Below are 57,671 nucleotides of genomic sequence, written 5' to 3'. Positions count from 1 at the left end.
TTTTGGCCTTTCAAGGCTTTGACCGATTTAACGGTACTATTTTTAGGAATCAGGATTGCACTACCTTGGTATTTAGAATAACCGGCAGCGGCATAGACGATTTGCGCGCCACTGCTTTGCGCAATCACCGGTGGCGTGTTACCAGTCCGACCGAAGTCAATTGAACCGGTTTTAAGCGCTTCTTGTAAGGCGCTACCGTCGACGAATTCATGCCATTTAACGGTGTAGTTTTCCTTTTCCAACGCTTTTTCAAGACCACCATCGAGTTTGGCAATCTGGAAAATATCGCCTTTTTGATAGCCAATCGTAATCACGGTTTTGGCTTCGGCCGTTTGATTACCGTAGAGATAGTGGTAGCCAAAGGCGGCGCCGATTAACCAGATGCTACAGAAAAGTGCGACGGCCAGTTTTTTAAACCAATGTGTTTTAGCCATAATGGGCCACCTCCTGTAAATCAAAATCAGTTAATTGATGCCGTTTAACTTTGCCGGTCGGACCACTGGGCAAGGCTTGGACGAAATGAATGATTTCGGGCTGTTTAAACCGGGAGAGGTTGTGTTGGCAATGTTCGATAATGGCTTGGTGATACGCTTCGAGTTGTTGTGCATCGGTTGAGTGCTTGGTGAGGATAATGTAAGCACTGACGCGTTCGCCGAGAATCGGATCCGGTTGGCCAGTCACACAAACTTGTTCAACGAAGGGTAATGCTAATAAAATATTCTCGACTTCTGTGGGGCTTAATTTTTCACCCCCGCGATTGATCACGTCTTTTTGCCGACCGTTGATGAAGACGTAACCTTCGGAATCCTGATAACCGAGGTCGCCGGTTATCAGCCAACCTTGATCGAAGTCGGTGTTTCCTAAACTGTTTTGATAGGCCGTAATCACGTTAGCTCCACGAATGGCGATTTCACCCATTTGGTTGGCGGGTAAGGTTGAATGATCGGCTGCGACAATTTTTAAATCAAGACCAATGGGTACGCCAACGGAGCCTAACTTGCGGTGTTGGAGTGGATTGGCGCAAATTTGGCTGGCAGCTTCGGTCATGCCGTAGGATTCGATTAACGGCACTTGAAAGGTCTTTTCAAATTGACGTGCCGTCGTGATGGCGAGTGGGGCTGAAGCTGAGCGAATGAAGCGCAAGTGATGATTGATTGCATATTGGGGGGCTTTTTTGAGTAAGATGTTGATGATGGTTGGGGCTAATGAGACCCAAGTGATTTGCGCGGTTTGAACCGTGGCCCAGAATTGGCTGGCACTGAATTTAGGGGCAATCACTAGTTGTCCACCGGAAACCGTCGTGGCCAATAAAGAAATGACTTGGGCGTTAATGTGAAAGAGCGGTAAACAGAGATAGGTGCGATCCGCGGCGGTCAATTGATGGCCCGCGATGATGTTTTGAATAGCTGCCAATAGTTGAGCGTGGGTTAAGCCAACTGCTTTGGGGGTACCAGTCGTACCTGACGTATACATATAAATGGCTAACGAATTTTCAGTCGGCACGCAATTAGTGGGTTGGTGATGGTTAATTGATTGACGTTGCCAGTAATGACTAGTCGCTAATTCAGGATTGATACTCAATCGTAAGTGGGGTTCTGGGGTACTAAAATGTGTGTCTTCGGCGAAAATAACGGCAGCGTAAGTTTGTTTGGCTAAGAGTTGGTGCGCTTCATTATTGGGAATTTGGGGATCGACGGCGGTAATCGTTAAACCCGTGATTAAGGCGGCGAGATAAGTAATGTAGAATTGGTAAGAATTGGGTAAGCCTAACATGAGGTAGTCGCCAGTTTGTAAACCTTGATTATTAAAAAAAGTGAGACAGTGTTGTAAATCACGATTAACGGTTGCCGCATCGAAAACGTGTTGTGCAGCTAAATCAGTTACTCGTGTTTTGGCTGTTGATTGTAAGAGTTGTTTTTGCAGGGTTGCGCTGAGTTTAGACATGACGAGGACCTCGTTTTAAGTATTTTTTTGGGACGGCCGATACAATAAGCTAAGTAAGGCGTTTGGTAACAGAGATAGGCAATCCCGAAGGATAAACCGTAGATAACAAGGAGCGCAATTGGTGTGATTAAGATCAGCGCCAGGGTGCTCAGGTGAGTATTGGCTAAGAACCATTTGAAACCTGTAATGGCAATCGGTTGGGCAAGATAAATGCCGAATGATAGCTGGGCGCCGAGTGCGACCCATTTTGAAAACCAGCGCCAATGGGGTTCTAATCGGTGAGCGGCCCAACGTCGACCTAAATATAGGATGATCAGAATGAAAAGGCAGGCGTATAAAACAAATAACGGTTGATGAACGGATTTAGAAGGAATATCACCTAAATGGAGAATGAAACGATCATAATAGTAATAAAGCCAGATAGCTGGCACGGCGATCCACAAAAGATGAATGAGTTTGGGACCGTGACTATCGAGCCATTCAGTCAATTCTTGGTAGTTCAAACAGGTGATAGCACCGGCGATGAAATAGAATTGATAAGTCCCAACGAAAACGCCGTAATGGGAGAGTAGGTAAGGCCAGTGACTGGTATCGAGGTGGGGAATCACGAATTTAATCAGTAGGGTAATGAGAATTTGACACCAGAAACTACTGTAGAGAATGACGCGGTGGTAACGTTGATTGTGTTGCAACCATTTGAATAATGGCGGAATAATCAGATAGAGTTGCATCGTGACGAGCACATAATAGAGATAGCTTAAATCACCGTGTAATAAATGCGGGCCCAGTTGCTGGTAAAAGGTCAGCGTTAACGGGGATTGACCGTGTAACATGAGATAGACCAGATTCCAAGCGAGATAGGGAATCCCAATCAGCCAGAATCGTTTACGCCAGAACTTCAATAAGCTGACGGGTCGGTGACTGAGACTAAAAAAGAGCACCAAACCACTAACAAACATAAAACTGGTTCGGGTGAAATGAAAAGAGGCGTGCAAACCACCAAAAATTTGGTAGGTTAAGCTAGTTGGATCGAATTGTTTTTTGACGATGCCGATGGTGTGAATCGCTAAAACGCCAATGATAAAAAAGAAACGCATAAAGTCGATTTCATAAAGGTGTTTCTTGTTCAAAAGCAGGAGCCCCTTTGTTAAGTATTAGTTATTATGAATAACTTGATGAGTACTTTACCGATTAAATGTGACTTTTCTGTAAGTTTTAGATGGTTAAAATCGGATTTAATTTTGAATAAAATGGGATAGTGGCCTTTTTTTAGGAATTGCGGAATCGGCGTCATAAATATGCTATAATTGATTGTTATAGCTTGATCTCGGAATTATTATCAAGTTTGAAAGGAATGATTATTATGACAAAACCAGTTGTCGCGATTGTTGGTCGCCCGAATGTCGGGAAATCAACAATCTTTAATCGAATTGCCGGCGAACGGATTTCGATTGTTGAAGACACACCAGGGGTTACTCGTGATCGTATTTACACGAATAGTGAATGGTTAGGCCACGAATTTAGTTTGATTGATACCGGTGGGATTGAAATTAGTGATGCACCATTCGTTGAACAAATTAAGCAACAAGCAGAAATTGCCATTGAAGAAGCCGATGTGATTATCTTTTTAGTCAGCGCACGTGAAGGCGTGACGGATGCGGATGATCGCGTGGCTCAAATTCTTTACCGGGCCGATAAACCAATTTTATTAGGGGTTAACAAAGCTGATAATCCTGAACAACGTCAAGATATCTTTGATTTTTACAGTCTCGGCTTCGGCGATCCAATTGCCGTTTCCGGGAGTCATGGTCAAGGGATTGGGGATTTATTAGACGCTGCGGTGGCTAAATTCCCAACTGAAGATCAAGAAGAAGAAGACGACAGTATCAAATTTAGTTTGATTGGTCGTCCGAACGTCGGTAAATCATCATTGGTTAACGCGATGCTCAAAGAAGAACGGGTCATTGTGTCGAGTATTGAAGGCACGACGCGGGATGCGATTGACACTAAGTTTATGGCTGAAAACGATCAAGAATTTACGATGATTGATACGGCCGGGATTCGTAAACGGGGTAAGGTCTACGAAAATACTGAAAAGTATGCCGTCTTACGGGCTTTACGGGCTATTGACCGTTCTGACGTTGTCTTGGTCGTCTTGAATGCTGAAGAAGGTATTCGTGAACAAGATAAAAAAGTCGCAGGGTACGCGCATGAAGCCGGCCGTGGGATTATCATTGTCGTCAACAAATGGGATACTTTGGAAAAAGATAACCATACAATGAAGGAATTCGAAGACCATATTCGGAGCCAATTCCAATACTTAGACTACGCACCGATTATTTTTGTTTCCGCTAAAACGGGCGTCCGTTTACAAAACTTACCAGCGATGATTGAACAAGTCAGTGAAAATCAAAACCGTCGGATTCAATCGTCTCTATTAAATGATGTCTTAATGGATGCGACAACCGTCACACCAACACCAGCGATTAATGGGAAACGATTACGGATTTATTACATGACACAAGTGGCGGTCAAGCCACCAACGTTTGTCGTTTTTGTGAACGATATTAATTTGCTTCATTTCTCATATCAACGCTTCCTCAAAAATCAATTGCGTAAAACCTTTGACTTTACTGGTACGCCAATTCATTTGATCCCTAGACAACGAAAATAGGGTGTTTTTGTGGTAATTTAGCTAATATGATTAACTAAATGGTGACGAAAGCCTTTTTTTAAGCAAAAAACCTTGCTATCACTAGGTTTATATGATAAATTAAAAATTGAAATGGTGATCAAATCATTGTTTCGTCATTTTTGACCACTCAAAAATGGTTTCGGTAGACAATACTGATTATCTGTGATGAGCAGGAGGTGAAAACTATGGCAAACAAAGCACAATTGATCGAAGGCGTTGCAACAAAGACTGGTTTAACCAAGAAAGATGCAACTGCTGCAGTTGATGCAGTATTTGGTTCAATCCAAGATACTTTGAAACAAGGCGACAAGGTACAACTTATCGGTTTTGGTACATTCGAAGTACGTGAACGCGCAGCTCGTAAGGGTCGCAATCCACAAACTGGTGCAGAAATTAAGATTCCTGCAAGCAAAGTACCTGCATTCAAGCCAGGTAAAGCATTAAAGGATTCTGTTAAATAAGAATTCAAACTTAGGACTGGGGTCTCCCAGTCCTTTTTTAGTGTCAATTAACGGTTAAGTGAGTCGAATTGTGATAGAATAGGACAATTGAAAAAGGGTGGTTGAAATGACGAATTCAGAAGAGATGTTAACAGCATTAGAAGATAATAATTTAGAAGCCGCGGATAAATTTTTTAAACAAGCGCTAACGGCTGATGATCCAGATACGTTGTATAGTTTGGCTGAAGAACTGTATGCGATGGGTTTCTTGGAACAATCTGAAGCAATTTATCAACAATTACTCAAACAGTTTCCCGATGAAGACCAAATTCGGACGACATTGGCGGATATTGCGGTCAGTAATGGACAACACGACGAAGCGTTGGCTTATTTAAGTGACATTACGCCGGAGTCAAACGCTTATGCGGAAAGTTTATTGACGGCCGCTGACGTTTATCAAACCATGGGACTGCCAGAAGTCAGTGAACAAAAATTATTAACGGCGATTCGCGCCTTCCCAGAAGAACCCGTGATGCAATTTGCGTTGGCTGAATTGTATTTTGAATTAGGAGAATACCGGAAAGCGGCTAATTATTATGAAGCGCTGATTGATCAAGACGTGACGGAACTCGGTCAAGTGAATATTCAAAAACGGTTAGCAACGAGTTACGCCAGCAGTGGCGCGTTTGAAGAAGCGCTTGAAATCTATGAGGGTTTGCGTCAAGAATTTTTAACGGCGGACGATCAATTCCAAATGGGCTTTTTGTACCTCCAGATTAAAGATTACGAACGGTCAATTAAGTTATTGACGGCCTTGCAAAAAACAGATCCACAATACACATCGTTGTATGCGTATCTAGCGGCTGCTCAAGCAGCAATCAATCAATTGGAAGCAGCTTTAGTGACCGTCCAAACCGGGATTGGCTACGATCAATATAGCGAAGTTCTTTATCAAAAAGGCAGTGAATTAGCGCTCCAATTGGGAGACGATGTGGTGGCTGAACAAATGTTGACGAAGGCGCTAGCGATTAATCCCGATAATATGGGTGAAATCAATGCGTTGAGTGCGGTTTATCGCCGGCAAAATCGCCATGCTGAAAATATCAGCTTGGTTCAAGACGCCATCGAAAATCATAAACCAACGGCGGAATTATATTGGTCATTGGCGCAATCTCAATTTGCCGAAGAACAAATGACGGCGGCGCGGGAGAATTATTTATTAGCCTATCCCGAATTAAAAGCTGACCCAGAATTCCTGCACGATTTAATTCGTTTCTTCCAAGAAATGGCACAAGTGCCAGAATTATTATCGGCCTTAGAACAATATCTAAAATTAAAACCGAATGATTTAGACATGCAAGAAATGTATGAAGACTATAAGAGCGCTGATTCGAACGCTTAGACTTTGAGGATTAACCTATAAATTTTAATGATGGTTGGTTTGAACCATCATTGGAATTTACTAGTTAAACGGAAAAGTCTGTTCGAGAAGCGCGTTTTAGATTAAACGGAAGTTGCTACAACCAAAAGCGCGTTTTCGCAATCAAAGAAGCCCCACAACTTTTACGAGTTGCGGGGCTTCTTTTGTTTATTTCACTTTAATTGGTGTTTTCTGGGGTGGTAGCGGTGATTCATAAGTAAAGCCTTCACCAAGTGCTTCGTGGACGTCTAAGATGGAGACGAAGGCTTCCGAATCATGAGCTTCGATAATCCGTTTCAATTGTGTGATTTCAGTGGTACTGACCACGCAGTAGAGCATCGGTTGCTGTTGATGGGCATAAGCACCTTCTGAATGGAGAAAAGTAACGCCACGTTCCATATCGGCCATGACATCATCGGCAATTGGTTGGAATTGTTGACTGATAATGAGGACCCCTTTAGCGGCATAGGTGCCTTCGAGTGTGAAATTAACGACTCGGGAGAACACATAAGAAGCTAGTAGTGTATACATCATGTGTTCAATGTCCAAATAACTCAATGAAGCGGTCAAAACGACGATATCAAACATCAGTAGTGAGCGACCCATGGGTATTCCTTTTTCTTTTTCGATAATGCGAGCAATCACATCACTGCCCCCGGTAGTACCGCCATAACGGTAAATGATACCACTACCAAAACCGGCACATAACCCGGCTAAAATCGACGCGATTAAAATATCATGGTTTAAATCAATCATGATCGGCACCCGCTGCCAAATCCATAAGAAAACGGACATCATCAATGTGCCGTAAATCGTATAGGCGAGTGCGCGCTTGCCCAAGAAACGGTACCCAAGAATAATTAAGGGAATGTTTAAAACAATCGTTGTGTAGGCGGGATCGAAATGAAACCAATAGCGTAAAATCAAGGTAATCCCGGTCAAACCGCCTTCAGCTAAATGATTTTGAATGTTGATGGTCACTAAACCAAATGCATAGATGGCACACCCCAAGGCAATGACGACTAAATCGCGAATCGTAGTGGTCATTGTTATTTTTTTTGTCAAAATAAATCCCTCCTTCAAAAAAGCGCTACCTTAAATATAGCACGGATTAGCAAAAAACCAATAGTTAGAATGTCAGTCACTGATAAATAAGATATGGTATGATAAATAAGAATAATCAAGTAGTAGATAAGAGGTTAACGTATGAAAGTCACAACTTTTGCGCCAGAATTTGAAATGGCGTTACCCATTTTACACCAAATTGAAGCGGCGGGTTTTGAAGCTTATTTTGTTGGCGGGAGTGTCCGCGATTACTTATTAGGGTTACCCATTCACGATGTCGATATTGCGACGTCCGCTTATCCGGCCGAGGTCAAAGCAATATTTAACCGGACGGTTGATACGGGTATTCAACATGGCACGGTGATGATTTTGGATCACGGGACGGGTTATGAAGTTACGACTTTTCGAACGGAATCGGGTTATCAAGATTTTCGGCGGCCCGACTCGGTCACTTTCGTACGGTCATTGGCTGAAGATTTAAAACGGCGTGATTTCACGATTAATGCGTTAGCGATGCGTGCAGATGGTGAAATTATTGATTTATTTGACGGATTAGCGGATTTAAAGGCGCAAAAGATTCGAGCGGTCGGCGTGGCCGACGAACGGTTTCATGAAGACGCGCTTCGTATGATGCGGGCGGTGCGCTTTGAAAGCCAACTCGGGTTTGACGTCACGCCAACGACTCAAGCAGCAATTCAAAAACACGCGGCATTATTAGCTAAAATTGCGGTTGAACGGATCCATGTTGAATTCATTAAATTGATGCAAGGCCAACAACGGCACAATGGCTTAAAGACGTTACTTGCAACGGGTTTAAATCAGTATTGTCCTGGTTTAGTGGATCAAACCGCTGCGTTGCAACGATTGATTGACTTACCCCCACAACGTGTCACATCGGAAAGTGCAGCGTGGCTCTTGTTAACAGCGAGCCTGCAACTAACACCCGCGACCGCTAATCGATTCCTTAAACAGTGGAAATGCGCAAACGACGTGATTGCTGATGTAACTGCTGGTCTAGTGTTATTACCACAATTGATCGCGCAAAGTGCGCAATCCTGGGATTTATACGAAGCAGGCGAGGCCGTATTGACCATTTGTTTACAAATTGGTCAGTTGTTAGCGCCGAGTGCGATTGCGCAACAGGATTGGCTGGCACATTACGTGGCATTGCCAATTAAAACGAAGCGTGAGCTTCAAATTAACGGTCAAATCTTAATTCGAGAATTAGACATCCAACCAGGGCCGAAACTCGGTCAAACCTTGACGCAGCTTGAAAAATTAGTGGTCAATGGGCAGTTACCTAACGAGCAAGCTAGGTTAGTCCAGTGGGTTAAACAAAATAGCGCGCTTAGCGACTAAAGTATGGTAGAATACGTTTGTAAGCACATTCAGAAAGGATGAATCGCAATGACACAACATGTTTTTAAAGAATTGAAATTTTATTTTCGTAATGGTGACGTTTGGACCGTTAACCATAAGGAATTGAATGATATTTGGATTAGTCGCGTCACCACTAGTTACGGCCGCATTGATGGTGGTCCAATGCAAGAGATTCATCCTTGCAAGAGCTTTAAAGCGGAAATTCTACCGGAAGCCGATCACGTTAAAAGTGAAGACATCAACACCGGCTCGTTAGAGATGGGCATGTTTGGTCGGGCGACTAAATATCAAGATATCGAAAAATTAGATTTAGTGTTCCAAGATGATCAAGATAAGGCCCCCCAACAAATCTATTTCCCATTTAAAAATAAAGATAATAGTGGTTTGGATAATATTTATCAAAGCAGTCAGATTTCTCAAAAGAATAGTCACCTCTACATTGTGATTGATGCAGAACATACGATTGCCGATATTTATCCAGAAATTTAAGCGATATTCAAAAAAAGTGAGTGATCCGATTAAGGATTGCTCACTTTTTGATTGTTAGTTAGACCAAAATTCGCTATGATTGAAGATAACGAAAGTAAAAAAGGTGAGCTAATTGCAAACATTAACAGCGACAGATTTAACCAAGACATACGGTGAAAAAACGTTATTTGAGAAGATTTCTTTTTTAATTCGCGAAGGGGATCGGATTGGTCTCGTCGGGATTAACGGAACCGGGAAAACGACGCTTTTAAATGCGTTAACTGGAACTGATTCATACGACAGTGGGCAAATTGAGACGCCTAATCAGTATTCAATCAGTTATTTGGCACAAAAGCCGAAATTTGATTCTGATTTAAGCATTATGGCGGCCATTTTTGCGGGTAATAATCCGGTTTTTAAAACGATTCAAAATTATGAACGGGTTTTGGATGCGTATACCAGCGATCCGACTAATCCGAAATTACAAACGCAATATGAACAAGCCGACGCTCAAATGACCCAGCAAGATGCCTGGTCAGTTGATACGGATATTAAGACGATTTTAACGCAATTGCATTTAACCGATTTGGATCAACCGATTAATACGTTATCTGGGGGCCAGAAAAAGCGGGTTAGTTTGGCGCAGGCTTTAATTGAAAGTCCCGATTTATTGATTTTGGACGAACCGACTAACCATTTAGATTTTGATTCCATCGAATGGTTAGAAAAACGTTTGGCGCAATATCAAGGCGCATTATTGATTGTCACGCATGATCGTTACTTTTTGGATCGCGTCGCTAATCAGATTTTTGAATTGGATGCCGGTCAACTATATACGTACGAGGGCAACTATGAACAATTTTTAACGCAGAAGGCGGATCGCTTAGAACGCGAACAACAAGCTGCTCATAAACAACAACAACTCTACAAACAAGAATTAACGTGGATGCGCGCGGGTGCCAAAGCACGAACCACGAAACAACAAGCCCGCATCAATCGCTTCAACGATTTAAAATCAAATTTGACGGCCGGACCGGATGATTCAGAAGTCGATATCCAGATGGGGCAATCGCGACTCGGCAAGAAAGTTTTAGAATTGAAACAGGCGAATTTGACGTTGGATACACATCAGATTCTGATTGATTTTAGTATTTTAATCCAAGCCAACGACCGGATTGGGATTAGCGGGGTCAACGGGGCGGGTAAATCATCGCTATTAAACGTCTTAGCCCAACGAATTCCGTTAGACAGTGGCGAATTAATCGTCGGAGAAACGGTCAATTTAGGCTATTATACGCAACAAAATGAAGACTTTGATCCGAATAAACGGGTGATCGCCTACTTACAAGAAGCCGGTGAAGAAGTTGTTGGTCGGAATGGCGAACGCATTAGTGTCACCCAATTATTGGAACAATTCTTATTTAACCGCTCAATGCACGGGACTTTAATCGGTAAATTATCCGGTGGCGAGAAACGCCGTTTGTATTTATTGAAAATCTTGATGCAACAACCGAACGTTTTATTACTCGATGAACCAACCAACGATTTAGATATCGGCACGTTAACGATTTTGGAAAATTATTTGGATAACTTCAACGGCACCGTGATTACGGTCTCACATGATCGTTATTTCTTGGATCAAGTGGCTGATAAGTTATTGGTGTTCGAAGGTGCGGGTCAGATTACGAGCGAAGTGGGTTTGTTTAGTGATTATTTAGCGAAACAAGGCGCCCCCACGACTAGCAAGCCGGCGAGTGTTAAACCAGTCGATGAAGAACCACAGGTTGAACCCGTTAAAACCAAACAGAAATTAACGTACGCGGAACAAAAAGAATACGACCAAATTGAATCAGAATTAGAAGCGTTAGATGAACAGATTGAAGCCATCAAAACGCAAATGAACGAAAATGGCGCTGATTATGATAAACTAGCACAATGGCAATATGATATGGATCAATTGAATCAACAATTAGATGTTAAAATGGCGCGCTGGGATTATTTAAGTCAATACGCCTAAGCGGTGAAATGAGGAGACTATTATGTCAGAACAAACTTATCTGGATTTAGCACGGACTATTTTGGAAACGGGTCATTATAAAGAAGATCGGACCAATACGGGTACCTATAGTTTGTTTGGCTATCAAATGCGCTTTGACCTACAAGCTGGTTTTCCATTATTGACGACTAAAAAAGTACCGTTTGGCTTAATTAAAAGTGAATTACTGTGGTTCTTGAAGGGCGATTCGAACATTCGCTATTTGTTAGAACACAATAATCATATTTGGGATGAATGGGCGTTTGAACGCTACGTGCAAAGTGCTGATTATACCGGCCCTGATATGACCGATTTTAGTCATCGGGCCCAATCCGATGCAGCCTTTAATACGGTTTACCGCGAGCAGATGAAACAGTTCGACGACCGAATTTTAGCCGATCAAGCGTTCGCAGATCAATACGGTGAATTAGGCGATATTTATGGGAAACAATGGCGTGCTTGGCAAACCCGCAGTGGTGAAACGATTGATCAAATTAAAAATGTGATTGAAATGATCAAAACCAATCCGGATTCACGACGGTTAATTGTGTCGGCGTGGAATCCAGAAGACGTGCCCTCAATGGCTTTGCCACCGTGTCACACGATGTTCCAATTTTACGTTAACGAAGGTAAATTATCGTGCCAGTTGTATCAACGCAGTGGGGATGTCTTCTTGGGTGTGCCATTTAACATCGCTAGTTATGCTTTGTTGACGCATTTAATCGCGCACGAAACGGGTTTAGAAGTCGGCGAATTCATTCATACCTTAGGGGATGCGCATATTTACAGCAATCATCTCGAACAGGTTAAGACCCAATTAGAACGGCCAATTCACGCGGCCCCTCAATTGTGGTTGAATCCGGATAAACAAAGTATCTTTGACTTTGACGTTGCCGATATCAAAATTCAAAACTATGAATCAGAACCTGCGATTAAAGCGCCGGTTGCTGTCTAGGAGGAAAAGCGATGATTGCATTTTTATGGGCCGAAGATCAAAATGGGTTGATTGGACAAGACGGGCATTTACCGTGGCGTCTCCCCAATGATTTAGCTAATTTTAAACGTGAAACGATTAATGAAGTCGTTGTGATGGGCCGTAAAACCTACGATAGCTTACCAAAACGGCCATTACCTGGTCGGCAAAATATTATCATCACGCGTCAAGTTGGTTTAACGGCTGAACCAGGGGTGCTCGTGATGACGCAACCAGCCGAATTATTAACGTATGCGCAACAAAACCCAACTAAAAAGCTATTCATCATCGGTGGTGCTGAGATTTTCAACCTCTTTAAAGAGACTGTTGATTATTTATACGTCACGAAGATTGCGGCCGCCTTTAAAGGGGACGTCTATATGCCTAAACTGGATTACACACAATTTAAGCGAATTGATGTCAAAGCCGGGGTTGTTGATGAGCGTAATCGCTATCCACACACGTTTGAAATTTATCAAAGGCTTGCTTAACCGCTAGCCAATGGCCGAATTCTTGTTAAATTTTGCTGAAAAATTTGACGTGTTCTGATATACTAACGATAGGTATTTATCATTTGATGAATACGCAATCAAGGGATGGCTAACAACAATTATCCTAAGAATGAATAGAAAGTGTGGCTGAAGTAACAGTGGCTAATATTAAAATTGTAACGGATTCATCAATCCAATTAACAGCTGAAGAAATTAAAGAACATCACATTACAGTGATTCCATTGACCATTATGATTGATAATACGGTCTATATCGACGGCGAAACGATTACCCGTGATCAGTTTATGACTGAAATGGCTGGCGCTAGTGCTTTACCTAAGACGAGCCAACCAGCAATTGGTAATTTCATTGAAACTTACGAAAATTTGGCCGCTGATGGCAGTCAAATTTTATCAATTCATATGTTACGCGCGATTAGCGGGACGGTTGATACCGCTCGTCAAGCCGGCGAAATGGCTAAGGCAGACGTTACGGTGATCGATAGTGATTTTACAGATCGTGCGATGGCCTTCCAAGTATTGAAAGCGGCCGAAGTTATCGAAGCGGGTGGTTCAATGGCGGACGCTTTAACGGCGATTCAAACCGTGCACGATCACACTAAGTTGTATATGGGCGTCACTGATTTGACGAACCTGGTTAAGGGTGGCCGTTTAAGTCACGCTGCTGGTGTGATTTCAAGCCTATTGAATATCAAAGTAATCTTAGAAGTCGCTGATAGTGAACTGAAGGTATTGCGTAAGGGTCGCGGTATGAAGACCATTACGAAGTTCATTGATGAGATGGAAACTAATTTACGTGAATTAAAAAATGTTAAAGCAATTGGCATTTCACATGCGGACGGTTTGGAATTAAGTCAGAAAATTCAAACGCAGTTACAAGCTGGGTTTCCCAATGTTGAAATTCTAGTTCGGACAACCGATCCCGTGATTGCAACGCATGCGGGTGCTGGCGCGTTTGCCGTCATGTATTATACAGAAGATTAAGGTTTAAATTGTAAATGTAACACATAAGGCTGGTTGACATTTTACGTGTCCCAGCCTTAATTATTATCTAGCTTATTTTGAGGTGGCAGAATTGAAAAAAACGCGACAATTATTAATTGACTTAGGGATTTTAGTCGGCGCGATTGTCATTGTTTTTATGATTTGGCAATTGTTGACTCCTAAACCCAAACAAGTCACGAACGCAACTGGAAAAACAGCGCAGAGTCAATCGGTTCAAGCCAGTCAGCCTAAACAGACACTCCAACTAGTTGCGATTGGCGATTCGTTGACGCACGGGGTTGGTGATGAGACCAACAAGGGTGGTTACGTCCCACTCGTGGCTCAAAAGATTAAGCAAGCGACCGGTCATCCAGTAACAACCGTTAACTACGGTGTGACGGGTGAAAAAAGTTATCAGATTGAAAAACGAATTCGTGAGAAAACCACGATTCAAAAGAAACTAAAACAAGCTGATTTAATCACACTGACGGTCGGTGGCAACGATTTAATGGCCGTTTTACAAGATGATTTCTTTGAATTAGACCAAGCCAAAGTCACGGCGGGTCAGAAGAAATATCAAACCCATTTAACGACTTTGTTAACGCAAATTCGCCAACAGAATCCGGATGCGCCGATTTTTATCATGGGCGTTTACAACCCATTTTACGTCTATTTTCCAGAAATTACGGGTATGTCGAAAGCCGTGACGCTCTGGAATCAGACCGCTAAGACGGCCGCTAAGGAATTCAAAGGGATTTACTACATTAACAGTGATCAAGATTTAACCCACGGAGATGGTCATTACGTGAAACAAACGAAGTCATTGGCCAAAATGGATAGCACGCAGATGCAAAAAACGTTGGCGGCTAATGAACATTTGAATCCGTATATTAGTGATACTGATCATTTTCATCCGAATCAAAAAGGCTATCAATTGTTGACTAAATCATTTTGGTCGGTAATGAAGGCCCATCAAAAGCAATGGCTCAAAGGAAGTAACTGATGACAACTAGACAAGACATGAAACAACAAAAAAAGGGCCAACAGCCCAAGAAAACGATTAATTATTGGAAATACAGTTTCATCGTGTTATTAGCGTTGATTATTGGCACTGTGGGCTTTGTTGGTTATAACGTTTCGGCGCCACAAACCCCTGCAGTCAAGACTGAAAAAGTGATTAAAGCGGATAGTACGTTTGAAATTCAAATGCAGAAGAAACAAATCAATAGTTTAGTCGCGTATTATTTGCAAAATTATCTACAAGATTCTAAAATAAAGTATCAATTTACATTGGGCCAACAGGCGATTTTATCCGGCCAGTTTAAGTTCTTAGGGTTTCCGGTCGAATTTAATTTATTCTTCCAACCCTATGTCTTGGAAAACGGCGATGTTCAATTAAAGGCGAAACAGCTAGCCGTTGGTCAATTGAAAGTACCGATGTCCTTTGTCTTTAATTACATTCAACGTCAATATAAATTCCCTAAGTGGGTCGTTTTGAACGCTAAGAAGAATACGATTACCTTACGCTTAAACGAATTTAAACTCGATAACGGGATTCAAGTGACGGCTAAACACATTAATTTAAAACAGGATAAAATTGATTTATCGGTTTATATACCATTAAAAAATAAGAAATAAGGTGGCGGCATGAAGCAGAGTTTTTATCGCTATTTAATGACCCAGCGTGATCCCAATAACTACGAACCAATTGCTCAGTTTGCGAACAATGCTTTTTTTGATCAATCATTTCCCAAACAAATCGGCGAGTATGAACCGCTATCGCGATATTTAGAGCTCAACGGGAGTTATTTACCCAGTATGACGATTTTTGATGAGGCCTACGTGTTGTATCAAGAAAGTGAACAAGCCTAAGGAGTGTCATCATGAAACGGCGATTAAGCAAGTGGTTATTGGTTATGAGCGTTACCGGTTTGATAGCACTCGGGATTCGCACCTGGTTATTAGTCCCAGCCACGGTCGTCGGGACGTCGATGCGGCCAACGTTGGCACCCGGTAATTATTTAGTATTGCAGAAATTTGGCCAGATTAAACGTTTTGAAGTGATCGTCTTTAAACTAGATGGCACGACTTATGTTAAGCGGGTGATTGGGCTACCGGGAGAACGGGTTAGTTATCGGGATGATCAACTGTATATTAATAATCGTCCGGTGACCGAACCTTTCCTGACGGTTAAAAAAAATCAAGAGACCGTTTTGACCTCTGATTTTGATTTATCGGTTTTAACCGGGCATCAAACGGTCCCTAAAGACCATTATTTTGTACTCGGTGATAATCGGCGCATCAGCAAAGATAGCCGCACATTTGGTCCAATTGATGAAACAACAATTATCGGCCGAGCGAAGCTGGTTTATTATCCGATTTCAAGAATGAAATTACTATCAAGTAAATGAAAGATAGGTGATTCTGCATTAAGAATCACCTGTCTTTTTGAGTTGACTAATTTATAAATCTTGCTAATATTAAGCATAGCATTATTGTAGCAGTAAAGGGGAGAGTCGTATGCAATCTAAAACATTAATCTTTGGTCATCGCGGTTATCCCAAACAATTTCCGGAGAATAGTTTGGCGGGTTTTCGTTACGCTTTGGCACACGGAATTGAAGGGCTTGAATTCGATGTCCATTTAACCCGTGACCAAGTACCAGTGATCATGCACGATGAGAAGATTAACCGGACAACGGATGGTAAAGGTTTCATTCAAGACTATTCATTGGCTGAATTACGGCAATTCCACTTGAAGAACGGTGAATCAATTCCGACGTTAGCTGAATTATTAACGCTAGTTGGTGATAGTCCAGCGCAACTTAATTTAGAGTTTAAAACGGATAAAATCCAGTATCCGGAGATTGAACGGATTGTATTTGCGATGCTGGAAGAAAAGACACTCAATAGACCGGTCATTTTCTCATCATTTCATTTACCAACTTTAGAGCGCTGTCAGCAATTGGCCCCTAATGAAATTTATTGCTGGCTAACCAAAACGAATGTGCCTAATCCAAACCAATTTTTGATTGATCACCACCTAACCGGACTCCATTTAAAACATTATCAGCCAGATATGACTGGCACGCAACGCATTTGGACGGTCAATCGAAGAGGGCCAGCAATCAAGTTACTTAAACAGCAAGTCGCCGGCATCTTTACGGATGATTTTGTGCAGATGATGCAAATACGTGATCAAACCATGTAAAAACAAGCTGTGACAGAACTTGGGTATCAATTGAGTATCAAGTTGAAAAGGTGATTATCCCGAACTAAGGATAATCGCCTTTTTGATTTGAACGGAAATTGATGAGTTCTGGCGCACGTCAAAAAATAATGTTCGTTTAATATCAGAATACGACGACTTATGTCACAGCCCCATGTAAAAAGGCGCAACACCAGTGTTCTTACTGATGTTGCGTCTTTTTTTGGCTGGATTAATCAAGCGTAACCGTTCCATTATTAATACTGACCGGGTCATTACTATTGATTTGGCCAGCGGTCGCATCCGTTAAATATTTAATACTATCACTCATGCCGACAATCGGAGGGCCGGCCTTAACGGTAATCGTTGAAGCGACTTCGCCGGGTTTTAGGGTCGTCATTTGTTCAAAAATTGTGACATCTGTTTGTGGTAAATCACTTGCGGCAACGAGGGCGTTGGTTCTTTGATAAGTGGTCGTGACACCTTGACCGATTCGAATGAGTTGGTTGGCACTGGTGAATAGATAGAGATAACCAATGCTGTCGCCACTTGCGACGGATTTAGAAGTGAGTTGATAGCCAGCCTGGGCGGCGTTGACCTTTTGGGCCGCATAAATGTTATTTTGATTCAGTGAAACGAGGGCATAGTCGCCTAACGATTGAATTGCGGATCGTTCGAAACTATCGTAACGGTGTTGGTATAAATAACCGTCTTTAATCATGATCTTACCCGTGTCATTGGCACTCGTCGTCGTTTCAGGCGCAATCCACGTCCCATTTAACCGATCTAAGGCGATGGCACTGGTTGTTTTCTTGGTGGCAGTATCCGTAAAGACTTGACCGCGATCAATGGTCGTTGTTTTATCGGTATCGGTGTAATAAACATTAATGGCATACAAGTGATGTCCGCTCGCAATAAACCCTTGGGGTAGAGTCATACCGCTGACTTTGGTTTCGAAGAAAACTAAATCGGAAAGTTTAGTCACTTTAACCGTTGCACCTAATTTTTTGAGGACCGCGTTGATTTGGGGTACCGTCATTAAATGAATTTGGGCTTGGGCACTTTTGGTAAAATGTTGGTGCATATCGGTTTGCCATTTTTTAAGTGAAATTTTTTTATATTTAACGGAAGTACTAATGAGGGTTCCTTTAGAAGCTGTCCAACTCGATTGATTATCGATTTTGGAGACTGCAGAAGTCGTCAGTGTATCGGTAATCCCGCGACTGGTTTGTTGTGAGCTGATACCCTGACTAAACGTCCAGGTTTTGGAGGCGGATTTTAAAAGACTTTCGGTCGTCGGTTTGACCGAATTAACCTTGGTTTGTTTGGTTTGTGGTTGACTGCAACCGGTTATTAATAATGCTAATAAAGGAAGCATTAAGAAGATTGATTTGCGCATACAAAGGACTCCAGTTCGTATTTAGTGCTTTAATTATAGCATTAAACCAAGATGACGCTAAAAAATTATTGAGCGCCTTTAATTTTTGAAGTTAACCCCTGAAATTGGAGAAATACGATTTCAGGGGATTTTTGATGTGGCGAATTATCAATTCGGAACAATGATAAAAAAGCCGCCAGTGATAGAATTCACTATCACCAACAGCAGACATTGTAGAATTAATTTAATTAACAGTAATAATCTCGTTAATAACGTCAATTACCCATAAGATATTAAAATATAAATATTTTTCATGCGTCCCAGTATATAGGACGAATTAATATACAATATGGGCATAATAAAAAGGTCATAACTCAAAAGTTATGACCTCATACCTTATGTGAATAGTTTAGGCTATTTCCTAACGGATTGCAACTATTTTTTAGGTTAAAGTTAATAATATTAATAATTTATGTAATCCGCAGTATATTAATATTTATGCATGAATTTTTGGAAAAGGACAGTTTTTGTCAAAAAAAAGGATTTTGATGTTGTAGGCGATTACATTGCCGGTGTCATAACTTTTAAGTAGTGATTGGTAAATTGTTAAACGCTGAAAAGGGTGCAATTCAATTGATGAGATTCATTTGATTAAGTTAAATGTCGCGCTTAACAACTAACGGCAATGATTATTCAAGAGGTGAACTACTAACTAATCAGGATGCTGTTATACATAATATATATTAGTGGAGGAAACTATGCAGGTGGAATTTGAAACACTTCACGTACTTAAACGAAAAATCGATGAGTTATTTAATAGTGTGTTAGGTGGGGTTGAACTTACCGTAGAACAGTACATTTTAATGACTGTTGTCCATAAATCAGGTAGGCAGAACCCGACTAAGATTGCGGCTGAATTGAATATTTCAAAAGCAGCGGTTTCTAGACGTTGTCGGGAGTTGGAGCGCAGAAGGTTTTTCGAACGATTGCAGCCTGATGTTGAAGATGATTGTCGGGTTATCTATTACACGTTAACGAGAGAAGGTGAACGCTTGTTAAATAAAGTAAACGGTCTGATTAATGAGGTTTATCAAATGGATACTGAAGATGATCATCCGCTAGATAGTGACGGCTGCATCATTAATGCCATCCAAGTGGTTAATACAATGATTACAACGAATAAGCATGCGAGTTAATCATTGAGACATAGAAGGAGCGTATTCAATAATGGGGGGCATCACACAAAAAGAGTTGGAATCGCTTGAAACTGAAATTAGTCAAATTATTGATAACCTTGATCAAGAGAAGCAGTTAAAACAACAATTGTTGACGGAAAACGAAACGTTAAAACAGCAATTGACTGAATGCAAACGATATAAAACGAAATATCAGCAACTTTTACTTGAAACTGCACATTTGAAATTAAATCAGCCGGCACAATCTTCTCAAACTGCGTTATCTGAAAAAGAGATTGCGGAAGTGCTGTTAAGCGCTAAAATGACGGCTAAACAGATTATTCAAAGTGCTAAACAAGAAGCCCAAGAATTTGAACAGATTAAGAAATCCGCACTACAAGCGATTAAAACCGATGAGCAACAATTTCAAAATCAGATTGAGGCCTCTAAGTTATCGGAACCTAGAATTTATGTAAATCATCTAGAAATGAGATTTGGTAATGAACGTACTTTAGACAGCATTAAGGAACAGATGCAAGCCGTTTTCCAAGAAATGTTCTCGATTAGCCCGGACAACCCACAAAATGAAGTCGATCTAACTGTGAATAAAACTAAGTCTGAAGAGATCAAACCAGAGACCATTCAAAAGCGTAAAGCAACTGATACAAGTGTCCAAACATCGAAAGCTGAATCAAAGAATCAAGAAGGCGCAACATCGTTAATTGCAAAACTCAAAAAAAAAAATAACCGACAGCATGTCCAATCCGCCGTTCGTAAACGAAAACGAATTCGCCGTGGCGTGATTGGGCTACTAGTTGTTGGCGGGCTGGTTTCAATGACCGTTACATTAGGTCAATTTTACGCGATTGCTCAGGTACAAGGGCATTCGATGAAGCCAACGTTGAAAAATAAGACGATTATGGTGATTCAAAAGCCACCCGTTAAGTTAGCCCGTAATGATTTAATTACCTTTAGCGTGACTAGTATGGGCAATGAACACTTTGTTAAACGAATTGTGGCTTTACCAGGCGATTCAATTTACGCCAATGGTGGTGATCTATACGTCAATGGCAAACGTGTTAAAAAAATCTATTCAAAACAAACGACCGCTGATTTTTCATTGTTTGAAACAAGTGGTCAAAATACCGTGCCCGCCAAGAAAATATTTGTGCTGGGGGATAATCGCCAACATTCAACCGACAGTCGTAGTTATGGGTTTATTGATGACAGTCAGGTCGAAGGCAAAATATTATTTAAATAATGGCTAACATGAGTAACCGTTAATACGAGGCAATCTGGGATTCGTTTAGTTAAGTATATTAATGGCAGCGAAACTAAATTAGTTTAAATCGAATCCAGCCATATTAAGGAGGTGATTCAAAGATGCGGAAAGTTCCCAAGTACTTGGTTATTTTAGTGCTTATGTTGCTATATGTGGTTAATACTAATCAAATGAGTCATGCAGAAACAGTGGGGTCGGTTATCAGTCAATCTACAATTAGTTTTGATCAGACCTACATTCCACCAATTGATAATCAAACGACGGTGATTCCTGATGGTAATGTGGTCGTCCCACCAAGTCAATCGAGCACTAAACTGCCACAAACAGGACAAAAGTCTGAAGGTTATCTAGTATGGATTGGGGTCGTACTTATTTTTAGCAGTATCAAATTGAGAAGACGTAACACTATTCTGGGAGGAATATAACATGAAAATCAATAAAGTTCTAATGGCAAGTGCAGTTGTATTGGCAACATCAGTCAACCTATCATCAGTCGCAATGGCAGCTAAAGCAGGTAGTGTGACAACTAAGGGCGATGTCACTTTTGTAGAAGATACTGATCCGACAACACCGGTTGACCCAACAGATCCTGATATTCCGGTTGATCCAACTGATCCAGATAAACCAAACCCAACTGAGGGACCGTTGAGTATCGATTATGCGTCAAATTTACATTTTGGTGAACAAAAAATTTCAGCTAAAACTCAAACTTATTTTGCCGCAATGGACAAGATTAAAGACCCAGCGGATGCCACTAACACGCTTGACAAACCAAACTGGGTACAAGTGACTGATAAACGTGGGACTAATGTCGGTTGGAAATTACAAGTTCAACAAGGTGCGCAATTTGCAACTGGTGCAGCCGAAGAATTAAAGGGTGCCGAAATTAAATTAATCAATGGGATTGTTAAATCAACAGCTGATAACCAAGCGGGCAAACCTACAGCCTCACAAGAAATCACGTTGGTTCCTGGTAGCAGCACAACATCCGGGGCTGCTCAAGATGTCATGACTGCTCAAGCTGATGAAGGTATGGGCACTTGGGTCACTGGTTTTGGGGATGATACGACTGGCAGCAAGAGTATTTCATTAACGGTTCCTGGTGCATCTGCGAAAGTCAAAGATGGTAAATACACAACTGATTTAACTTGGGTCTTAACTGATACACCAGCTTAAACAACATCAATAACTTATTTGGGGAGATAAGAATAATGAAAAAAACAATTAAATATTCAACAGCGATGCTTGCATTGCTATTAGGAACGACAATCATGAGCAACACCGCGTTTGCAGCTGACGGGGCATCAGTCAAATCAATCGGGACCATTTCATACGTGCCAGATGATTCAACGGTGACGCCGATTGATCCGATTGATCCAGATCCTGAAAAACCAATTGTACCAACTGATCCAGGAGATCATGAAAATCCAACGGCTGGCCCATTGAGTATTGATTATGTGTCAAATTTACGTTTCGGCGAACAAAAGACAACGGGCCAAAATGCAACTTACTACGCTAATCTGGATAAAATTATTGAGAGTGATGGTAGTCAGATTGAACGGCCTAACTTTGTCCAAGTTACCGACAAACGTGGTAGCAATGCTGGTTGGCATTTGACGGTCACTGAAGATGCACAATTTAAGAGTGGCGAAAATGAATTAACGGGTGCGCAACTGACATTAATGAACGGAACAATGGCAACTCCTAATGATGGGATCGAACCAACGGCTGAACAAAAAATTGCCTTGACACCTGGGACGGCTTCAGATGTCTTGGATGCCAAAGCAGATCAAGGGACTGGGACTTGGTTAGATCGCTTTGGGACTGACGAAGCAGCAGGCAAGAAGAGTGTTTCGTTATCAGTACCTGGTAAAACCAAGAAAGTACAAAGCGAATATAAAACAAGTTTAACTTGGACATTAACCGATACACCAGCATAAAGAATGGAGATTTGACGTGAAAAAGAGAAATCTATTGGTATTTTTAATGGGATTTATGTCTTTATTAATCGGCATTAACAAAGTTTCAGCAGCGGAAATGAGCTTTTCAGTTCAAGCGGATATTCCAACCAATCAGGTGGATAAGTCACAAAGTTATTTTGATTTGCGGATGAAACCGGGCCAAGCCCAAGATTTAACGGTTGAGATGCGTAATGATACGAAGGACGACGTGACGGTAGAGGTCTTACCGAATACCGCTATTACCAACGATAACGGAATCGTCGAGTATAATAACACCACCAAAAAACGTGATAGTAGTTTAAAAGTCGGATTCAAAGATATCGCAACCGCGGATAAAGAAGTGACGATTCCAGCTAAAAGTACAAAATTACTCAAAATTCACGTTCAGATGCCTAAAAACGAGTATACAGGGACTATTCTTGGGGGCGTTTATTTCACTGAGAAGGCTTCAGCAGAAACAAACAAGACACAAAAAGGAAGTCAGATTGTTAATCGCTACGCTTATGTGATTGGTGTTAAGTTAACGGAGAATGATCAAGTTGTTAACCCGGCGTTGAAACTAAATTCGGTCAAAGCCGATCAAGTTAATTATCGGAATGTGGTGACTGCCAATATCCAGAATACTGAATCAGCGATTCTGACTGATTTAAGTATTAATGGTCAAATTTATCGTCAGGGTCAAAAAGAGGTGCTTTATCAAGCAACCCGCAAGAACCTTAGAATGGCACCTAACTCTAATTTTGATTATGGAATTAGTCTTAATAACAAGGCCTTTAAACCGGGTAAGTACACTTTTAAAGGAGTTGCGAAGTCGAAGGATAAAACTTGGCATTTTGAAAAGGATTTCGAAATTAAAGGTGAAACCGCAAGCAAATATAATAAGAAGGCAGTCTCACTAGAAAAAGATAATACTTGGATTTATATTTTAATCGGCGTGATTATCTTTGTGTTGTTATTGATTGTTATTTTAGTTTTAATGCGTAAATTGAAGAAAGCAAGAGATATAGACTAGTTGATATCTTGCATTTTTTAACTCGATAGTTAATGGTTTTGATTTACGAGGTTAACAGAAACTGGGAACTTATCGAAGAATAGCGATTCTTTTGATAAGTTCTTTTTTAATGAGGTGGGAATAATGCGAAAAATATTTATATCTATCAGTTTGAGTTTAATGGTATTAATCGGGATCGGTGGCGTTTTATGGGGCCCTCAATTATTAGCAGGGGATGCAACTGTGACTGATTTGATGCTTAAAACAACCGTCAAAGAGCAAACAATCCTGGTTGATGTTGACGATCAGAATCCAAAGGATCAAAAAATAGTGATGCCGTTACCCAAGAACATTGACTATCAACAGACGAGTTATGCTAACGCGGCGGTGACGGTTGATCAAGCGAATCAACAACTGGTCATTGATTGGTTGGCGGGCCAGCCTAAGCAAATTCAAATCAAGTTAACGGCAGCCGAACCCGGCGATTACCAAATGAAGTTGCAGACTGTTCGTGATGGGGTATCGGTTGAATCTAAACCGGTGGTTGCGCACACGACGCCTAAAGTAGCGGCTGACAGCACTAGTGTCATTGTCAATCGTACGGCAGCAGTTGCAAAAGTGACGAGTCGGGCGATGACGATGAATGGTAATGATGTTTATAGTATAGCAAATTTCACAGTTACTCGGGTAGCAGCGGCGGATTTGGTGAATAACATCTTTAAAGTAAGCGAGTCGCAACAATATCCAAATAATACCGCTATTTATGATAATGATATGACCTATTATAATAATCAGTTGTATACTTTTTATGCGGCTAATGGGACCTATACTATTTGGAATAGCAATGGAACACATACGACTTCAAAAAGCTACAGTCAAACAGTTAAGAAAATGGGTGTTTCGACTATATCTGCTGATGGAAACTTTTATGGTTTTTATTCAGATAAAAAAAACTGGCATTTATGTAAGCTTAATATTAAAACCGGAACCTTTACTGATAAGGTTTTAACCTTTGCAAAAGCGGATGACGTCAAAACTTTCTACGGCAACGGTGATACAGTTGTTGATGGGGATGGCTATATTTGGAAAGCATCTTATAGTGGAACTGACACGTATCTTCAAAAGATTGATGTTAACACTGCTAAAGTTGTTCAAACATTACATGTTCGACTAGTTGATGGTAGTTATAAAGTTGTTAAGATTTATGGACTGGCATTTACGCCAGCCGGTCAATTAGTTATCTCTGGAGAAAATAAAATTGGGAAGATTAATTTGTCGACAGGGATGGTTTCATACTTATCTGGTACTTTAGAGTCAGCAGACTTAGCATCGGGTAGTAAGCCATACTTAAATACGCATTTAACGGCTGATTTAAGTGCGTTGCCGACTGCCGATACGCCTTTACATCGATCTGATGAAGTGACTTATACCCTTAAAGTGGCGAATGATGGCAATTTGGCGTCTTCCAATACAGCGGTGACTAACGCAATGCCAGCCGGCACAACTTATGTTCCGAATAGTACCACGTTGAATGGTGCCAGCGCAGCTGATGTGAACGGGACATCGCCGTTAGTGGCTGGGTTACCGATTAAATCGGCTAGTTCAGCTGATGGCGTTGTTGGTAAAGGGCAACCAGTGACGATTACGTACAAGGTCAAGGTTAATCAAAACGTTAAAGATCAGGATAAAATTATTAATCAAGCGACCGTTAAATCACAAGGTAATGCGGATGTTGCTTCCAATCAATTGACCCATACTGTCTCAATTGTGAGCCCGCCGAAAGCCGAATATACGGTTCAGGTTTTAAATAATTACACGGCGCCTGATGATAAACGAATCCTATTGGGTGATCAATTACAGGTTCGTTATCAAGTCAAAAATGCTCAAACTTCTAATTCAGCCTTTCAAAAAGATCAGGCGACTTGGTCCTTTAAATTGCCTGAAGGAGCTGATCTAGATAGTACCGAAGCGACAATCAACAAGTCATACGGGACTGCTACAACGGTACCAGTCAGTCAACTATATGATGCAAAAACACGATTGATCACAATTAATTCAGCAACCGTCGGTGATTTTAAATTGGATGCACAAGATACAGTCAGTGTCGACCTCAAGGTGAAAGTGCCTGATAGTGATTTGTCACTCGTTGGCAAAAACATTGAATCGGTACACACGGTCGCAGGAACGGATTTAAATGGCGATCAACAGACTTTAACCAGTGATGGCGCCATCGGTTATGGACCCATTTATTCTGGTAAATTACGGTTTAAAGAAGTGCCAGCAACCATTTCGTTTGCTGATTCAAGAATTGCCAGTAAGACAACTGAAAGCAAACGGAAATTGGCCGACTGGAAAATCATAGTTGATGATTCCAGACGACGTAAGAATAATTGGCACGTGACGGCTAAGCTAAGTGCACCGTTTAAGTCTACGGACGGGTCTCAGTTAGCCGGCGACAGCTTAGTCTTTAGAAAAACGGACACTGCCGATCAATACATTGATTCAACAAGCAACGTCGATGTTTATGATGGCATCAGTACAACGACCGAGGATGATTATGATGTTTCTTGGGCGGCGGAAAATGGACCATTATTACAAATTGCACCAGGTACAGCCAAAGTTGGCACGTATCAAGGCACGCTTCAATGGACGTTAATTGATGCGCCAGTGTAAAAAGTGGTCGCGTAAAACAATGATTCGAATATAAAAAAAGAATTGATTAATAAAAAAAGTGAAGATATGATAGAATTATACTAACTGATTCAGTTTTAGTAATAATAACTATTAAGTCTTCGCTTTTTTGTGGTGTGTAATAGTTATTTCCTATTATAATTGTCATATCTAGTCAAACGTTAAGTAGGATTTTTCAGAAAACCGTTCGTAAGAATGTAATCTCTACGTATTTTCAGTAAATGAACGACCACCAAGTGCAAACCGCTTTGGTATGAAAGGAATTAAAATAATTATGACGATTCAATGGTATCCGGGGCATATGGCCAAGGCCCAGAAACAAATTAAAGAACGACTAAAATTAGTTGATATTATCCTAGAGATTGTTGATGCGCGTGTACCAGAATCATCAATTAATCCGATGATTCAAGAACTCGGTCAAAATAAACCAGTGCTTCTAATTTTAAACAAGGCCGATATGGCCGATGCACAAAAAACGCAACAGTGGATTGAAACGTTTAAAAAACGGGGCATCACGGCGATCGCGTTAGACGCGCAACATAAAGCCAAATTACCAATGATTGAAAAAGTCGCGCAAGAAATTCTAGCTGATAAATTAGCGAAGAAACGGGCCAAAGGAATTAGAAATCCGGTAATTCGTGCAATGTGTGTTGGGGTGCCAAATGTTGGTAAATCAACGATTTTGAACCGACTAATGCATAAGAATATTGCCGTCACGGGTAACCGGCCTGGGGTCACTAAAAATCAACAATGGTTAAAGGCCAGTGAACGGTTTGAAGTGCTAGATACGCCTGGTGTTTTATGGCCTAAGTTTGATGATCCCGCAGTTGGTAATAAATTAGCGTTAACGGGTGCGATTTCGGATGTGGTTTACCATGCGGATGATGTGGTTGTGTTTGCACTCGATTATTTCAAGCAATTTTATCCAAATCAATTACGGAAAACGTATCAGGCAACCGATGCTGATTTAGAACAATCATCACCGGAATTAATTATGATTCTAACCAAGCGACTCGGGTTTAAAGAAGATTATGACCGTTTCTGCATTAAGTTTATCAACGATGCACGCCAAGGTAAATTAGGCCGCTTCACATTAGATCCTGTGCCTGCGGAGGCGAAAGGCAATGACTAGCAAACAGTCAATTGCGACGATTAAAGCGTTACTCGCTGAACCGGTTGCTCAAACTGTACTGACTGAACTAGCGTCAGATGACCGGAGTGGTGTTCAAAAACTACTCGTTCAATATGCGAAACGCCAGGCTAAATTAGCGGCCCAACAGGCTGCTTTTGAAGAACGGCGCCAAATGGAATTAGCGCTCTGGCCCGATTACCCGCTTGTTGCGGGGATTGACGAAGTTGGTCGAGGACCGTTAGCGGGGCCCGTTGTGACGGCGGCGGTAATCTTACCGCATGATTTTGATTTATGGCAAGTGAACGATTCTAAGCAGTTATCCTTTAAGCTGAAACAAACCTTGTATCGGCAAATTATGGACTGCGCGATTAGTGTCAGCATTGGGATTGCTGATAGTCAGCGGATTGATGTCGAAAATATTTATCACGCAACTGAACTTGCGATGGGCGAAGCGGTCGCCGGTTTAGATCAGAAACCTGATTACCTGTTAGTCGATGCGATGACGGTGCCCACTGATATTCCGCAAGAAAAACTGATTAAAGGTGATGCGCGTAGTGTTAGCATTGCGTCGGCGAGCATTGTCGCCAAAGTCATTCGGGATCAATTGATGATTAATTATGATCAACAATATCCGGGGTATGATTTTGCCAACAACATGGGTTACGGCACGGCGAAACATTTAGCCGGTCTGGCTGAATTAGGGGTGACCCCGATTCATCGACGGAGTTTTTCACCGGTTCAAAACGCGTTATAAAGTTTAAAAAATAAACAGCTCTTTTGCGTAAGATTAATTAACGTAAAGGAGCTGTTTTTGTATGGTTAGTAAACGACAATTATTATTAAAAGTTCATTTGGCGGCCGGTTTTGGCTTGACGAGCGAATTAAGATTAGCTAATTGGTTATTAACGAGTCAGAATTGGGAATTGTCGGCCGTTGAATTAGCGCAGATTGGTCGGTTGCCAGAACGTTATTGGTCGACTTTTCAGGCCAGTTTTCAAAGTGCCGCAGTGCAATGTGCTTGCGAATATCATGAACAGTTTGCGGCGTATCTGACGATTATTGATGAAGTCTATCCGCAACGGTTATTAGAAACGTATCAACCACCGATTGTGATTTTTTATCGGGGAGCGTTGGCTTGTTTGAAGCAACCGGCCTTAGGAATCGTCGGTGCTCGTCAAGCGGGACCCTATACGAAATTAGCGTTACACCAATTAGAGGCCTTGCCAACCACGACCGCGATTATCAGCGGGCTGGCTCAGGGTGCGGATGCGATGGCCCATCAATGGGCGTTGCAACAGGGCCGCGCACCGATTGGCGTGATTGGCACCGGCTTGAATTGTTGTTATCCGCCACAAAATGAACAGTTACAGCAAACCGTTGCCCAGTGTGGCTTATTACTTTCAGAATACCCGTTGGATACGCCGGCCCGTAAATTTCAATTTCCAGCGCGCAACCGGATTATTGCTGGGCTGTGCCACGGGTTATTGGTAACTGAAGCGCGGCAAAGAAGTGGCAGCTTAATCACGGCTAACTTAGCATTGCAAGCGAATCGCAATGTTTACGCTGTCCCGGGGCGACTCGATCAATCCTTGTCGGCGGGCTGCAATCAATTAATTCTAGCGGGGGCCACACCGCTGTTAAATGCGACGTTATTGACTGATGAACTCCGTTATTTTGAATAGGCCAAGCAAAATAATTGCTTACAAACGATTTCCTGTTATTATTAAAGTTACAGGTTAATGATTAGCCAAATGGGAAGGAAGTTTTTAATGATGAGATATGCAATTACAGGGGCAACTGGTAAATTAGGTCACGGGATTTTAACGGAATTAATGACATTGGTGGCGGCCAAAGATATTATCGCAATTGTCCGCAATGTTGAAAAAGCCCAAACGATTTTGCCAGCAGGAATTGAAATTCGTCAAGGGGATTATACGCAAGCGTCTGCGATGACGACGGCTTTAACGGATGTTGATCGCTTGCTATTCGTCTCTTCACAACCAGGTGGTGCAGTCAGTCGCGAACAACAACACTTAAATGTTGTTCAAGCGGCTAAAAATGCGGGGATTCAATGGATTGGCTATACCAGCTTTCCAGATGCAAATCATGCAACGACCCCGTTAGCATTGGACCATCAAGCAACGGAAGCGGCGATTCTAGTCGCTGGGTTACCCCATTCATTCTTACGTAATAATTGGTATCTTGAAAATGAATTAGGGCTAATCAACGCTGGTTTACAAGGCCAACCATTTGTCTATGCCGGTGGCGACGGTCAAGTCGGTTGGACACTAGAAGCCGATTACGCCAAAGCGGCCGCACATGTTTTGGCAACGGCTCAACCGAAAGACATCTATGAATTTTCAGGTGAGGGTCATACGTACGCTGAATTAGCAGCGGTGGTTGCTGAATTGAGTCCCAAGACGTTCACGGTCGAAACGTTGGATCTGGCAACTTACCAACAACAATTGACGGCTCAAGGGTTAGACGAACAAACGGTCGCTATCATGGGGATGTTGCAAAAATTGATTCGAGATAATCAATTAGCCAACACGACGGATGATTTAGCAACCGTCTTAGGTCGACCAGCACCTAGCTTAAAAACGTTAGTCCAAACGGTCATTAAGGAACAAGCCTAAAGATGCGCTATTCACATCAATTAAGTGATGCCGTGCATATTCTAACCTATCTAGCGATTTATCCGGATGGTGATTTATCGAGTCAATGGATTGCGGGAAGTATCAATGCTAATCCCAGCTTAGTGCGACGCTTGATGGCGTTGTTGAATAAGGCGGGGTTGTTGAATTCACGAGCAGGTGTTAGTCAACCGAGTTTAGCCCAACCGGCGGAGCAGATTACGTTATTGATGATTTATCAGGCGTTAGAGGATGCACCGCCGTTATTGCATGTTGATCCTAAAACCAATCCGGATTGTGTGGTGGGTGGTAATATCCAAGAAACCCTGAACCAAGTTTATGCCGACGTTCAAACGGCTGCTGAACAACAAATGGCGCAAGTCACGTTAGCCGCGATTATGGGTGATATTTTAGCACGTCAAGCGGCTAAAACAAAATAGATTGAAAAAACAGATGGAAGTCCTTATTTTTAAGGATTTTTATCTGTTTTTTTGGGACTATTGATGGAAAATAATCAAGACCATCAAGTTTAAATTTTTTCAACATTTTAAAAAAATTCCAATAAGTTTCCTTTGATTACGGGGAAACCTATGCTATGCTTTAAGCTGTTAATGAACCGGAGTTCGCTATTAGCAACAATCAACAGCTAATAGGCATCAATTTAAATCGAGAACTCTGTCGAAAGGAGTTTGTCCATGGCAGGCAAAAATTTAGTCATTGTAGAATCACCTGCAAAGGCCAAAACAATCGAAAAATACCTTGGTCGTAATTATAAAGTAGTTGCGAGTAAAGGCCATATCCGCGATTTACCCAAGAGTCAGATGGGTGTGGATTTTGAAAATAACTATGAACCTAAATACATCTCAATTCGCGGTAAAGGCGATACCATTAAAGAATTAAAGAAACAAGCAAAAAAAGCGGACCATATTTTCCTCGCAGCCGATCCCGATCGTGAAGGGGAAGCCATTGCGTGGCATGTTTCGCATATCTTAAAATTAGACCCAACCGAAAAAAATCGGGTAGTCTTTAATGAAATTACCAAAGAGACCGTCAAAAGTGCCTTTAAAACACCGCGTAGTATCGACATGAAACTAGTCGATGCCCAACAAGCACGGCGGGTGTTAGACCGGATTGTCGGCTATTCAATCAGTCCATTACTCTGGCAAAAAGTTAAAAAAGGCTTGAGTGCTGGTCGGGTCCAATCAGTCGCTTTGAAACTCGTGATTGATCGGGAAAATGAAATTAAAGCGTTCGTGCCTGAAGAATACTGGTCACTAGATGCAGAATTCAAAAAGGGTCGCAGTAAGTTTGCGGCCAGCTTCTATGGTTTAAAGGGCAAGAAAGCTGCTTTACCTAACAATGAAGCGGTGCAAGCAGTTCTGCAACAAATTGATAAAGAAGCGGCCTTTACGATTGAAGACGTTAAAAAACGTGAACGTAAACGATTCCCAGCCGCACCGTTTACGACGAGTTCGCTCCAACAAGAAGCCAACCGTAAGTTAAACTTCAGAACCCGTAAAACGATGATGCAAGCCCAACAATTATATGAAGGGATTAACCTCGGTGGTAAAGAAGGCACCGTCGGGTTAATCACCTATATGCGGACGGATTCAACGCGGATTTCAACGGGCGCTAAACACGAAGCGTCTAAATTCATCCATGACGAATATGGTGAAGCTTACGCTGCGATTAAGGCCCACCAAACTAAGAATCCAGAAGGCGCGCAAGATGCCCATGAAGCGATTCGGCCAACGTCCGTGATGCGGACACCGAAGAGCATGAAGGACGTTTTAACCAACGATCAATATAAAATCTATAATTTAATTTGGTCGCGCTTTGTTGCTAGTCAAATGACACCAGCCATGTTTGATACGGTGGCTGTTAAAATTGGCCAAAAAGATGTTTTATTTAAAGCCAATGGTTCCCAAATGAAATTCCCTGGCTTTACCAAATTGTACGTTTCTTCGCGTGATAAAGAGGATTCGGCCAAGGATAACGTTTTACCTGATTTGACGGTCGGCGACGAAGTGAAGTTAGCCAAGACTGATCCGGCACAACATTTCACGCAACCACCTGCTCGTTATTCTGAAGCCAACTTAGTCAAAGCACTTGAAGAAAACGGCGTCGGTCGGCCATCAACCTATTCACCAACGATTGAAACCATCCAACGGCGCTATTACGTGAAGCTCAATGCCAAACGTTTTGAACCGACGGAACTCGGTGAAATCGTCAATAGTTTGATTGTCGAGTTTTTCCCGGATATCGTCAATATCGATTTTACGGCCGATTTGGAACATCGTTTAGATGATGTTGAAACCGGTCAAGAAAATTGGATTAATATTATTGATAATTTCTACAAGCCATTTGAAAAAGCGGTCGAAAAGGCCAGCGAACAGATTGAAAAAGTTCAGATTAAAGATGAACCAGCTGGTTTCAACTGTGATATCTGTGGGGCACCGATGGTCGTTAAGATGGGCCGGTACGGCAAGTTCTTCGCTTGTAGTCGATTCCCAGATTGTCGCAATACCAAAGCAATCGTTAAAGAAATCGGCGTGACTTGTCCGAAATGTGGCAAGGGCCAAGTAATCGAACGTAAATCGAAGAAGAATCGTTTATTCTACGGTTGTGATCGTTACCCAGATTGTGATTTCGTGACTTGGGACAAACCAGTGGGCCGTAACTGTCCTAAATGTGAACATTATTTGGTTGAAAAGAAGATTAAAGGTGGCAAACAAGTCATCTGTCCAAACGGGGACTATGAAGAAACCGTTCAAAAATAAATTAAAAATTGAGGTTATCGTATGACAGCAAAACCTTTTGTAAACGTCGTTGGTGCTGGCTTAGCAGGCTCTGAAGCTGCTTGGCAAATTGCGAATCGCGGCGTCGATGTTCATTTGTATGAAATGCGACCGGTTAAAATGACACCGGCCCATCACACTAAGAATTTCGCAGAATTAGTCTGTACCAATTCATTGCGGGCCAACCAAGTGACCAATGCGGCTGGTTTAATCAAGGAAGAGATGCGCCAATTAGATTCAGTGATTATTAAGACGGCGGATCAAAATGCCGTTCCAGCCGGTGGTGCTTTGGCGGTTGATCGGGAACCTTTCTCGGCAATGGTCACTGAAAAATTAGCGAATCATGAACGGATTACCGTCCATTATGAAGAATTAACGGCCTTTCCTGAAGGCCCCACCGTGGTTGCCACGGGTCCGTTAACTTCTGAAAGTTTAGCGGCGCAGATCAGCGCGTTAAACGGCAGTGATGGGCTGTATTTCTACGACGCAGCTGCGCCAATTTTAGATAAAAACAGTATCGATTTTGATAAGGTCTATCTAAAATCGCGTTATGATAAGGGCGAAGCGGCCTACCTCAATTGTCCAATGACGGAAGCCGAATTTGTCGCGTTCTACAAAGCGTTAATTAGTGCGGATGTCGCTGAAATGCACGAATTCGAAGATGAAAAATTCTTCGACGGTTGTATGCCAATCGAAGTCATGGCGAAACGTGGGATTAAAACCATGTTGTTTGGTCCGTTGAAACCAGTCGGACTCGAAGATCCTAAAACGGGTGACCAACCGTACGCAGTCGTTCAATTACGGCAAGATAATGCGGCGGCTAGCTTGTACAACATCGTCGGCTTCCAAACGCATCTGAAGTGGGGCGAACAAAAACGGGTCTTCCAAATGATTCCTGGTTTAGAAAATGCTGAATTTGTCCGTTACGGTGTCATGCACCGCAACACCTTCATGAAATCGCCTGAAGTCTTGTTGCCCACCTATCAATCGAAGGTCCGCACCGATTTATTCTTCGCTGGTCAAATGACCGGGGTGGAAGGTTACGTTGAAAGTGCGGCCTCAGGTTTAGTGGCCGGAATCAACGCGGCGAAGTTAGCCTTGGGTGAAACGCCGGTTGAATTTCCAACCGATACCGCAATGGGCGCGATGGCGCATTATATTACCCATACCAGTGCGAAACATTTCCAACCAATGAACGCTAACTTTGGAATTTTTGAACCCTTAAAACAACGGATTCGGGACAAAAAAGAACGAAATCAAGCTTTGGCTGATCGGGCCTTGGCGAGTCTTGAAGCGTTTAAGACAACGCTTTAGTGAACATCCTTTTAAATCTCTCCAGGCTTGTGGTACAGTAGTACTATTCAAGCTTGGAGGGATTTTTTTGGCGTTGGAACAAGACTGGTTGGCCCGGTTCTTACAATATTTAATTGTGGACCGGCATTATTCAGAAGAAACACAAAAAGCCTACCGAGCGGACATCAATGCTTTCGTTGATTTTCTAACCAACAACGGTGGGTTAACGTCGTTTAAACAAGTCGGTAACTTAGAAGTCCAAACGTATTTAAACGAAATGGATCAAAAGGCTTATAGTCGCGAAACGGTCGCACGTCGGATTTCGAGTTTACGGTCGTTTTACCGTTATCTGGTTAAAAATGAGTTTTTAACGGATGATCCGTTTGAAGCGGTTCAACTTAAGAAACAACAACATAAATTACCGCGTTTTTTTTACGAAAAAGAAATGGATGCGCTATTTGCGGCCATCGAGGGTCAAAAACCGTTGGATCAACGCAACCGCGCGATTTTAGAACTATTGTATGCGACTGGGATGCGGGTTAGTGAATGTGCGCAGTTAACGATTGGACAGATTGATTTCGGCTTACGCGTGATTTTAGTCCATGGTAAGGGCAATAAAGATCGTTACGTGCCGTTTGGCCACCATGCGGCTGATGCGTTGCGTTTTTATCTCGATCACGGGCGAACAACGTTACTTGAGAAACAAGCAACCAGTCATGATGTCGTGTTTGTCAATCGTCTGGGCGCACCGATTACGAGTCGCGGGATTGAATACGTCTTAGACCAGATCATTAAGAAAACCAGTTTAACGACGGACATTCATCCGCATATGATTCGCCACACTTTTGCGACCCATCTGCTGGACCACGGCGCTGATTTACGAACGGTTCAAGAATTGTTGGGTCACAGTAGTCTATCGACGACCCAAATTTATACGCACGTCACGACGGCGCACTTGCAAAAAGACTACCGACAATTCTTCCCACGAACGTAAAACTCGGTCTAAAGTTTGATTTTTTTTAAATCAATTAACGCTAGAATTAGCACACAGCCTTAAAGACTGCTAAAATAATATTAACGCAATTTAAAGGAGCTATTTAAATGACAACAATTTGTGCAATTAAACATAATGGTAAAACGGCGATCGCCGGTGACGGTCAGGTCACGATGGGTGAAAAATTCGTCACGAAGGATTCTGCTAAAAAAGTGCGGCGGATTTACAACAACCAGGTCGCAATCGGGTTTGCCGGTGGCGTCGCTGATGCGTTTACGTTACAAGAATGGTTTGAACAAAAGCTTGAAAAATATTCTGGTGATTTGCAACACGCCGCGGTTGCTTTAGCGCAAGACTGGCGTAAAGATCCAACTTTACAAAAGTTAGAAGCGATGTTAATCGCCGTGAACGAAAAGGATATTCTATTGATTTCGGGTAACGGTGAAGTGATTACGCCCGATACACTCGCTGAAACCGGCGATCAAGTGATTGCGGTTGGTTCGGGTGGTAATTTTGCCCAAGCATCAGCAACGGCCTTGATGTTAAAGGGGCGCTCTGAATTAACGGTTGAAGAAATCGCTGAAACCAGTGTTGATATTGCGGGTTCAATCGATGTTTATACCAACCATAATATTATTGTGGAATCATTCTAGGAGGCAGACAAATGGACTTAATGAATAAAACCCCTAAATCAATCGTGACCGAACTTGATGAATTTGTCATCGGTCAGGATCAAGCTAAAAAAGCGGTCGCGGTCGCTTTATATAACCGTTACCGCCGGATGCAATTGAGCGAAAAAATGCAACAAGAGATTACGCCTAAAAACTTATTGATGATTGGACCAACCGGGGTCGGCAAAACAGAAATTGCCCGCCGGTTAGCCAAAGTAGTCGATGCGCCTTTTATCAAAGTTGAAGCGACTAAGTTTACCGAAGTGGGCTATGTTGGCCGCGACGTTGAATCAATGGTCCGTGATCTTGCTGACATTGCCGTGCACATGGAAGAACAAGAACAATTCAAAAATGTGCGTGGTAAAGCTGCTCGCCAAGCGGATAAACGCTTGGTGAAGTTACTCGTACCGGGGATTAAAAAAGAACAACGTAAAAATGATAAAGCCGGCATCAACGATTTGATGGGCATGTTTACTGCCTTGCAAAATGGCGAAACGCCGGCCGGTTTTGGTCAACCAGAACCTGAAGAAGTCACTGATGACGTTCGTAACGAACGGCTATCCGTTAAAGAACAACTCGACAAAGGGTTGTTAGACGATCGTGAAATTGAAATTCAAGTGGATGAACCTAAAAAAGCAGCACCAATGAACGATATGATGGGTCAAATGGGCATCGATTTAAACGATACTTTAGGCTCAATCATGCCGAAGAAAAAGATCACACGCACGGTGACGGTTAAAGAAGCGCGTGAAGTCTTTATTCAAGAAGAATCTGATAAATTGGTCAACCATGCTGATATTTATCACGATGCATTGCAAAGAGCCGAGAATACCGGTATCATCTTTATTGATGAAATCGATAAAATTACGGCTGGCGGCAAAAAACAATCTGGCGAGGTTTCTCGTGAAGGGGTTCAACGTGATATTTTACCAATCGTTGAAGGTTCACAAGTCAATACGAAGTACGGCATGTTGAAAACTGATCACATTCTCTTTATCGGTTCCGGCGCATTTGCCGAATCAAAACCAAGTGATTTGATTGCTGAATTACAAGGTCGGTTCCCAATTCGGGTTGAATTACAAGATTTAACCGAAGCCGATTTCGTCCGAATCTTAACCGAACCCAATAATGCGCTGGTGAAGCAATATATGGCGTTGATTGGTGCCGATGGCGTGCACGTGACTTTTACGATGGAAGCCATTCAACGAATCGCTGCGATTGCTTTCCAAGTGAACCACGATACCGACAATATCGGTGCGCGGCGGCTAGCGACAATTCTTGAAAAATTATTGGAAGACATTTTATTTGAAGGTCCCGATATGCAAATGGGTGACATCACGATTACGGAACAATACGTCAATGATAAGATTGGCAAGATTGTTGCTGACAAAGATTTAACCCGATTTATTTTATAATAGTTAAAGGTGGTAGTTAATAATGGTCCAAATCGCAAATGAATTTTTAACCGTTGAAATTAATCCCTTCGGTGCTGAACTGACGAGTTTAAAAGGTAACGTGTCAGGATTGGAATATCTCTGGCAAGCAGATCCAGCTGTCTGGAAACGGCATGCGCCCGTATTATTCCCGTTTGTTGGGCGTTCTAAAAACGATCAATATACGTATCAAGGCAAAACATATCCAATGGGGCAACACGGTTTTGCCCGTGATCGTCAGTTTGAAGTTGAAGAAAACAGTGATCAAAAAGCGGTTTTCTTGCTGAAATCAGATGAAGCTAGCTTAGCCATCTATCCGTTTGAATTTGAATTGCGGGTCAGCTATCAGGTTCAGGATATGCATTTAGTGGTTAATTACGATGTTAAGAATACGGCGACAGACGGACCAATGTACTTCTCAGTTGGGGGTCATCCGGGCTTTAAAGTCCCAATGACGGCTGATACGCAATTTGATGACTATTTTGTTGATTACCGGCCACAAAAATCACGGATTAAGATTCCGTTACAAGGCGCGTTCATTAATTTAAACAAACGGACGTTGGCACCAACCGATGTCGCAACCGATATCAGTCACGAACTTTTTAAAGATGATGCGATGATTTACGAATTAAAAGGCCAAGAAAACGTCTTTAGTATTCGTTCTGAAAAAACACCGCATGCCGTATCAATGAAGCTATCAGCACCGTTTATTGGTGTTTGGTCACCGTACCCAACTGAAGGAAATTTGGTTTGTCTCGAACCTTGGTGGGGGATTGCGGATACCGTTGATGCAAACGGTGAATTATCTGAAAAGTTCGGTATTAATCAATTAGCGCCACAAGCGACTTTTAATGCAAATTATGAAATTACAATTAAATAGTTTGTGAATTTGTTCTAAAAGCAGTCCTTTTTAAGGGCTGTTTTTTGTTTGTTTGCGGGTTTTAAAGCATTTTCAAGTGTGAATTATTTGGTTTCACAAACATCACTAGTTTTTCAAGAACCGGCGTGCTAAGATATTAGTAATCAACCAATAGACGGGAGTAAATTATGACTGAAGATAAAAAGTACTATGGTGCAGATGCAATTGTAGACAGTTTAGCCAATCATGAAATTGAATATGTTTTCGGGATTCCGGGTGCTAAGATTGATCGCGTGTTTGAGCGACTAGAACACCCAGTGAATCCGAAGGCCCCTCGATTGATTTTGGCGCGTCATGAACAAAATGCGGCTTTTATGGCCGCTGGGATTGGCCGAATTACGGGCAAACCCGGTGTAGCGATTGCGACTTCTGGTCCGGGTGCTAGTAATTTAGCGACCGGCGTGGTGACGGCTACGGCCGAAGGCGATCCAATGATTGCGATTGCCGGCCAAGTTAAACGGGCAGATTTATTACGTTTAACGCATCAAAGTATGAAGAATGCGGCCTTATTCGCACCAATTACTAAATTTAGTGCGGAAGTCCAAGAACCAGAGAATCTATCTGAAGTAATCGCCAATGCTTATCAAGAAGCCGAATCGGCGAAACAAGGGGCGGCTTTTGTCAGCATTCCGCAAGATGTGACGGATTCAGAAGTCCATGCTAAAGTGATTAAACCGTTGATGGCCCCGAAACTCGGACCTGCTAGCCCGGTTGAAACCACTTTGTTGGCCCAACGGATTAAAGAAGCCAAGCTACCAGTGCTGTTAGTTGGGATGCGGGCCTCTTCACCTGAAGTGACGGCGGCGATTCGTAATTTAATTGCAGAAACGCATATTCCAGTCGTTGAAACCTTCCAAGCTGCCGGGATTATCTCACGTGATTTGGAGACTGATTTCTATGGTCGGGTCGGGTTATTCCGTAATCAACCAGGGGATCAAATTTTGAAACGCAGCGATTTAGTGATTACAATCGGTTATGATCCGATTGAATACGAACCCCGTAACTGGAACGCTGAAAGTGACGCGAACATCATGGTGATTGATGACATGCGTGCTGAAATTGATCATAATTTCCAACCTGAAAAAGAATTGATTGGCGATATCGCCCAAACCCTCGATTTCTTATTGCCTTACATGAAAGGCTATCAATTATCTGATGATGTTCGGGAATATTTAGTGAAACAACATTCTGTGATTCATCAACGTGATGAGGCGCCAGTCGCATTAGCTGATAACCCACTAAGTCATCCGTTAAACATTGTGTCTGAATTACAAGCGCGGGTCACGGATGAAATGACCGTCACGGTTGATGTCGGGAGTCATTACATCTGGATGGCACGCCATTTCTGGAGTTACGAACCTCGGCACTTATTATTTAGTAACGGGATGCAAACCTTGGGGGTCGCGTTGCCTTGGGCGATTAGTGCGGCCTTAGTACGGCCTAATACGCAGATTGTCTCGGTTTCCGGTGATGGTGGTTTCTTATTTTCAAGTCAAGAATTGGAAACCGCCGTTCGCTTGAATTTAAACATCGTGCACGTTATTTGGAATGATGGTTACTATGACATGGTTAAATTCCAAGAAGAGATGAAATATGGTCAATCGGCCGCGGTTAAATTTGGACCAGTTGATTTCGTTAAATATGCTGAAAGCTTTGGCGCAACCGGCTTGCGGGTCAATAATGCTGCTGAATTAGGTGCGGTTTTAGATCAAGCTTTCGCAACTGACGGTCCAGTGATTGTCGATATTCCAGTTGATTACAAAGATAATCAATTATTAGGCCAAGCATTATTACCAGATCAATTAGTTTAATTGGGAGGTTCACGAACATGGCACACGATTCAACACGGGTTTATCAGCACGGGACGTTAGCGTTACTCGTCCCTGGTTTATTTACGGGCACGCAATCCGTTCATGATTTATTACAACATGGTGATTTTGGGATTGGTACGGCGCACGGTTTAGCTGGCGAGTTAATCGTATTAGATGGTCAAGCTTATCTCGTCGCTGGCACGGGTGATGTTCGCCCGGTCAAGACGACCGAAACGGTGCCGTTTGCGACGGTCCATTTTCAAGACACAGCGTTAACGAGTCAAACCATTGGCAGCATCACTAAAATGGCTTTAGAACAACAATTATTGAACCAAGCACCGCTTAAGAATTTATTTTTTGCGGTTAAAATCACGGGTCAATTCAAAAAGATGCATACGCGCGCGGTTGAAGCGCAGGTTGAACCTTATCCGAATCTAACGGCGGCCACCCGCGTCCAACCAGAATTTACGGCTGACATGGTTGAAGGGACGTTAGTCGGCTATTACGCACCAGCGTTATACCAAGGGGCGGCCGTTGCCGGTTATCATGTGCATTTCTTGAACACGGCGCATGATTTTGGCGGGCACGTGTTAGATTACGAAGTAGCGGACGCGCAATTAACGGTCCAACCGTTTGAAACGTTCGAACAACATTTCCCCAATCAAAATGCGGCTTTCTTAGAAACCGATTTTGATTTGCACACCGTTAACGCGGATATTGAAGAAGCGGAACACTAAAAAATGAGTGTGTTGAGTTGCGGGTAGCAACTGAGCATTAACAGAAAATCCCCCCATTATCTTGATTTTAAGATAATGGGGGGATTTTAAATTAGAAATTTAATTGACGTGATCGACCGTTGAATCAGCGAAATCAAGGCCCATCTGTTCGAGAATAATAGTGGCCGTTTCTTCGATTGACCGGTTGGCTACATTGATGACTTGGCAGCCGATTTTATCGTAGAGGTCTTGGGCAAAGGCCAATTCAGCTTTAATTTCATCCATATCTGAATAGGTCGTGTCAGGATTTAAACCGTACGCAATCATCCGTTCGCGGCGAATGTTGTTCAAGACTTCGGGTGAATTCATCAAACCAATCACTTTTTTAGGATCGACATGCCAAATTTCATCCGGAATGTGCGCCTGAGGGACGATTGGTAAGTTAGCGACTTTGAGGTTCCGGTTCGCTAAGAATAACGACAACGGGGTCTTAGACGTTCTAGAAACACCTAATAGCACGATGTCGGCCTCTAAGAAGCCTTTCGGATCTTTACCGTCATCGTACATGACGGCGAATTCCATCGCTGAAATCCGATCGAAATAGCGATCATTTAAGTGGTGGAGGGCACCCGCTTCACCAGAAGGTTGTAATTCAGTTTTAGCGGTAATTAATTTTGTGACTGGGGACATCATATCGAAACTAGCAATTTGGTTGGTTTGGCAATAGGTTTCAGCAATGTCTGCGAGTTCTTTAGTGGCGAGGGTATGGACGACAATCGTTTCGGTCGGGACAGCCTTGCTGAGCACATCCGTCAGCTTGTCGGCCGTGTGAATAAATGGAAAACGGACAATATCCGGTTTTAAATCTGGATATTGCGCCAAGGCTGCTTGCGCCAATTGTAAGGCAGTTTGACCAACTGAATCTGAAATTACAAAAAGCGTTAATGGCGTTGATTGTGTCATATTAAGACTCCTTTGAACATTTTTATAGCGTTATCATACCATAATCGACTAAAAATAGAGAATAATTGAAAAAAGATTCAATTAATTAGCAATGAGTTATTGACCGTATTTTCAACATTCGCTATAATAGCTAAGAACGGTTTAACTCGTCGCAACTAGTTGTCATGATTAAACGGTTATACTTAGCACGCGAGGGGAGGGATATCATATGGGCAAGACAGTCGTTCGCAGTAACGAATCTCTAGATGATGCTCTTCGTCGCTTCAAGCGTTCCGTATCAAAAGCTGGTACTATACAAGAATATCGTAAACGTGAATTTTACGAGAAACCAAGTGTAAAACGTAAGTTGAAATCAGAAGCAGCAAGAAAACGTAAGAAATTCTAATTTCTCGTAAAGGAAATGATTGAATGAGTTTACTTGAACAATTAAATTCTGATTTGAAAACGGCGATGAAGGCCAAAGATAAGTTGCGGTTAACAGTTATTCGGAGTTTAAAATCCGCTTTAACTAATGCACAAATTAGTGCTGGGCAAGACTTATCTTCTGATGAAGAATTAAGCGTACTATCATCACAACTTAAGCAACGCAAAGAATCGCTACAAGAGTTTGAAAACGGTGATCGTGCAGATCTCGCGGATCAAACAAAAGCAGAGATTGAAATTGTGACTGCTTATCTACCAGAACAACTTGATGAAGCAACAGTAACCGCCATTGTTGATGAAGCAATGAAGGCTACTGGGGCAACAAGTAAGGCTGATTTTGGTAAAGTGATGCAATATGTAATGCCGAAAGTTAAAGGACGTGCTGATGGCGCTTTGGTCAATCAAGTCGTTAAGTCAAAACTGAATTAATTTTTGGTAGGCCTCGAAAGAGGCCTATTTTTATTGTTTTTTACATAATGGCAGGGTGCCAATCTTTGAAACCCGATATTTAAAGCGAATTATGAGGGAAACTCGTGACGGATGAAGCCTTGCTATGATAGAATGAACGTAGTTTTCATTCTGTAGATAGTCATTTATTGGTTTGGGGTGCGTCAGATAATCAAAGGCGGCCCTATAAATTGAGAATAGAAGAAAGTGGGAATCTAGCAATGGATATTCAAATTGTTGATGAAACCAAACAAGTACCAGAAGCGCAAATTAAATTAGTGACTGATATTTTACAGTTTGCGGGTAAAGAATTAAAACTGGCTGATGACACAGAAATGTCAGTGACTTTTGTCACGAATAATCGGATTCAAGAGATTAACCGTGAATACCGAGACACTGATCGCGCGACCGATGTGATTAGTTTTGCGATTGAAGAAGATCCCGAAGGCGAAGGTCTACCAGCGAATTTCGAAGAATTATTCGATATTCCTAAGAATATTGGCGATTTGTTCGTCTCACCTGAAAAGGCGGCTGAACAAGCGAAAACCTATGGTCATTCTTACGAACGTGAACTGGGTTATACGATGGTCCACGGTTTCTTACACTTGAACGGCTATGACCATATTCACAGTGAAGACGAAGCTCAAATGATTCCATTGCAGGAGACTATCTTAGATGAATTCGGATTACAACGCTAAAAAACCGCAGACCACCAAGAATAAATCCTTTTACCAATCAGTCCGACACGCGTTAGTCGGCTTGGTGACCGGTTTTAAGGAAGAACTTAATTTACAGCGGGATTTAATGATGGCGGCTTTAGCGCTTATTTTAGGGATTATCTGTCGCTTGCACTACATCGATTGGCTGTTTCTGATTTTAGCCATATTTATCGTGTTACTAGCTGAATTCTGGAACACCGTTGTTGAACATTTCGTCGATTTGTTGGTGGAACACCAATTTAATCCGACCGCTAAAAAGATTAAAGACATCAGTGCCGCCAGCGTGTTATTGAGCGCGGTGCTGGCACTCGTGATTGGGGCCGTCGTTTTTGGCCACGCCGTATTAACTTATTTGTAAGACTAAACTATAGCAATAACTAAGGGGAACACTATGACAGATACTTATCGTTCAGGTTTTGTGGCAATTGTTGGCCGTCCGAATGTCGGTAAATCAACATTTATGAATCGCATGATTGGTGAAAAAATCGCCATCATGTCAGCTAAGGCGCAAACCACGCGGAATAAGATTCAAGGCATCTATACGGACGAAAACGCGCAAATCGTTTTTGTTGATACACCTGGGATTCACAAACCACACAATGAATTAGACGAATACATGGATCAAGCCGCTTTATCAACGTTTAATGAAGTGGATGCGATTCTATTCATGATCAGTGGCGTTGATAAAAAGGGCCCTGGCGATCAATATATTATGGATCAACTTAAAAACGTGAAAAAACCCGTTTATTTGGTGGTTAACAAGATTGATGCGATTCATCCGGACGACTTACTACCATTGATTGAACAATATCGGCATGAATTGGATTTTAAGGCCGTTTATCCGATTTCAGCACTAGAGGGCAATAATGTCCCAGAAATGTTGGCGGAACTCGAACAGACCTTACCAGAGGGCCCACAATACTATCCAGAAGATCAATTAACGGATCATCCAGAATATTTCGTCGTTGGCGAATTAATTCGTGAAAAGATTCTAGAATTAACCCATGAAGAAGTGCCACATTCTGTCGCCGTCGTGGTTGAACGAATGAACGAACGGGTCAATGATAAATTACAAATTGAAGCCACCATCGTCGTTGAACGTGACGGTCAAAAACGAATCGTCATCGGTCAAAAAGGTGCGATTATTAAAGCCGTAGGGATTCGTTCACGACGCGAAATTGAAGCGTTACTCGGTGAAAAGATCAACTTAAAACTATGGGTTAAGATTCAAAAAAATTGGCGTGACAATAATCAATATTTACGTGAATTTGGTTATAACAAGAAACGTTTGTAGGCTAAACTATGGCTGAACATCGTTTCGAAGATTTTAACGGCCTTGTTATTTTTCGGCGGAACTACAAAGAAAAAGATATGTTGGTCAAGATTTTAACTGACCGTTTCGGTAAGAAGATGTTTTACTTACGCGGGGCCAACAGTCCGCGTTTTCGGATGGCGGCGGCAATTTTGCCGTTTACCAAAGCCGAATACGGTGGCGATATTCGCGACGATGGCTTGTCGTTTTTGAATAACGTGAAGTCGGCTAGCCAATTTCAAGCGATTAGTAATGACCTGTTCTTAAACGCCTATGCGACGTATATTTTGAATTTAATCGATGTCGCGTTTCCGGATAGCCAACCGCTGGGGTTTTGGTATGGTCGGATTGAACAAGCTCTGACGCTAATCGATGAGGGCTTTGACGCGGCGATGATTACTCACATTATCGAGATTCAACTGTTGCAAGTCTTCGGGGTTCAACCGCATCTCGAAAGTTGTGTCATTTGTGGCCGCACCGATTTAGCGTTTGATTATTCGGAAAGCTATGGTGGTCTGTTGTGCCAGCGTCATTGGCATTTAGATCCGAATCGCCTGCACGCTAATTCACGCGCCATTTATTATTTGCGCCTGTTTTCAGTGATTGATTTGTTCAAGATTCAATCGGTGACGGTTAAACCGGAAACTGAAGCGGCCTTAAAAGCGATTGTTGATCAGATTTATCAAAATTCAGTCGGTTTGGTCTTAAAAAGTAAACAATTTATCGATAAAATGTTTACTTTTGATAGTGCGATGCCGAAATTAAAAAAAGTTGCACCAGAAATTGACAGGTCGTCTAAAGACGACTAGAATAGTAATCAACTTAATAGACGTTGAAGAAAAGGGTCTACTTGAACAAGCAAACAGTGATTCTAGGAGAGTGTGAACTAGGACGAGTTTCAAGTAGATTGGCGTTTCGGAGTCATACCAATGAAGCAGCAGCTTTCTTTAAAGCTGAAGTAGGGTGGAACCGCGAGCAATCGTCCCTATGTGACTAACTGTCGCATAGGCTTTTTTTATGCGTAAAATGACGGAAAAGAGGAAGAAAAATGGTTAAAAAGCTTAATGTTCAAGAAATGATTTTAACCTTACAACGTTTTTGGTCTGACAAAGGCTGTATGTTAATGCAATCATATGATACTGAAAAAGGGGCCGGCACAATGAGCCCTTATACATTCCTACGGGCAATCGGACCAGAACCTTGGAATGCTGCTTACGTTGAACCCTCACGGCGGCCAGCTGATGGACGTTACGGTGAAAATCCAAACCGTTTATTCCAACATCATCAATTCCAAGTGGTCATGAAACCAGCACCATTAAATATTCAAGAATTCTATTTGGATAGTTTACGTGCGCTTGGAATCGATCCGTTAGAACATGATATCCGTTTCGTTGAAGATAACTGGGAGAACCCTTCAATGGGTTGTGCCGGTGTTGGTTGGGAAGTTTGGTTAGACGGCATGGAAGTCAGCCAGTTTACTTATTTCCAACAAGTCGGCGGTTTGGCTTGCAAACCCGTTACCAGTGAAATCACATATGGTGTTGAACGGTTGGCGTCATACATTCAAGATGTTGATAGTGTCTTTGATCTTGAATGGGGTAACGGCGTTTTATACGGCGATATCTTTAAAGAACCTGAATATGAACATTCTAAATATGCCTTTGAAAATAGTGATCAAGCGATGTTGCTTGAATTCTTTGATGATTATGAAAAAGAAGCCAAACGTTTAATCGACTTAGGCTTAGTGCATCCGGCTTATGATTACGTTTTGAAATGTAGTCATGCGTTTAACTTATTGGACGCACGCGGGGCGGTTTCGGTCACTGAACGGGCCGGTTATTTATCCCGCATTCGACGGATGGCGCATTCAATTGCCCAAGCCTTTGTTGCTGAACGTGAAAAATTAGGCTTCCCATTATTAAAACATGCGCAAGAAAAGATGGAGGTAACTGATCATGACTAAACCCTTTTTATTAGAAATTGGTCTGGAAGAAATGCCAGCCCACGTTGTAATGCCTAGCATTCAACAATTGGAAAAACGGGTGCGTGCTTTCTTAACCGAACAACATCTTGAATTCGGCGCTTTAAAAACATATGCGACACCACGGCGTTTAGCGATTTTGATTGAAGATTTAGCTGAAAAACAAGCGGATATTCATGAAGAAGCTAAAGGTCCCGCCAAAAAAATCGCTTTAGATGCAGAAGGCAATTGGAGTAAAGCGGCCCAAGGGTTCGTTCGCGGTAAAGGTCTAACGACTGATGATATTACTTTTAAAGCATTAAAGGGCGTTGAATACGTCTACGTTGAAAAATCAATTATCGGGCAACCCGTTGCTGAAATTTTACCGGGGTTAAAAGACGTCTTAATGGCGATGACCTTCCCAACTAGAATGCATTGGGCTGATTATGATTTCGAATATATTCGGCCAATCCATTGGGTGATTGCTTTATTAGACGATCAATTGATTGATTTTAGTCTGCTAAACGTCACGACTGGTCGGACAACACAAGGTCACCGTTTCTTAGGCCAACCGGTGACTTTAGACCGGGCAACGGATTACGAAGCGGCGTTAGAAGCGCAATTCGTCATCGCCGATGAAGCGAAACGTCAAGCAAAAATTAAAATGCAAATCGAAGCCATGGCGACTGCCAATCAATGGCAAGTTGATTTGGATGCCGATTTATTAGAAGAAGTCACCAACCTAGTTGAATGGCCAACTGCCTTTTATGGCCAATTTACGCCGAAATATTTGGAAATTCCTGAAGAAGTGCTGATCACTTCAATGAAGGATAACCAACGCTATTTCTACGCGCGAAATCAATCGGGCGACTTATTACCCATCTTTATCGGGGTTCGCAACGGTAACGAACAACATCTCGATAACGTGATTGCCGGCAATGAAAAAGTGTTAACCGCGCGTTTAGAAGATGCCGATTTCTTCTATCAAGAAGATCAAAAACAATCAATCGCAGATTATGTCGATCAATTAGCCAACGTGTCATTCCACGATAAAATTGGGAGTATGGCTGAAAAAATGCAACGAGTCGGGATTATTGCGCAATTCTTAGGCCAAAAATTTGGGCTATCAACGACCGAATTAACGGATTTACAACGCGCTAGCGATATTTATAAATTTGATTTAGTGACGGGCATGGTTGGCGAATTCCCCGAACTTCAAGGGGTTATGGGTGAAAAATACGCCTTACTTGAAGGCGAAACACCTGCGGTTGCCACGGCAATTCGTGAACATTACATGCCAATTAGTGCGGAAGGGGCGCTACCAAGTACGAAAGTCGGCGCCATTTTAGCGATTGCTGATAAGTTCGATAGTATTGCTGATTTCTTCGCCGTTGGGATGATTCCAAGCGGGTCCAACGATCCATACGCACTCCGTCGTCAAGCTTACGGGATTGTCCGGATCTTGGCCGCCCAAGATTGGCATTTCCCAATGGCGACTTATCAAACCGAATTAACGACGGCCATCAAGGCCAAGCAAGCTGGCTTCAAATTAGATTGGTTGAAGAATCGTCAAGCGATTGGTGAATTCTTAACGGATCGGGTTCGTCAACGCTTTAACGGGCTCCAACGTAAACCACGCCGCGACATCATCGATGCGGTCTTGAAGAATCAAAAGCAAGATCCAATCACGATGTTCCAAGCGGCCGATGTGTTGGATCAACATAAAGCCGATACTGATTTTAAAGCCACGATTGAAGCCGTCACCCGTGTGTTGCGGTTAGCTGAAAAAGCTGATTTTGATCAAACCGATTTAACGGTTGATCCCGCATTGTTCGAAAACCAAGCTGAAAAAGACTTGTATGTCGCGGTTGAAGCATTGCGCGGACAAGTCGCTAATAATCCGCTTGAAGCCAACTATGCAGCCTTACAAAACTTGCGACCATTGATTGAAGCTTATTTTGAAGCAACGATGGTCATGGCTGACGATTTAACCGTTCGGAATAATCGTTTGAAACAATTATTGATTATTGCGCAGATTGCCTTTAGTTTAGGTGATTTAAACGAATTGATTGTTAAATAAATTAACAAGAAGATGATTGTATGTTACAGATGAAACGTGTTTATGAAGCCGCCAGTCCGGCCGATGGCTATCGCATTTTGGTGGATCGACTTTGGCCGCGGGGTGTCGCTAAAACAACGGCGCAATTAGAGGACTGGAATAAGGCGATTACGCCGACGACTGAATTACGCCGTTGGTTTGACCATGAACCCGCTAAGTTTCCGGCATTTAAAACCCGCTATTTAGCTGAAATTGCCGATAATCCGGCTTGGCCCGCATTTGAACAACAAATCCGCCAACAATTAGCGGTCGGCAACGTCACGTTAGTCTATGCTGCGAAGGATCCCGAGTATAATCATGTGGTGATTTTATTAGCACTTTTAAAAAAGGCCCTTGACAGTTAGCTAAGATGTTTGCTATATTTGTTTGCAACTATATCTAAAACGTGCTATGCTGTATAGTGTATTTTTGTGCTGATAATCCGTAGAAGTCGCATTTCATTGTGAGGTGCGGCTTTTACAGTCTTAGGTACAATTTGATAATGTGAGGTGAGACCAATGGCGAGTAAGATTCCAGAAGAAGTTCTCGATGATATTCGGCGCCAAACCAATATTGTTGATGTTGTTGGTCAATATGTTCAATTAAAAAAAGCCGGCAAGAATTTATTCGGCACTTGTCCGTTTCATGACGAAAAGACGCCCTCGTTTTCAGTCAACGAGGAAAAACAGATTTTTCACTGTTTCTCGTGTGGCCGTGGGGGCAACGTCTTTAAATTCTTAATGGAAATGGAACAATTAAGTTTTCCAGAGGCGGTTGCTAAGGTCGCTGATTTCGTTGGTGCTGACCTGGCAAGTACTTTTCGACCCGTGCAAGGGAGTCGCGAATCTAGTGAAGTTGTGGCCCTTAAACAGCTTTATGAAGAAGCCAGTAAGTTATTTAAGCATGTTTTAACGAGTACCGTTGCGGGTCAACCCGCGTTGGATTATCTACACCAACGGGATTTAACCGATTCGTTGATTGAAACCTTTGATATTGGTTTTTTACCGGATCAAGGCGATTTATTATTAACGTTCTTCCAAAATCGGGAGATTGACTATCAAACGTTACGCCAATCGGGTCTGTTTGTGGAAACGCAAACCGGTAAATTACATGATCGCTTCTCAGGACGGGTCATGTTTCCAATTCGGAACGCACAGGGTGCGGTTATTGCATTTTCGGGACGGGTTTTACAAGCGACACCGGATCAACCGAAGTATTTAAATAGCCCAGAGACGCCAATCTTTAATAAGCGCAAAGTGTTATTTAATTTCGATTTAGCGAAAGCAACGATTCATCAAGATAAGCGCGTTTATCTGTTTGAAGGCTTCATGGATGTGATTGCCGCGTATTCTGCGGGAATCCAAAACGGCGTCGCTTCGATGGGGACGAGTTTAACCAGTGAACAATTAAGTTTACTGACCCACCAAGCGCAAGAATTGGTCGTTTGCTATGATGGCGATCAGCCCGGGATTGAAGCGATGAAACGGGCGATTGGCTTGCTTGGTCAACATTCAACTTTGGAATTAGGGGTTGTCGTGTTGCCGAGTGGGGCCGATCCGGATGAATACGTGCGGCAATTCGGTGCGGAACAATTTCGCGAAACATTGCAAAAAGGGGTTGAAACACCGACCGCTTTTGAATTACGCTATTTAAAACAGGGGTTAAATTTAACCAATGAAAAAGATCAATTAGATTATGTGCAACAAGCTTTGGCCGTCGTGGCCCAAATTGATTCACCACTCGAAATCGAGGTCTATCTTAAACAAATCGAAGAAACCAGCGGTATCACCATTGACACGTTGAAACGGCAATTACAGACGGTGCGGGTTAAAAACGTTACCAGTCAACCGTTGCAACCATCAGTGCAACGTGGGGGTCCCGATAGTTATGATGAACCGCCAATGTTAGTTGATGAGGCTGCCATACCCGTTAATCGGGGGAATGCGCCGCAACAACGACAAGTCAAACGGCTATCGAAAATCGAGCACGCGGAACAAGAGATTTTACACATGCTGATGCGCCATGAAGATGTACGCTTACAGTTGGAGAATAACGCTGATTTTAGTTTTGTCCACACGCCGTATCAATTGATTTATGAATTGTGGCGCGCGTATTTAGACGAAGGGCACGTTGCTGATATCGCGGGATTTACCACTTATATTCCGGATGATCTGCAAAGCTTGGTGATTCAAATCGACTTGTTGGCACTACCTGAAGAGGCTAATCAAGAAGCGTTAAACGATTGTTTATACGTGATCGGTCAAAATTCGGTTCAAGAACAATTAAAAATGGCAAAAATTGCTTTAAGTGAAGCGAGAAAATTGGGCAACCAGGATGAAGAATTCCGGTTAACTCTAGAAGTAATACGACTTATTGGGATAATGCAATAAGTTATTTAATTAGGAGGTTTCTGCATGGCTGATAAGAAAAAAGCTGATACTAAGAAATTTGATACGGCGGTTAAAGCCTTAATTAAGGAATATAAACCAAAAAAAGAAATCACCAATGATGAATTGGTTGCTAAAATTGTGAAACCTTTTGCTTTAAAATCCAAAGAAACAAATGAGTTAATGCAAAAAGTAGAAGATCAAGGGATTAGTATTGTCGATGCAGACGGGAACCCTAGTGTTGCAACGCTCAAAAAAGAAAAAGTCTCCGCTAAAGAATTAAAAGATATGACAGCTCCGACTGGGATTAAGATTAATGATCCAGTCCGGATGTATTTGAAGGAAATTGGCCGTGTCTCTCTTTTGAATGCTGAACAAGAAGTTGAATTGGCGTTACGGATCGAAAAGGGCGAACAAGAAGCTAAGCAACGTTTAGCCGAAGCCAATTTACGATTAGTGGTTTCAATTGCGAAACGCTACGTTGGCCGTGGGATGCAATTCTTGGATTTAATCCAAGAAGGGAACATGGGCTTGATGAAAGCCGTTGAAAAATTTGATCACCGTAAAGGGTTCAAGTTCTCAACTTACGCCACATGGTGGATTCGTCAGGCGATTACGCGTGCGATTGCCGATCAAGCCCGGACTATTCGGATTCCAGTCCACATGGTTGAAACGATTAATAAATTAATTCGGATTCAACGTCAATTACTCCAAGATTTAGGTCGCGAACCAACGCCTGAAGAAATTGGGGCTGAAATGGATATGAATACCGATAAGGTTCGTGAAATCTTGAAGATTGCGCAAGAACCCGTCTCACTTGAAACACCTATCGGGGAAGAGGACGACTCACACCTAGGTGATTTCATTGAAGATCAAGATGCAACGAGTCCTGAAGATCACGCTTCTTACGAATTGTTGAAAGAACAATTGGAAAGTGTCCTAGATACTTTAACGGATCGTGAAGAAAACGTCTTACGGTTACGTTTCGGTTTAGACGATGGTCGGACACGGACCCTTGAAGAAGTCGGTAAAGTCTTCGGTGTTACCCGGGAACGGATTCGTCAAATCGAAGCCAAAGCATTACGGAAATTACGTCACCCATCACGTTCAAAACAATTAAAAGACTTTTTAGAATAAAAGAGTGCTAATTTGAATGGGTCAGGCTTTGAGGATTAATATAGAAATGGCGCTGTTGGTTGCTCTTAACCGACAGCGCCATTTTTTATTAACTACAAAAGGCTATTCAAAGGAGCACGTTTAATCAGTATCAATCGAGTACTAAACTGAAAATAACGTTATCCAGTTTTTGGATAATGTTATTTTTGATTTAGACGGAGGTTGATGAGTGAAATCGTGCGGTGAATTGACTATTTTCTAATGTCGACGATTTGTTAATAAGGCGATTGGTGAACTCAATAGAACAATCACGGCATTTGTGATAAAAACTTTTGAAAAAGCATGACTTAGTTGCTCGTTCTTTGTTTTTTTGATGGTATTCAGTGCAGATACTATTTCTTCCCTTTGTGCTAATAATTTAATTGAAACGCCAATTTCTTTTTGTGCATTGACTAAAGTGCTTGTTTTAGAAGCAATCAAATAAATATTTTTAGATAGATTGGTATCAACTTTTGATAGATTTATAAGATAGTTAGAACTGGTCTGATTGCCCAAAGCCACCTTGTGCATTGCAAGATATATATCATGATAGGGACTCTTGATTGAAGGGACTGGTAACCGATTAGTCTGTTTAGCGGCCTTAATGATTTCTTTGGTATTAATTTTTCGACCGACGTTGTTTTCTTTATTCGAGTCTTTGGTATCGAAGCCCTGTTTGATGACAGCATTAGCGGCCATTTTAACTGGCTTAGAAAGTACTCGGGTATCAATTTGAGTATAAGCCGTCTGTTGGATATTATGTTTGGCAACGTTAATATTTTGGTTGAGTAATGTAACGAGGATGGCGATTCCGAGACACTGGCCAATATATCTTGAGGCATTCACAATTCCGGAACCAATCCCAACCTTGTCTTTTGGTAGATATTCAATGGCGGCAGTTAGCGACATCGCCGTGAACCCCAGGCCAATTCCGACGATAATGTTGCTACAAACAATGATTGATTGCGGCATATTAACGGACATGAAAGAAAGCATAATAAGACCACAAGTCGTTATTATGAGACCGATACCAATTAGTAACGTACTACTTATTTTTTGATACATTTTGGTCGCCAAAGGCATACTGATTGTGATTGCTAAAGAGGTTGGAATAATAAGGTACGCAGCGTGTAATGTTGAGTAGCCACGAATATTTTGTAAAAAATAATTGAGAATCAGAGAGGGACTAATAATCGTCATTCCGAATAATAGATAAATAAGGGTCGAGGCTGTAAAAGTGCGTTCTTTAAAAAGAGTTAGTTCAATCAATGGCGATTCTACAGTGTGTTCAATCCGGATAAAAATCATTAAACTGATGAGACTAATCGCAAAACTGCTGATAATCATTAAAGATAACCAGCCATACGTATGGGCCTCCAATAAGCCAAAAGTGATGCCACTTAAGGTCAGCGTTAAAAAAAACATGCCGAACCAATCAATATTATTTTGTAAAGTGACATCGTATGATTCTTGTGTACCCCATAAAATTGCGAAGAAAGCTAAAATGGATAAAGGTATATTGATGCCAAAAATCCACTGATAATTGGTTGAGTTGATGATGATGCCACCAATTGCTGGACCACCTGCTGCGGCAAGTGCACTGGCGGCACCCATAATGGCAGTAATTTTACTCGTATTTTTTTTGCCAAATAATTCAATCCCCATAGGTAGGACAATGGGTGTTAATATCGCTCCGCCAACGCCTTGGAAAAAGCGATAAATGATTAGCGTCGTTAAAGACTGGGCGGTCATACAAGCAAATGAGAATAGGCCAAATAAAATAATTCCCCAGAGCATGACTTTTTTACGACCATAGATATCCGCAATTTTAGCGGCGGTTATGATAAAAACGGCCATTGCTAAGGCGTATATCGTACTAACCCAACTGGTGTTGGTCAAATTACTGTGTAAATCCGCCATAATATTGGGCAAGGCAATATTGACGATTGTTGCATCCAAAGCGCCCATAAACATTGCTAAGGTCAATCCTGTGAATCCAAATATTTTTCTGATTTTCAACATAGATGTCCACTCCAAAATCTTAAAATTAGACATGTCTTGATAACTTTTATATTTTGACACACGTGAGTCATAAGTTATACACTCATATTAGATATTTGGATTAAAAAAGTAAATGGGTTATTCTGAATCTTAATTCTTGACTCAGATTAGCTCAAATGAGTTTAACGAATAAAATTGGAGGCTTAAAGATGCCGAATAGAATGTCTCTACAAACACGTCATAAACTAACTAGCGCTTTTTTTACGTTGTTAGAAAATAAGAATTATGAAGAACTAACGGTAATCGATATTGCCAATGAAGCACAAGTTTCTAGGCGGACTTTTTATCGTGCTTACCAAGGAAAAGGACAATTGTTGGATGATTATCTAAATAGTATTTTGGAAAGTTGGTCACTGTATGTCGAGCATCATCCGGTGAAAGATTACGGTGACCTGATTGATTTGATGTTTAATTTTTGGCAACAATTCGTACCTGAATTAACGTTATTGGTGAACGCAAACTTATCAACTTTGATACTGGATAAATATAATCAGGTTTTTCCAACCTATTTTGAAAAATTTCGTTTAGAAAATAAAAATGTTAGTTGGCACAGTACGGTTAATAATTCCATCATGAGCAAATATGTCTCGCGATTGAGCGTTGGGGCGCTATGGAACGTTTTTTCTGGCTGGTTATTGAATCCTGATGAGATAACACTGCACGATTTGGGGGAGTTGGTTAAAAAAGAATCCCATTTACTAGGATAAGTAGGATTAGCGACAAATTAATAGTTTTTCATAATGACTAGTGGCAACAAAGTTATTTAAATTTGGTATACTTAAGGTATTATAAATCAAAGCAGAACTGGGGTTTTATTTTGTCAGGAATTCATTTATCGAAGCGACTCGCAACGGTTGCCCAATTTGTACCAGAAAATAGTCGGTTGGCTGATATCGGGTCGGATCACGCCTTTTTACCGATTTATTTAAGTCAGCAGAAACGGATTCAAGCCGCAGTCGCTGGTGAAGTCATCGCGGGCCCCTTCGAGATTGCCCACCAACACGTTCAAAATTATGGGTTGCAAACCACCATCGATGTCCGGCTGGGTGACGGATTAGAAGTCCTTTCGCCAACTGATGATGGGATTGATTGTATCGTGATTGCCGGCATGGGTGGTTTATTAATCACCGAAATTTTAGAACGTGGCCAACAGCATTTAAACGGGCATGAACGTTTAATTTTGCAAGCCAACATTACTGAACCAGCTGTTCGCGAATGGTTAATGAACCATGATTATCAAATTATTGATGAGGACATCGTGGCTGAAGAAAATCATATTTATGAGGTGATTGTGGCTGAACCAACTGTGACACCAGTCCGTTATACGGAGAGTCAATTATTATTTGGCCCGGTTTTAATGCAAAAAAAGCCCACTGATTTCATCACGAAATGGACACAGATGCGGACCAAACGGCACCATCTGTTAGGGCAATTGGAACAAGCGCAAAGCGCACCCGTCACTAAAGTGCAAGAGGTTCAACACGAGTTGCAATTAATTGAGGAGATGATGGCAACATGGCAATGATGATCGCCGCTGATTTAATCAGCGCAATTGAAAATTACGCACCGCTAGCGTTAAAAGAAGAACACGATCCAACCGGTTTTCAGATTGGCCGCCGGGATAAAGTCGTTAAACGGGTTTTAGTGACGCTAGACGTCCGCCCGGAAGTCGTGCAAGAAGCGATTGATCAAAACATTGATTTTATTTTCGCCCACCATCCGGTGATGTTTCGGCCGGCGCGAAATTTAGATTTAGCGATTCCCCAAAATCAAATGTACGCGGATTTGATTCGGCACGATATTACGGTTTACGCCGCCCATACCAACTTGGATAAAACCCAAGGCGGGATGAATGATTGGTTAGCGAAAGCTTTACAATTAACCGACGTTGAACCATTTAACGTGACCAGTTACGTCCCAATGGCTAAACTGGTGACGTTCGTGCCGGTTAGCCATGAGAAGACGGTCCGTGAAGCTTTAAATCGAGCGGGTGCTGGTCGCATTGGCGATTATACCGACTGTAGCTTCAGTTTAACCGGGACTGGTCGCTTTACACCGGATACGTTAGCAACGCCATTTATCGGCCAAAAGAACCAAGCGGAAGCAGTTACGGAAGTTAAGCTGGAAGTCACATTTCCCCAAAGCCAAGCACCGCAAATGATTGCCGCGATGTTAGCGGCCCATCCGTATCAAGAACCGGTTTACGATTTAATTTCATTAGCGAATCAACAACAACCAATCGGAATTGGGCGCATTGGGCAAGCCGCAACGCCGATGACGGTTCGTGATTATGCGCAATTCGTCTGTGAAACCTTTGATGTTGCGGGGTTACGTCTGATTTCGGATACGCCCGACAAGTTAGTTAAGCGCGTGGCGGTTGTAGGCGGTGATGGTGGTAAATTCTATCCCGCCGCAATCCAGGCGCAAGCTGATGTCTATATTACTGGCGACGTCTATTACCATACGGGGCACGACATGTTGGCGGATGGGTTGTCGGTCATTGATCCGGGACACCACGTTGAAAGCATTGTTAAGACGGAAATGACCAAACTTTTTGAAGAATGGGTCCAAGAAAATGATTGGCAAGTCACGATTATTGAATCTCAGCGAAATACTGATCCGTTTACATTTATTTTTAATGCGAAATAAGTTAGAATATGATTAGTGTTAAATAATATCTAGGAGGCTACACCATGGCTAAATATGAAGAATTGATTCCGCGTTTTCTAGAATATGTACAAACTGAAACACGTTCTGACGAAAACGCAACAACTAGTCCATCAACAGAAACGCAAGTGGTTTTTCTACACAAATTGGTGGGTGATTTAAAGGAAATTGGTTTAAGCGATGTTAAGTATAACGAAAGTAATGGTTATGTCACAGCGCTATTACCAAGTAATATTGATAAAAAAGTGCCAACAATGGGCTTCTTATCACACATTGATACAGCTGATTTCAATGCCAAAGGTGTTAATCCTCAAATCGTTGAAAATTATGATGGCGAATCAATCATCAAATTGGACGCTGCTGGTAAATTCGTATTAGATCCTAGCGAATTTCCTAACATGAAAAATTATAAAGGCCAAACTTTAATTACAACTGACGGTTCAACTTTATTGGGTTCTGATGACAAATCAGGGGTGGCC

General features: G+C 42.1%; 56 protein-coding genes (2 of these 56 cut by a window edge). 49 read left to right on the top strand and 7 right to left on the bottom strand.

All coding sequences use genetic code 11. From position 1 onward, the window contains the following. The 3 genes in view from ACVPPQ_RS10515 to ACVPPQ_RS10505 are tightly spaced (each overlapping or abutting the next) and all read right to left on the bottom strand, a layout consistent with a single transcriptional unit that may run on beyond the window. A protein-coding gene (locus ACVPPQ_RS10515) for an aliphatic sulfonate ABC transporter substrate-binding protein (RefSeq protein WP_025082338.1) crosses the window boundary here: on the bottom strand, positions 1–434 show its start. 541 nt of this gene lie to the left of the window's left edge; the window shows 434 of its 975 coding nt (coding positions 1–434); its start codon is at positions 432–434; the stop codon falls past the left edge of the window. Then, entirely contained in the window at positions 427–1,944 is a 1,518-nt protein-coding gene (locus ACVPPQ_RS10510; protein WP_463494579.1) for an AMP-binding protein, read from the bottom strand. The genes ACVPPQ_RS10515 and ACVPPQ_RS10510 overlap by 8 nt, the downstream gene beginning before the upstream one ends. Beyond that, a complete protein-coding gene (locus tag ACVPPQ_RS10505) occupies positions 1,881–3,074 on the bottom strand; it encodes an acyltransferase (protein ID WP_463494577.1) in 1,194 nt (397 codons plus the stop codon). The genes ACVPPQ_RS10510 and ACVPPQ_RS10505 overlap by 64 nt, the downstream gene beginning before the upstream one ends. Positions 3,075–3,307: 233 nt before the next feature. Here ACVPPQ_RS10505 and der point away from each other — a divergent pair, with 233 nt between their 5' ends. The 3 genes from der (at position 3,308) to ACVPPQ_RS10490 (ending at position 6,481) form a co-directional block, all read left to right on the top strand. Beyond that, a complete protein-coding gene (gene der, locus ACVPPQ_RS10500; protein WP_056950739.1) occupies positions 3,308–4,618 on the top strand; it encodes a ribosome biogenesis GTPase Der in 1,311 nt (436 codons plus the stop codon). Between the two features lie 206 nt (positions 4,619–4,824). Beyond that, positions 4,825–5,100, top strand: coding sequence for an HU family DNA-binding protein (locus ACVPPQ_RS10495; RefSeq protein ID WP_106483248.1), 276 nt, complete (start codon positions 4,825–4,827; stop codon positions 5,098–5,100). A gap of 106 nt (positions 5,101–5,206) precedes the next feature. After that, positions 5,207–6,481, top strand: coding sequence for a tetratricopeptide repeat protein (locus ACVPPQ_RS10490; RefSeq protein ID WP_463494575.1), 1,275 nt, complete (start codon positions 5,207–5,209; stop codon positions 6,479–6,481). 186 nt (positions 6,482–6,667) lie between these two features. On the opposite strand, the gene ACVPPQ_RS10485 is transcribed toward ACVPPQ_RS10490, so the two are convergent. Continuing rightward, entirely contained in the window at positions 6,668–7,546 is an 879-nt protein-coding gene (locus tag ACVPPQ_RS10485) for a YitT family protein (protein WP_463496369.1), read from the bottom strand. Between the two features lie 159 nt (positions 7,547–7,705). On the opposite strand from ACVPPQ_RS10485, the gene ACVPPQ_RS10480 reads away from it, so the two are divergent. The 11 genes from ACVPPQ_RS10480 (at position 7,706) to ACVPPQ_RS10430 (ending at position 17,125) form a co-directional block, all read left to right on the top strand. Continuing rightward, positions 7,706–8,923 carry a CCA tRNA nucleotidyltransferase gene (locus ACVPPQ_RS10480; RefSeq protein ID WP_463494573.1) on the top strand — a complete coding sequence of 406 codons (1,218 nt, stop codon included), beginning with the start codon at positions 7,706–7,708 and terminating at the stop codon, positions 8,921–8,923. A gap of 48 nt (positions 8,924–8,971) precedes the next feature. Next, positions 8,972–9,433: a hypothetical protein gene (locus tag ACVPPQ_RS10475; protein ID WP_463494571.1), complete on the top strand. Its 462-nt coding sequence runs from the start codon at positions 8,972–8,974 to the stop codon at positions 9,431–9,433. Between the two features lie 112 nt (positions 9,434–9,545). Further along, positions 9,546–11,429 carry an ABC-F family ATP-binding cassette domain-containing protein gene (locus ACVPPQ_RS10470; RefSeq protein ID WP_463494569.1) on the top strand — a complete coding sequence of 628 codons (1,884 nt, stop codon included), beginning with the start codon at positions 9,546–9,548 and terminating at the stop codon, positions 11,427–11,429. 22 nt (positions 11,430–11,451) lie between these two features. Continuing rightward, positions 11,452–12,402, top strand: coding sequence for a thymidylate synthase (locus ACVPPQ_RS10465; protein ID WP_463494568.1), 951 nt, complete (start codon positions 11,452–11,454; stop codon positions 12,400–12,402). An 11-nt stretch (positions 12,403–12,413) separates the two neighbouring features. After that, positions 12,414–12,911, top strand: a complete 498-nt coding sequence (locus tag ACVPPQ_RS10460) for a dihydrofolate reductase (RefSeq protein ID WP_463494566.1) — start codon at positions 12,414–12,416, stop codon at positions 12,909–12,911. 158 nt (positions 12,912–13,069) lie between these two features. After that, positions 13,070–13,915, top strand: a complete 846-nt coding sequence (locus ACVPPQ_RS10455; RefSeq protein ID WP_463496368.1) for a DegV family protein — start codon at positions 13,070–13,072, stop codon at positions 13,913–13,915. A 91-nt stretch (positions 13,916–14,006) separates the two neighbouring features. Continuing rightward, positions 14,007–14,918 (top strand): SGNH/GDSL hydrolase family protein, encoded by a 912-nt coding sequence (locus ACVPPQ_RS10450; RefSeq protein WP_463494564.1) that lies wholly within the window; start codon positions 14,007–14,009, stop codon positions 14,916–14,918. Next, the gene (locus tag ACVPPQ_RS10445) at positions 14,918–15,553 is read left to right on the top strand and encodes a YpmS family protein (RefSeq protein ID WP_463494562.1); all 636 of its coding nucleotides are present in this window, start codon (positions 14,918–14,920) and stop codon (positions 15,551–15,553) included. Before ACVPPQ_RS10450 ends, ACVPPQ_RS10445 begins: the two co-directional genes overlap by 1 nt. 9 nt (positions 15,554–15,562) lie before the next feature. Further along, a complete protein-coding gene (locus ACVPPQ_RS10440; RefSeq protein WP_025082325.1) occupies positions 15,563–15,787 on the top strand; it encodes a YozE family protein in 225 nt (74 codons plus the stop codon). 11 nt (positions 15,788–15,798) lie between these two features. After that, on the top strand, positions 15,799–16,326 hold the full coding sequence (gene lepB, locus ACVPPQ_RS10435; protein ID WP_463494560.1) for a signal peptidase I: 528 nt from the start codon (positions 15,799–15,801) through the stop codon (positions 16,324–16,326). Positions 16,327–16,435: 109 nt separating this feature from the next. Further along, positions 16,436–17,125, top strand: coding sequence for a glycerophosphodiester phosphodiesterase (locus ACVPPQ_RS10430; RefSeq protein WP_463494558.1), 690 nt, complete (start codon positions 16,436–16,438; stop codon positions 17,123–17,125). Between the two features lie 229 nt (positions 17,126–17,354). Here the strand turns inward: ACVPPQ_RS10430 and ACVPPQ_RS10425 are convergent, their stop codons facing one another. Beyond that, positions 17,355–18,521 carry a hypothetical protein gene (locus ACVPPQ_RS10425; protein ID WP_463494556.1) on the bottom strand — a complete coding sequence of 389 codons (1,167 nt, stop codon included), beginning with the start codon at positions 18,519–18,521 and terminating at the stop codon, positions 17,355–17,357. 737 nt (positions 18,522–19,258) lie between these two features. Between ACVPPQ_RS10425 and ACVPPQ_RS10420 the strand changes: the two genes are divergently transcribed. The 20 genes from ACVPPQ_RS10420 (at position 19,259) to budA (ending at position 41,021) form a co-directional block, all read left to right on the top strand. Further along, complete coding sequence (locus ACVPPQ_RS10420) at positions 19,259–19,696, top strand: MarR family winged helix-turn-helix transcriptional regulator (protein WP_463494554.1); 438 nt, start codon at positions 19,259–19,261, stop codon at positions 19,694–19,696. Positions 19,697–19,727: 31 nt separating this feature from the next. Further along, complete coding sequence (gene lepB / locus ACVPPQ_RS10415) at positions 19,728–20,936, top strand: signal peptidase I (protein ID WP_463494552.1); 1,209 nt, start codon at positions 19,728–19,730, stop codon at positions 20,934–20,936. Positions 20,937–21,058: 122 nt separating this feature from the next. Then, entirely contained in the window at positions 21,059–21,382 is a 324-nt protein-coding gene (locus tag ACVPPQ_RS10410; protein ID WP_254680257.1) for an LPXTG cell wall anchor domain-containing protein, read from the top strand. Between the two features lies 1 nt (position 21,383). After that, positions 21,384–22,133, top strand: coding sequence for a WxL domain-containing protein (locus tag ACVPPQ_RS10405; RefSeq protein ID WP_463494550.1), 750 nt, complete (start codon positions 21,384–21,386; stop codon positions 22,131–22,133). 35 nt (positions 22,134–22,168) lie between these two features. Further along, a complete protein-coding gene (locus ACVPPQ_RS10400) occupies positions 22,169–22,897 on the top strand; it encodes a WxL domain-containing protein (protein WP_463494548.1) in 729 nt (242 codons plus the stop codon). A gap of 16 nt (positions 22,898–22,913) precedes the next feature. Then, entirely contained in the window at positions 22,914–23,930 is a 1,017-nt protein-coding gene (locus ACVPPQ_RS10395; RefSeq protein WP_463494546.1) for a DUF916 and DUF3324 domain-containing protein, read from the top strand. Between the two features lie 123 nt (positions 23,931–24,053). Beyond that, complete coding sequence (locus ACVPPQ_RS10390) at positions 24,054–26,582, top strand: hypothetical protein (protein ID WP_463494544.1); 2,529 nt, start codon at positions 24,054–24,056, stop codon at positions 26,580–26,582. Positions 26,583–26,874: 292 nt separating this feature from the next. Next, complete coding sequence (gene ylqF / locus ACVPPQ_RS10385) at positions 26,875–27,732, top strand: ribosome biogenesis GTPase YlqF (protein ID WP_035439058.1); 858 nt, start codon at positions 26,875–26,877, stop codon at positions 27,730–27,732. Beyond that, a complete protein-coding gene (locus ACVPPQ_RS10380; protein ID WP_463494543.1) occupies positions 27,725–28,486 on the top strand; it encodes a ribonuclease HII in 762 nt (253 codons plus the stop codon). Before ylqF ends, ACVPPQ_RS10380 begins: the two co-directional genes overlap by 8 nt. 61 nt (positions 28,487–28,547) lie before the next feature. Beyond that, a complete protein-coding gene (gene dprA, locus ACVPPQ_RS10375; protein ID WP_463494541.1) occupies positions 28,548–29,414 on the top strand; it encodes a DNA-processing protein DprA in 867 nt (288 codons plus the stop codon). A 90-nt stretch (positions 29,415–29,504) separates the two neighbouring features. Next, the gene (locus tag ACVPPQ_RS10370) at positions 29,505–30,368 is read left to right on the top strand and encodes an NAD(P)H-binding protein (protein WP_463494539.1); all 864 of its coding nucleotides are present in this window, start codon (positions 29,505–29,507) and stop codon (positions 30,366–30,368) included. Between the two features lie 2 nt (positions 30,369–30,370). After that, positions 30,371–30,805 carry an Rrf2 family transcriptional regulator gene (locus tag ACVPPQ_RS10365; protein ID WP_463494537.1) on the top strand — a complete coding sequence of 145 codons (435 nt, stop codon included), beginning with the start codon at positions 30,371–30,373 and terminating at the stop codon, positions 30,803–30,805. Between the two features lie 255 nt (positions 30,806–31,060). Continuing rightward, positions 31,061–33,145: a type I DNA topoisomerase gene (topA, locus tag ACVPPQ_RS10360; RefSeq protein WP_463494535.1), complete on the top strand. Its 2,085-nt coding sequence runs from the start codon at positions 31,061–31,063 to the stop codon at positions 33,143–33,145. Between the two features lie 21 nt (positions 33,146–33,166). Then, entirely contained in the window at positions 33,167–34,477 is a 1,311-nt protein-coding gene (gene trmFO, locus ACVPPQ_RS10355; protein WP_463494533.1) for an FADH(2)-oxidizing methylenetetrahydrofolate--tRNA-(uracil(54)-C(5))-methyltransferase TrmFO, read from the top strand. Positions 34,478–34,544: 67 nt separating this feature from the next. Further along, the gene (gene xerC / locus ACVPPQ_RS10350) at positions 34,545–35,450 is read left to right on the top strand and encodes a tyrosine recombinase XerC (RefSeq protein ID WP_413476222.1); all 906 of its coding nucleotides are present in this window, start codon (positions 34,545–34,547) and stop codon (positions 35,448–35,450) included. 107 nt (positions 35,451–35,557) lie between these two features. After that, entirely contained in the window at positions 35,558–36,103 is a 546-nt protein-coding gene (gene hslV / locus ACVPPQ_RS10345) for an ATP-dependent protease subunit HslV (RefSeq protein ID WP_025083279.1), read from the top strand. An 11-nt stretch (positions 36,104–36,114) separates the two neighbouring features. Then, positions 36,115–37,536, top strand: a complete 1,422-nt coding sequence (gene hslU, locus ACVPPQ_RS10340; RefSeq protein ID WP_463494530.1) for an ATP-dependent protease ATPase subunit HslU — start codon at positions 36,115–36,117, stop codon at positions 37,534–37,536. A gap of 22 nt (positions 37,537–37,558) precedes the next feature. Beyond that, positions 37,559–38,434, top strand: a complete 876-nt coding sequence (locus ACVPPQ_RS10335; RefSeq protein WP_463494528.1) for an aldose 1-epimerase family protein — start codon at positions 37,559–37,561, stop codon at positions 38,432–38,434. A gap of 167 nt (positions 38,435–38,601) precedes the next feature. Beyond that, on the top strand, positions 38,602–40,284 hold the full coding sequence (alsS, locus tag ACVPPQ_RS10330) for an acetolactate synthase AlsS (RefSeq protein ID WP_463494526.1): 1,683 nt from the start codon (positions 38,602–38,604) through the stop codon (positions 40,282–40,284). A 17-nt stretch (positions 40,285–40,301) separates the two neighbouring features. Further along, a complete protein-coding gene (budA, locus tag ACVPPQ_RS10325) occupies positions 40,302–41,021 on the top strand; it encodes an acetolactate decarboxylase (protein ID WP_463494524.1) in 720 nt (239 codons plus the stop codon). A 99-nt stretch (positions 41,022–41,120) separates the two neighbouring features. Here the strand turns inward: budA and ACVPPQ_RS10320 are convergent, their stop codons facing one another. After that, entirely contained in the window at positions 41,121–41,963 is an 843-nt protein-coding gene (locus tag ACVPPQ_RS10320; protein ID WP_025083284.1) for a pyruvate, water dikinase regulatory protein, read from the bottom strand. A gap of 208 nt (positions 41,964–42,171) precedes the next feature. Between ACVPPQ_RS10320 and rpsU the strand changes: the two genes are divergently transcribed. The 11 genes from rpsU (at position 42,172) to rpoD (ending at position 52,446) form a co-directional block, all read left to right on the top strand. Continuing rightward, positions 42,172–42,348 carry a 30S ribosomal protein S21 gene (gene rpsU, locus ACVPPQ_RS10315; protein ID WP_004270806.1) on the top strand — a complete coding sequence of 59 codons (177 nt, stop codon included), beginning with the start codon at positions 42,172–42,174 and terminating at the stop codon, positions 42,346–42,348. A 23-nt stretch (positions 42,349–42,371) separates the two neighbouring features. After that, positions 42,372–42,815, top strand: a complete 444-nt coding sequence (locus tag ACVPPQ_RS10310; protein WP_463494520.1) for a GatB/YqeY domain-containing protein — start codon at positions 42,372–42,374, stop codon at positions 42,813–42,815. 239 nt (positions 42,816–43,054) lie between these two features. Next, complete coding sequence (gene ybeY / locus ACVPPQ_RS10305) at positions 43,055–43,531, top strand: rRNA maturation RNase YbeY (RefSeq protein ID WP_025083286.1); 477 nt, start codon at positions 43,055–43,057, stop codon at positions 43,529–43,531. After that, positions 43,509–43,910, top strand: a complete 402-nt coding sequence (locus ACVPPQ_RS10300; protein WP_463494518.1) for a diacylglycerol kinase family protein — start codon at positions 43,509–43,511, stop codon at positions 43,908–43,910. The genes ybeY and ACVPPQ_RS10300 overlap by 23 nt, the downstream gene beginning before the upstream one ends. 33 nt (positions 43,911–43,943) lie before the next feature. After that, complete coding sequence (era, locus tag ACVPPQ_RS10295; protein WP_463494516.1) at positions 43,944–44,846, top strand: GTPase Era; 903 nt, start codon at positions 43,944–43,946, stop codon at positions 44,844–44,846. A gap of 8 nt (positions 44,847–44,854) precedes the next feature. Further along, positions 44,855–45,673 carry a DNA repair protein RecO gene (gene recO, locus ACVPPQ_RS10290; RefSeq protein WP_463494514.1) on the top strand — a complete coding sequence of 273 codons (819 nt, stop codon included), beginning with the start codon at positions 44,855–44,857 and terminating at the stop codon, positions 45,671–45,673. 239 nt (positions 45,674–45,912) lie between these two features. Then, complete coding sequence (glyQ, locus tag ACVPPQ_RS10285) at positions 45,913–46,827, top strand: glycine--tRNA ligase subunit alpha (protein WP_025083290.1); 915 nt, start codon at positions 45,913–45,915, stop codon at positions 46,825–46,827. Further along, positions 46,820–48,904 carry a glycine--tRNA ligase subunit beta gene (glyS, locus tag ACVPPQ_RS10280; protein ID WP_463494511.1) on the top strand — a complete coding sequence of 695 codons (2,085 nt, stop codon included), beginning with the start codon at positions 46,820–46,822 and terminating at the stop codon, positions 48,902–48,904. Before glyQ ends, glyS begins: the two co-directional genes overlap by 8 nt. Before the next feature lie 20 nt (positions 48,905–48,924). After that, positions 48,925–49,287, top strand: coding sequence for a DUF488 domain-containing protein (locus ACVPPQ_RS10275; RefSeq protein WP_463494509.1), 363 nt, complete (start codon positions 48,925–48,927; stop codon positions 49,285–49,287). Between the two features lie 153 nt (positions 49,288–49,440). Further along, the gene (gene dnaG, locus ACVPPQ_RS10270) at positions 49,441–51,312 is read left to right on the top strand and encodes a DNA primase (protein WP_463494507.1); all 1,872 of its coding nucleotides are present in this window, start codon (positions 49,441–49,443) and stop codon (positions 51,310–51,312) included. A gap of 24 nt (positions 51,313–51,336) precedes the next feature. Continuing rightward, a complete protein-coding gene (gene rpoD / locus ACVPPQ_RS10265; RefSeq protein WP_025083293.1) occupies positions 51,337–52,446 on the top strand; it encodes an RNA polymerase sigma factor RpoD in 1,110 nt (369 codons plus the stop codon). A 237-nt stretch (positions 52,447–52,683) separates the two neighbouring features. Here rpoD and ACVPPQ_RS10260 read toward each other — a convergent pair whose 3' ends face one another. After that, positions 52,684–54,486 carry a DHA2 family efflux MFS transporter permease subunit gene (locus ACVPPQ_RS10260; RefSeq protein WP_463494505.1) on the bottom strand — a complete coding sequence of 601 codons (1,803 nt, stop codon included), beginning with the start codon at positions 54,484–54,486 and terminating at the stop codon, positions 52,684–52,686. Positions 54,487–54,674: 188 nt separating this feature from the next. Here ACVPPQ_RS10260 and ACVPPQ_RS10255 point away from each other — a divergent pair, with 188 nt between their 5' ends. The 4 genes from ACVPPQ_RS10255 to pepT form a co-directional block, all read left to right on the top strand. After that, positions 54,675–55,232, top strand: coding sequence for a TetR/AcrR family transcriptional regulator (locus ACVPPQ_RS10255; protein ID WP_463494504.1), 558 nt, complete (start codon positions 54,675–54,677; stop codon positions 55,230–55,232). 110 nt (positions 55,233–55,342) lie between these two features. Then, entirely contained in the window at positions 55,343–56,050 is a 708-nt protein-coding gene (locus ACVPPQ_RS10250) for a tRNA (adenine(22)-N(1))-methyltransferase (RefSeq protein WP_463494502.1), read from the top strand. Then, positions 56,047–57,174, top strand: coding sequence for a Nif3-like dinuclear metal center hexameric protein (locus ACVPPQ_RS10245; RefSeq protein WP_463496366.1), 1,128 nt, complete (start codon positions 56,047–56,049; stop codon positions 57,172–57,174). Before ACVPPQ_RS10250 ends, ACVPPQ_RS10245 begins: the two co-directional genes overlap by 4 nt. 44 nt (positions 57,175–57,218) lie before the next feature. Next, on the top strand, positions 57,219–57,671 hold the 5' end (the start) of the coding sequence (pepT, locus tag ACVPPQ_RS10240; protein WP_463494500.1) for a peptidase T. It continues 789 nt past the right edge of the window; the window shows 453 of its 1,242 coding nt (coding positions 1–453); its start codon is at positions 57,219–57,221; its stop codon lies beyond the right edge, outside the window.

The sequence above is a fragment of the Latilactobacillus parafuchuensis genome, assembly GCF_055271665.1.
The sequence above is the reverse complement of the archived record's forward strand: the minus strand, read 5'-3'. Positions and strand labels throughout refer to the sequence as shown.

Coding starts and splice junctions, on each gene's coding strand:
- trmFO (WP_463494533.1), top strand. CDS start 33,167: ATGACAGCAAAACCTTTTGTAAACGTCGTTGGTGCTGGCTTAGCAGGC.
- rpsU (WP_004270806.1), top strand. CDS start 42,172: ATGGGCAAGACAGTCGTTCGCAGTAACGAATCTCTAGATGATGCTCTT.
- ACVPPQ_RS10335 (WP_463494528.1), top strand. CDS start 37,559: ATGGTCCAAATCGCAAATGAATTTTTAACCGTTGAAATTAATCCCTTC.
- ACVPPQ_RS10445 (WP_463494562.1), top strand. CDS start 14,918: ATGACAACTAGACAAGACATGAAACAACAAAAAAAGGGCCAACAGCCC.
- ACVPPQ_RS10275 (WP_463494509.1), top strand. CDS start 48,925: ATGTTACAGATGAAACGTGTTTATGAAGCCGCCAGTCCGGCCGATGGC.
- ACVPPQ_RS10365 (WP_463494537.1), top strand. CDS start 30,371: ATGCGCTATTCACATCAATTAAGTGATGCCGTGCATATTCTAACCTAT.
- lepB (WP_463494560.1), top strand. CDS start 15,799: ATGAAACGGCGATTAAGCAAGTGGTTATTGGTTATGAGCGTTACCGGT.
- lepB (WP_463494552.1), top strand. CDS start 19,728: ATGGGGGGCATCACACAAAAAGAGTTGGAATCGCTTGAAACTGAAATT.
- ACVPPQ_RS10480 (WP_463494573.1), top strand. CDS start 7,706: ATGAAAGTCACAACTTTTGCGCCAGAATTTGAAATGGCGTTACCCATT.
- alsS (WP_463494526.1), top strand. CDS start 38,602: ATGACTGAAGATAAAAAGTACTATGGTGCAGATGCAATTGTAGACAGT.
- ACVPPQ_RS10260 (WP_463494505.1), bottom strand. CDS start 54,486: ATGTTGAAAATCAGAAAAATATTTGGATTCACAGGATTGACCTTAGCA.
- ACVPPQ_RS10420 (WP_463494554.1), top strand. CDS start 19,259: ATGCAGGTGGAATTTGAAACACTTCACGTACTTAAACGAAAAATCGAT.
- era (WP_463494516.1), top strand. CDS start 43,944: ATGACAGATACTTATCGTTCAGGTTTTGTGGCAATTGTTGGCCGTCCG.
- ACVPPQ_RS10255 (WP_463494504.1), top strand. CDS start 54,675: ATGCCGAATAGAATGTCTCTACAAACACGTCATAAACTAACTAGCGCT.
- ACVPPQ_RS10410 (WP_254680257.1), top strand. CDS start 21,059: ATGCGGAAAGTTCCCAAGTACTTGGTTATTTTAGTGCTTATGTTGCTA.
- ACVPPQ_RS10300 (WP_463494518.1), top strand. CDS start 43,509: ATGAATTCGGATTACAACGCTAAAAAACCGCAGACCACCAAGAATAAA.
- ACVPPQ_RS10490 (WP_463494575.1), top strand. CDS start 5,207: ATGACGAATTCAGAAGAGATGTTAACAGCATTAGAAGATAATAATTTA.
- ACVPPQ_RS10485 (WP_463496369.1), bottom strand. CDS start 7,546: ATGACCACTACGATTCGCGATTTAGTCGTCATTGCCTTGGGGTGTGCC.
- hslV (WP_025083279.1), top strand. CDS start 35,558: ATGACAACAATTTGTGCAATTAAACATAATGGTAAAACGGCGATCGCC.
- glyS (WP_463494511.1), top strand. CDS start 46,820: ATGACTAAACCCTTTTTATTAGAAATTGGTCTGGAAGAAATGCCAGCC.
- ACVPPQ_RS10440 (WP_025082325.1), top strand. CDS start 15,563: ATGAAGCAGAGTTTTTATCGCTATTTAATGACCCAGCGTGATCCCAAT.
- recO (WP_463494514.1), top strand. CDS start 44,855: ATGGCTGAACATCGTTTCGAAGATTTTAACGGCCTTGTTATTTTTCGG.
- topA (WP_463494535.1), top strand. CDS start 31,061: ATGGCAGGCAAAAATTTAGTCATTGTAGAATCACCTGCAAAGGCCAAA.
- ACVPPQ_RS10245 (WP_463496366.1), top strand. CDS start 56,047: ATGATGATCGCCGCTGATTTAATCAGCGCAATTGAAAATTACGCACCG.
- ylqF (WP_035439058.1), top strand. CDS start 26,875: ATGACGATTCAATGGTATCCGGGGCATATGGCCAAGGCCCAGAAACAA.
- der (WP_056950739.1), top strand. CDS start 3,308: ATGACAAAACCAGTTGTCGCGATTGTTGGTCGCCCGAATGTCGGGAAA.
- ACVPPQ_RS10465 (WP_463494568.1), top strand. CDS start 11,452: ATGTCAGAACAAACTTATCTGGATTTAGCACGGACTATTTTGGAAACG.
- ACVPPQ_RS10495 (WP_106483248.1), top strand. CDS start 4,825: ATGGCAAACAAAGCACAATTGATCGAAGGCGTTGCAACAAAGACTGGT.
- budA (WP_463494524.1), top strand. CDS start 40,302: ATGGCACACGATTCAACACGGGTTTATCAGCACGGGACGTTAGCGTTA.
- ACVPPQ_RS10310 (WP_463494520.1), top strand. CDS start 42,372: ATGAGTTTACTTGAACAATTAAATTCTGATTTGAAAACGGCGATGAAG.
- hslU (WP_463494530.1), top strand. CDS start 36,115: ATGGACTTAATGAATAAAACCCCTAAATCAATCGTGACCGAACTTGAT.
- ACVPPQ_RS10475 (WP_463494571.1), top strand. CDS start 8,972: ATGACACAACATGTTTTTAAAGAATTGAAATTTTATTTTCGTAATGGT.
- glyQ (WP_025083290.1), top strand. CDS start 45,913: ATGGTTAAAAAGCTTAATGTTCAAGAAATGATTTTAACCTTACAACGT.
- ACVPPQ_RS10380 (WP_463494543.1), top strand. CDS start 27,725: ATGACTAGCAAACAGTCAATTGCGACGATTAAAGCGTTACTCGCTGAA.
- ACVPPQ_RS10425 (WP_463494556.1), bottom strand. CDS start 18,521: ATGCGCAAATCAATCTTCTTAATGCTTCCTTTATTAGCATTATTAATA.
- ACVPPQ_RS10460 (WP_463494566.1), top strand. CDS start 12,414: ATGATTGCATTTTTATGGGCCGAAGATCAAAATGGGTTGATTGGACAA.
- dnaG (WP_463494507.1), top strand. CDS start 49,441: ATGGCGAGTAAGATTCCAGAAGAAGTTCTCGATGATATTCGGCGCCAA.
- ACVPPQ_RS10510 (WP_463494579.1), bottom strand. CDS start 1,944: ATGTCTAAACTCAGCGCAACCCTGCAAAAACAACTCTTACAATCAACA.
- dprA (WP_463494541.1), top strand. CDS start 28,548: ATGGTTAGTAAACGACAATTATTATTAAAAGTTCATTTGGCGGCCGGT.
- ACVPPQ_RS10370 (WP_463494539.1), top strand. CDS start 29,505: ATGAGATATGCAATTACAGGGGCAACTGGTAAATTAGGTCACGGGATT.
- rpoD (WP_025083293.1), top strand. CDS start 51,337: ATGGCTGATAAGAAAAAAGCTGATACTAAGAAATTTGATACGGCGGTT.
- ACVPPQ_RS10430 (WP_463494558.1), top strand. CDS start 16,436: ATGCAATCTAAAACATTAATCTTTGGTCATCGCGGTTATCCCAAACAA.
- ACVPPQ_RS10400 (WP_463494548.1), top strand. CDS start 22,169: ATGAAAAAAACAATTAAATATTCAACAGCGATGCTTGCATTGCTATTA.
- ACVPPQ_RS10405 (WP_463494550.1), top strand. CDS start 21,384: ATGAAAATCAATAAAGTTCTAATGGCAAGTGCAGTTGTATTGGCAACA.
- ybeY (WP_025083286.1), top strand. CDS start 43,055: ATGGATATTCAAATTGTTGATGAAACCAAACAAGTACCAGAAGCGCAA.
- ACVPPQ_RS10320 (WP_025083284.1), bottom strand. CDS start 41,963: ATGACACAATCAACGCCATTAACGCTTTTTGTAATTTCAGATTCAGTT.
- ACVPPQ_RS10390 (WP_463494544.1), top strand. CDS start 24,054: ATGCGAAAAATATTTATATCTATCAGTTTGAGTTTAATGGTATTAATC.